At 61.0% G+C, this 57,288-nt stretch carries 51 protein-coding genes, 1 tRNA gene and 1 pseudogene (2 of these 53 running past the window's edge); 26 read left to right on the plus strand and 27 right to left on the minus strand.

The window, feature by feature from the left end:
• The 3 genes from NLM32_RS13090 to NLM32_RS13100 all read left to right on the plus strand — a co-directional run.
• Window positions 1-526, plus strand: the end of a protein-coding gene (locus tag NLM32_RS13090; RefSeq protein ID WP_254129382.1) for a methyl-accepting chemotaxis protein. Its footprint begins 1,181 nt before the window's first position; the window shows 526 of its 1,707 coding nt (coding positions 1,182-1,707); its start codon lies off the left edge, out of view; it ends in the stop codon at window positions 524-526.
• A gap of 192 nt (window positions 527-718) precedes the next feature.
• Window positions 719-2,689 (plus strand): methyl-accepting chemotaxis protein, encoded by a 1,971-nt coding sequence (locus tag NLM32_RS13095; RefSeq protein WP_254129383.1) that lies wholly within the window; start codon window positions 719-721, stop codon window positions 2,687-2,689.
• Between the two features lie 284 nt (window positions 2,690-2,973).
• Window positions 2,974-4,662, plus strand: a complete 1,689-nt coding sequence (locus tag NLM32_RS13100; protein ID WP_254129384.1) for a methyl-accepting chemotaxis protein — start codon at window positions 2,974-2,976, stop codon at window positions 4,660-4,662.
• Between the two features lie 3 nt (window positions 4,663-4,665).
• Here the strand turns inward: NLM32_RS13100 and NLM32_RS13105 are convergent, their stop codons facing one another.
• The 6 genes from NLM32_RS13105 to NLM32_RS13130 form a co-directional block, all read right to left on the minus strand.
• Entirely contained in the window at window positions 4,666-7,386 is a 2,721-nt protein-coding gene (locus NLM32_RS13105; RefSeq protein WP_254129385.1) for a DUF2339 domain-containing protein, read from the minus strand.
• Window positions 7,387-7,490: 104 nt separating this feature from the next.
• Entirely contained in the window at window positions 7,491-8,450 is a 960-nt protein-coding gene (locus NLM32_RS13110) for an NAD regulator (RefSeq protein WP_254129386.1), read from the minus strand.
• 19 nt (window positions 8,451-8,469) lie between these two features.
• A complete protein-coding gene (locus NLM32_RS13115) occupies window positions 8,470-8,976 on the minus strand; it encodes a tyrosine phosphatase family protein (RefSeq protein ID WP_254129387.1) in 507 nt (168 codons plus the stop codon).
• A 129-nt stretch (window positions 8,977-9,105) separates the two neighbouring features.
• Window positions 9,106-9,720, minus strand: coding sequence for an HD family hydrolase (locus tag NLM32_RS13120; RefSeq protein ID WP_254129388.1), 615 nt, complete (start codon window positions 9,718-9,720; stop codon window positions 9,106-9,108).
• Window positions 9,717-10,343, minus strand: a complete 627-nt coding sequence (locus NLM32_RS13125) for a DNA-3-methyladenine glycosylase I (protein ID WP_254129389.1) — start codon at window positions 10,341-10,343, stop codon at window positions 9,717-9,719. The genes NLM32_RS13120 and NLM32_RS13125 overlap by 4 nt, the downstream gene beginning before the upstream one ends.
• On the minus strand, window positions 10,340-11,221 hold the full coding sequence (locus tag NLM32_RS13130; protein ID WP_254129390.1) for a folate-binding protein YgfZ: 882 nt from the start codon (window positions 11,219-11,221) through the stop codon (window positions 10,340-10,342). Before NLM32_RS13130 ends, NLM32_RS13125 begins: the two co-directional genes overlap by 4 nt.
• 101 nt (window positions 11,222-11,322) lie before the next feature.
• Here NLM32_RS13130 and NLM32_RS13135 point away from each other — a divergent pair, with 101 nt between their 5' ends.
• The 5 genes from NLM32_RS13135 (at window position 11,323) to NLM32_RS13155 (ending at window position 15,499) form a co-directional block, all read left to right on the plus strand.
• Window positions 11,323-12,657, plus strand: a complete 1,335-nt coding sequence (locus tag NLM32_RS13135) for a dihydroorotase (RefSeq protein ID WP_254129391.1) — start codon at window positions 11,323-11,325, stop codon at window positions 12,655-12,657.
• A 224-nt stretch (window positions 12,658-12,881) separates the two neighbouring features.
• Window positions 12,882-13,751, plus strand: a complete 870-nt coding sequence (locus NLM32_RS13140) for a sulfurtransferase (RefSeq protein ID WP_254129392.1) — start codon at window positions 12,882-12,884, stop codon at window positions 13,749-13,751.
• Between the two features lie 109 nt (window positions 13,752-13,860).
• Entirely contained in the window at window positions 13,861-14,550 is a 690-nt protein-coding gene (locus NLM32_RS13145; RefSeq protein ID WP_254129393.1) for an RNA polymerase sigma factor, read from the plus strand.
• A 90-nt stretch (window positions 14,551-14,640) separates the two neighbouring features.
• Complete coding sequence (locus NLM32_RS13150) at window positions 14,641-15,174, plus strand: DUF4142 domain-containing protein (protein ID WP_254129394.1); 534 nt, start codon at window positions 14,641-14,643, stop codon at window positions 15,172-15,174.
• Window positions 15,175-15,184: 10 nt separating this feature from the next.
• Window positions 15,185-15,499 (plus strand): cupredoxin family copper-binding protein, encoded by a 315-nt coding sequence (locus tag NLM32_RS13155; RefSeq protein ID WP_254129395.1) that lies wholly within the window; start codon window positions 15,185-15,187, stop codon window positions 15,497-15,499.
• 193 nt (window positions 15,500-15,692) lie between these two features.
• Here NLM32_RS13155 and NLM32_RS13160 read toward each other — a convergent pair whose 3' ends face one another.
• The 5 genes from NLM32_RS13160 to NLM32_RS13180 all read right to left on the minus strand — a co-directional run bounded on the left by NLM32_RS13160 (window position 15,693) and on the right by NLM32_RS13180 (window position 18,749).
• Window positions 15,693-15,959, minus strand: coding sequence for a hypothetical protein (locus NLM32_RS13160; protein WP_092227477.1), 267 nt, complete (start codon window positions 15,957-15,959; stop codon window positions 15,693-15,695).
• Window positions 15,960-16,221: 262 nt separating this feature from the next.
• On the minus strand, window positions 16,222-17,154 hold the full coding sequence (locus NLM32_RS13165) for a transposase (protein WP_254127844.1): 933 nt from the start codon (window positions 17,152-17,154) through the stop codon (window positions 16,222-16,224).
• A gap of 220 nt (window positions 17,155-17,374) precedes the next feature.
• Window positions 17,375-17,752: a TIGR02301 family protein gene (locus NLM32_RS13170; RefSeq protein WP_254129396.1), complete on the minus strand. Its 378-nt coding sequence runs from the start codon at window positions 17,750-17,752 to the stop codon at window positions 17,375-17,377.
• A gap of 46 nt (window positions 17,753-17,798) precedes the next feature.
• Window positions 17,799-18,233: an NUDIX hydrolase gene (locus tag NLM32_RS13175; protein ID WP_254129397.1), complete on the minus strand. Its 435-nt coding sequence runs from the start codon at window positions 18,231-18,233 to the stop codon at window positions 17,799-17,801.
• Window positions 18,234-18,251: 18 nt separating this feature from the next.
• Complete coding sequence (locus NLM32_RS13180) at window positions 18,252-18,749, minus strand: hypothetical protein (protein WP_254129398.1); 498 nt, start codon at window positions 18,747-18,749, stop codon at window positions 18,252-18,254.
• A gap of 63 nt (window positions 18,750-18,812) precedes the next feature.
• Between NLM32_RS13180 and NLM32_RS13185 the strand changes: the two genes are divergently transcribed.
• Window positions 18,813-19,577: an SOS response-associated peptidase gene (locus NLM32_RS13185; protein WP_254129399.1), complete on the plus strand. Its 765-nt coding sequence runs from the start codon at window positions 18,813-18,815 to the stop codon at window positions 19,575-19,577.
• A gap of 111 nt (window positions 19,578-19,688) precedes the next feature.
• Here NLM32_RS13185 and NLM32_RS13190 read toward each other — a convergent pair whose 3' ends face one another.
• The 6 genes from NLM32_RS13190 to NLM32_RS13215 all read right to left on the minus strand — a co-directional run bounded on the left by NLM32_RS13190 (window position 19,689) and on the right by NLM32_RS13215 (window position 25,594).
• Window positions 19,689-20,882, minus strand: a complete 1,194-nt coding sequence (locus tag NLM32_RS13190) for a CaiB/BaiF CoA-transferase family protein (protein WP_254129400.1) — start codon at window positions 20,880-20,882, stop codon at window positions 19,689-19,691.
• Between the two features lie 37 nt (window positions 20,883-20,919).
• Complete coding sequence (locus NLM32_RS13195) at window positions 20,920-21,849, minus strand: glycine/sarcosine/betaine reductase selenoprotein B family protein (protein WP_254129401.1); 930 nt, start codon at window positions 21,847-21,849, stop codon at window positions 20,920-20,922.
• Window positions 21,850-22,122: 273 nt separating this feature from the next.
• Window positions 22,123-22,704, minus strand: a complete 582-nt coding sequence (locus NLM32_RS13200; RefSeq protein WP_254129402.1) for an NUDIX domain-containing protein — start codon at window positions 22,702-22,704, stop codon at window positions 22,123-22,125.
• 20 nt (window positions 22,705-22,724) lie between these two features.
• A complete protein-coding gene (locus tag NLM32_RS13205) occupies window positions 22,725-23,162 on the minus strand; it encodes a GNAT family acetyltransferase (protein ID WP_254129403.1) in 438 nt (145 codons plus the stop codon).
• Complete coding sequence (locus NLM32_RS13210) at window positions 23,159-24,586, minus strand: FAD-binding oxidoreductase (RefSeq protein WP_254129404.1); 1,428 nt, start codon at window positions 24,584-24,586, stop codon at window positions 23,159-23,161. The genes NLM32_RS13205 and NLM32_RS13210 overlap by 4 nt, the downstream gene beginning before the upstream one ends.
• An 18-nt stretch (window positions 24,587-24,604) precedes the next feature.
• Window positions 24,605-25,594 (minus strand): L-threonylcarbamoyladenylate synthase, encoded by a 990-nt coding sequence (locus tag NLM32_RS13215; protein ID WP_254129405.1) that lies wholly within the window; start codon window positions 25,592-25,594, stop codon window positions 24,605-24,607.
• Window positions 25,595-25,662: 68 nt separating this feature from the next.
• On the opposite strand from NLM32_RS13215, the gene NLM32_RS13220 reads away from it, so the two are divergent.
• A tRNA-Pro gene (locus NLM32_RS13220) sits at window positions 25,663-25,739 on the plus strand.
• Between the two features lie 171 nt (window positions 25,740-25,910).
• On the opposite strand, the pseudogene NLM32_RS13225 reads toward NLM32_RS13220, so the two are convergent.
• Window positions 25,911-26,954: pseudogene (locus NLM32_RS13225) on the minus strand (tyrosine-type recombinase/integrase); the annotation flags it as partial.
• A gap of 487 nt (window positions 26,955-27,441) precedes the next feature.
• Between NLM32_RS13225 and NLM32_RS13230 the strand changes: the two are divergent.
• From NLM32_RS13230 to NLM32_RS13240, 3 genes are all read left to right on the plus strand, one after another.
• Window positions 27,442-28,281, plus strand: coding sequence for a hypothetical protein (locus NLM32_RS13230; protein ID WP_254129406.1), 840 nt, complete (start codon window positions 27,442-27,444; stop codon window positions 28,279-28,281).
• A gap of 169 nt (window positions 28,282-28,450) precedes the next feature.
• Window positions 28,451-29,140 carry a hypothetical protein gene (locus NLM32_RS13235; RefSeq protein ID WP_254129407.1) on the plus strand — a complete coding sequence of 230 codons (690 nt, stop codon included), beginning with the start codon at window positions 28,451-28,453 and terminating at the stop codon, window positions 29,138-29,140.
• A gap of 95 nt (window positions 29,141-29,235) precedes the next feature.
• Window positions 29,236-30,066: a hypothetical protein gene (locus NLM32_RS13240; RefSeq protein WP_254129408.1), complete on the plus strand. Its 831-nt coding sequence runs from the start codon at window positions 29,236-29,238 to the stop codon at window positions 30,064-30,066.
• On the opposite strand, the gene NLM32_RS13245 is transcribed toward NLM32_RS13240, so the two are convergent.
• Window positions 30,018-31,709 (minus strand): DUF927 domain-containing protein, encoded by a 1,692-nt coding sequence (locus NLM32_RS13245; RefSeq protein ID WP_254129409.1) that lies wholly within the window; start codon window positions 31,707-31,709, stop codon window positions 30,018-30,020. The genes NLM32_RS13240 and NLM32_RS13245 overlap by 49 nt on opposite strands.
• 485 nt (window positions 31,710-32,194) lie before the next feature.
• On the opposite strand from NLM32_RS13245, the gene NLM32_RS13250 reads away from it, so the two are divergent.
• The 3 genes from NLM32_RS13250 (at window position 32,195) to NLM32_RS13260 (ending at window position 34,852) form a co-directional block, all read left to right on the plus strand.
• Window positions 32,195-33,007 (plus strand): hypothetical protein, encoded by an 813-nt coding sequence (locus NLM32_RS13250; RefSeq protein ID WP_254129410.1) that lies wholly within the window; start codon window positions 32,195-32,197, stop codon window positions 33,005-33,007.
• A 4-nt stretch (window positions 33,008-33,011) separates the two neighbouring features.
• Entirely contained in the window at window positions 33,012-33,779 is a 768-nt protein-coding gene (locus NLM32_RS13255; protein ID WP_254129411.1) for a hypothetical protein, read from the plus strand.
• Between the two features lie 130 nt (window positions 33,780-33,909).
• A protein-coding gene (locus NLM32_RS13260) for an IS630 family transposase (RefSeq protein ID WP_254128247.1) occupies window positions 33,910-34,852 on the plus strand; the annotation gives its coding sequence in 2 pieces (ribosomal slippage) (window positions 33,910-34,248 and window positions 34,250-34,852; 942 coding nt in all).
• Window positions 34,853-35,692: 840 nt separating this feature from the next.
• On the opposite strand, the gene NLM32_RS13265 is transcribed toward NLM32_RS13260, so the two are convergent.
• Window positions 35,693-36,598, minus strand: coding sequence for a hypothetical protein (locus NLM32_RS13265; protein ID WP_254129412.1), 906 nt, complete (start codon window positions 36,596-36,598; stop codon window positions 35,693-35,695).
• 119 nt (window positions 36,599-36,717) lie between these two features.
• On the opposite strand from NLM32_RS13265, the gene NLM32_RS13270 reads away from it, so the two are divergent.
• On the plus strand, window positions 36,718-36,978 hold the full coding sequence (locus tag NLM32_RS13270; RefSeq protein WP_254129413.1) for a helix-turn-helix domain-containing protein: 261 nt from the start codon (window positions 36,718-36,720) through the stop codon (window positions 36,976-36,978).
• Here NLM32_RS13270 and NLM32_RS13275 read toward each other — a convergent pair.
• From NLM32_RS13275 to NLM32_RS13290, 4 genes are all read right to left on the minus strand, one after another.
• Entirely contained in the window at window positions 36,975-37,304 is a 330-nt protein-coding gene (locus NLM32_RS13275) for a DUF3768 domain-containing protein (RefSeq protein ID WP_254129414.1), read from the minus strand. The genes NLM32_RS13270 and NLM32_RS13275 overlap by 4 nt on opposite strands.
• A gap of 62 nt (window positions 37,305-37,366) precedes the next feature.
• The gene (locus NLM32_RS13280) at window positions 37,367-37,909 is read right to left on the minus strand and encodes a hypothetical protein (RefSeq protein WP_254129415.1); all 543 of its coding nucleotides are present in this window, start codon (window positions 37,907-37,909) and stop codon (window positions 37,367-37,369) included.
• Between the two features lie 244 nt (window positions 37,910-38,153).
• The gene (locus tag NLM32_RS13285; protein ID WP_254129416.1) at window positions 38,154-39,125 is read right to left on the minus strand and encodes a hypothetical protein; all 972 of its coding nucleotides are present in this window, start codon (window positions 39,123-39,125) and stop codon (window positions 38,154-38,156) included.
• Window positions 39,126-39,190: 65 nt separating this feature from the next.
• The gene (locus NLM32_RS13290; protein WP_254129417.1) at window positions 39,191-39,766 is read right to left on the minus strand and encodes a site-specific integrase; all 576 of its coding nucleotides are present in this window, start codon (window positions 39,764-39,766) and stop codon (window positions 39,191-39,193) included.
• A gap of 548 nt (window positions 39,767-40,314) precedes the next feature.
• Between NLM32_RS13290 and NLM32_RS13295 the strand changes: the two genes are divergently transcribed.
• Window positions 40,315-41,109, plus strand: coding sequence for a hypothetical protein (locus tag NLM32_RS13295; protein WP_254129418.1), 795 nt, complete (start codon window positions 40,315-40,317; stop codon window positions 41,107-41,109).
• Window positions 41,110-41,446: 337 nt separating this feature from the next.
• Window positions 41,447-41,965 (plus strand): hypothetical protein, encoded by a 519-nt coding sequence (locus NLM32_RS13300; protein ID WP_254129419.1) that lies wholly within the window; start codon window positions 41,447-41,449, stop codon window positions 41,963-41,965.
• A 300-nt stretch (window positions 41,966-42,265) separates the two neighbouring features.
• On the opposite strand, the gene NLM32_RS13305 is transcribed toward NLM32_RS13300, so the two are convergent.
• From NLM32_RS13305 to NLM32_RS13315, 3 genes are all read right to left on the minus strand, one after another.
• On the minus strand, window positions 42,266-44,791 hold the full coding sequence (locus NLM32_RS13305) for a S8 family peptidase (protein ID WP_254129420.1): 2,526 nt from the start codon (window positions 44,789-44,791) through the stop codon (window positions 42,266-42,268).
• Window positions 44,781-46,001, minus strand: a complete 1,221-nt coding sequence (locus tag NLM32_RS13310; RefSeq protein WP_254129421.1) for an AAA family ATPase — start codon at window positions 45,999-46,001, stop codon at window positions 44,781-44,783. The genes NLM32_RS13305 and NLM32_RS13310 overlap by 11 nt, the downstream gene beginning before the upstream one ends.
• A 189-nt stretch (window positions 46,002-46,190) precedes the next feature.
• A complete protein-coding gene (locus tag NLM32_RS13315; RefSeq protein WP_254129422.1) occupies window positions 46,191-46,376 on the minus strand; it encodes a hypothetical protein in 186 nt (61 codons plus the stop codon).
• 171 nt (window positions 46,377-46,547) lie between these two features.
• On the opposite strand from NLM32_RS13315, the gene NLM32_RS13320 reads away from it, so the two are divergent.
• From NLM32_RS13320 to NLM32_RS13350, 7 genes are all read left to right on the plus strand, one after another.
• Window positions 46,548-47,501: a hypothetical protein gene (locus NLM32_RS13320; protein WP_254129423.1), complete on the plus strand. Its 954-nt coding sequence runs from the start codon at window positions 46,548-46,550 to the stop codon at window positions 47,499-47,501.
• Between the two features lie 89 nt (window positions 47,502-47,590).
• The gene (locus NLM32_RS13325) at window positions 47,591-48,712 is read left to right on the plus strand and encodes a DUF3800 domain-containing protein (RefSeq protein ID WP_254129424.1); all 1,122 of its coding nucleotides are present in this window, start codon (window positions 47,591-47,593) and stop codon (window positions 48,710-48,712) included.
• A gap of 123 nt (window positions 48,713-48,835) precedes the next feature.
• Complete coding sequence (locus NLM32_RS13330) at window positions 48,836-49,963, plus strand: hypothetical protein (protein ID WP_254129425.1); 1,128 nt, start codon at window positions 48,836-48,838, stop codon at window positions 49,961-49,963.
• Window positions 49,964-50,358: 395 nt separating this feature from the next.
• A complete protein-coding gene (locus NLM32_RS13335) occupies window positions 50,359-51,768 on the plus strand; it encodes a DUF2130 domain-containing protein (protein WP_254129426.1) in 1,410 nt (469 codons plus the stop codon).
• A 536-nt stretch (window positions 51,769-52,304) separates the two neighbouring features.
• Entirely contained in the window at window positions 52,305-54,566 is a 2,262-nt protein-coding gene (locus NLM32_RS13340) for a DUF4011 domain-containing protein (RefSeq protein ID WP_254129427.1), read from the plus strand.
• Window positions 54,567-54,580: 14 nt separating this feature from the next.
• Window positions 54,581-55,523 (plus strand): IS630 family transposase gene (locus tag NLM32_RS13345; protein WP_254128247.1). Its coding sequence is split into 2 segments (ribosomal slippage): window positions 54,581-54,919 and window positions 54,921-55,523, totalling 942 coding nucleotides; the frame shifts between segments, so codons are not numbered across the junction.
• Window positions 55,504-57,288 carry the 5' portion of a DUF3320 domain-containing protein gene (locus NLM32_RS13350; protein WP_254129428.1) on the plus strand. The gene runs 783 nt beyond the window's last position, so the window shows 1,785 of its 2,568 coding nt (coding positions 1-1,785); the start codon lies at window positions 55,504-55,506; its stop codon lies off the right edge, out of view. Before NLM32_RS13345 ends, NLM32_RS13350 begins: the two co-directional genes overlap by 20 nt.

Raw genomic sequence — 57,288 nt, forward strand, 5'->3', positions numbered from 1 at the left:
CAAGGCGGCAACGCGCATCGGCGACGTCGTCGAGCTGATCAACACCATCGCCGGCCAGACCAATCTGCTGGCGCTCAATGCCACGATCGAAGCGGCGCGCGCCGGCGAAGCTGGCCGCGGCTTTGCCGTGGTCGCGTCCGAGGTCAAGGCCCTTGCCGAGCAGACCGCAAAGGCGACTGGTGAAATCGGCCAGCAGATTTCCGGCATCCAGGCCGCCACCCAGGAATCGGTCGGCGCCATCAAGGACATCAGTGACACCATCGAACGCCTCTCGGAGATATCCTCGGCGATTGCGGCCGCGGTGGAAGAGCAGGGCGCGGCGACGCAGGAAATTTCCCGCAACGTCGCGCAAGCCTCGCAGGGCACCCAGCAGGTGTCGTCCAACATCACCGAGGTGCAACGCGGGGCCAGCGAGACCGGATCGGCCTCCTCGCAGGTGCTGTCGGCGGCACAGTCGCTATCTGGCGACAGCAACCGCCTCAAGGTCGAGGTCGGGAAGTTTCTCGGCACCGTTCGCGCGGCCTGACGCGCCCCCAATGGACACGAGTTACAAACGCCGCGCGATCGCGCGGCGTTTGCGCACGCACATGTTGCGCCGCCGCGACGAATGAGATGCAGGGTTAACCTTCCGGAAAAGCGACGCAGGCATGATCCCCGCAATATTCCGGGTGCTGAGTCGCCCGTCTGTATTGCGTCTTGAGCGTTTTGGAGCACCTTCATGAGCGGTCTTTCCATCCGCCTGACCCACAAGGTCATGGCGATCGGGCTCTTCGGCCTCGTCGGACTGGTCGCCTTCGGCGCGATCTACGAGATCGGCAGCCTCTCCCAGGACGCCTCCCGCGACGTCGCCAACCGCGCCCGTGCGATCGCCGACCTCAACAAGCAGCTCTCCATCGAGATGCTGGAGGCCCGCCGCAACGAGAAGAATTTTCAGCAACGCCGCAACGAGAGCTATGCCAAGGCGCATGCCGAACTGATCGGCCCGATCAACCGCGATTTCGACGAGGTCGAACGGCTGATGTCGGCAGGCGGCATGGGGGCCCTGTCCGACAGGACCAGGCAGGCCCAGGAGGGCTTCAGGCGCTACACCGCGGATTTCAACGCTCTCGTCGCTGCCGAAACCAGGCTCGGGCTGAACGAGACGCTCGGCCTGTCCGGCTCGCTCCGTGCCGCGGTGCATGACATCGAGGCGAAGCTGAAGGAGGTCGACGATCCCAGGTCGACGAGCTGGATGCTGATGATGCGCCGGCACGAGAAGGATTTCATGCTGCGGCGCGACCCAAAATACATTGCCGAAGTAAAGAAGGCCGCGGTTGAATTCTCCAAGGCGATCGAGGTCGTCGCCGTTCCCACGGCGGCGATGAACGACATCACGGCCAAGCTCCAGAAGTACCTGGCCGAGTTCGCGACCTGGGCCGAGACTGCACAACAGAGTGCGGCCCTGGATGCCAGCATGATGAAGACCTTCCGCGAGCTCGAGCCGGGGATGGCCGAGGTGCGGACCACGGTCGATGCCATGTACAGGCAGGCCGATGCCGCCGAGGCCGCGACCCGCGACGCCGTCCGGTTCTGGATGATGATCGCCTTCGGCATCACCGTCGTTGTTCTCGCCGCGGTCGGCTTCCTGCTCGGGCGCTCGATCTCGCAGGCGTTGTCCGGCATGGTCGATGCGATGACGCGGCTTGCGCGCGGCGAGCTCTCGATTGCGGTACCCGGCATCGGACGCAAGGACGAGATCGGCGAGATGGCCGGTGCGGTCGAGGTGTTCCGAACCAACATGACGGAGGCCGAGCGGCTGCGCGCCGAGCAGGCGGAAGCCGACACAAGACGGCGTGCGCAGCGCAAGGCGGACATGAAGCGCCTCGCCGATGATTTCGAAGGCGCGGTTGGCGAGATCATCGAGACCGTCTCATCGGCGGCAACCGAGCTCGAAGCCTCTTCCAATACGCTGACGCGCGCGGCCGAGCGCTCCAACGGGCTCGCCACTTCGGTCGCGTCGGCCTCGGAGGAAGCGTCCGCGAATGTGCAGTCGGTGTCGTCTGCGAGCGAGGAGATGACGTCGTCGATCTCCGAGATCAGCCGTCAGGTTCAGGAATCGGCACGCGTCGCCGACGTCGCTGTCGAGCAGGCGCAGCGTACCAATGCGCGCGTCGGCGAGCTGACCAAGGCGGCGGGGCGCATTGGCGATGTCGTCGAATTGATCAACACCATCGCCGGCCAGACCAATCTGCTGGCGCTCAACGCCACGATCGAGGCCGCGCGCGCCGGTGAGGCGGGCCGGGGGTTTGCCGTGGTGGCGAGCGAGGTGAAGGCGCTGGCCGAGCAGACCGCGAAAGCAACCGGCGAGATCGGCCAGCATATCGGCGCGATCCAGAACGCGACGGAGGACTCGGTCAGCGCGATCAGGGAGATCGGCGACACCATCGCGCGGATGTCGGAAATCTCCTCGACCATCGCCGCCGCCGTCGAGGAGCAGGGCGCCGCCACGCAGGAAATCTCCCGCAACATTCAGCATGCCGCGCAGGGCACCACCAACGTGTCGGCCAATATCGGCGAGGTCCAGCGCGGTGCGGGCGAGACCGGAGCTGCGTCCGCCCAGGTGCATTCGGCGGCGCAATCGCTGTCGCAGGAGAGCAATCGGTTGAAGAGCGAAGTCGCGCGCTTCCTCGATTCCGTGCGCGCGGCATGACGGTGAAGGTCGCCATGGACCGATGCAGCGTTGAATTGGTGTGCTGGTGTGGCGCTGCGGGATATTCGCGCGATCGCAACAAATAGTTGCAGCCGGGTTAAGTATCGAGAATCGGCAAAACCGTAGTTCTCCTAGGCTCTTGTTAACGCCTGTTTGCAACTATGGGCGCAATCTTACCGGATAAGAACCAGCCAGCATTGTTGGAATGACCACCGCCCACCGTCCGCCGCGACGGTCGCGGCGCGGGTGATTTGTGCGTTCAGGTATCATCGGGATTTGTCGTGATGTCGAAGTTGTCGATCGTCTTCAAGCTTCTGACCGTGTTGTCGGTCCTCGTGCTCTCGCTCGCGGGCGTCGGCGTCGTGGCGATCGGCACCATGCAGAGCATCAACTCCCACACCGTCGAGATCGCGCAGAGCTGGCTGCCGAGCGTTCGCGCGCTCGGCTCGATCCGTGCCGATGTCAACGAACTCCGCGTCGCGCTCCGCCTCCACCTGATGCAGGACACGGCCGAGGGCAAGGAGGCGGCCGAGAAGCGCCTCGCCTCGCTGCGCGAACGCATCGAGCAGACCCGCAAGACCTACGAGCCGCTGATCACATCTGCCGAGGAGCGCTCCATCTACGGGCAATGGACGACGGCCTGGGGCGAATATCTCAATGGCGTGCAGGAAGTCATGGCGCTGTCGCGCAAGAGCCCAGGCAAGTTCCCGGCCGACGCCAACGAACTGCTGCAGACCAAGGTCGCAAAGATGGCCCAGGCGGCCGATCCGCTGCTGACGAAGGACATCGAGCTCAACAACCGCGGGGCCGAACTGGAGACCCAGCAGGCGGCTGACAGCTACGCCACGATCTTCCGCGTGCTGGTCGGCATCATCATCGCCTCGGTCGCGATCGCGATCGGCGCTGCCTATTATCTCGTGCGCGACGTGTCGCGCGGCATTGCCTCGATCATCAAGCCGATGCAGTCGCTCGGCGAGGGCGACCTCTCGGCCGACGTGCCGCATCGCGGCGAGAAGACCGAAATCGGCTCGATGGCGGATGCGCTCCAGATCTTCAAGGAAGCGCTGATCGCCAAGAAGGCCGCCGACGAGGCGGCCGCGCGCGATGCCGAAGCCAAGATCGAACGCGGCCGCCGCGTCGATGCCATCACCCGCAAGTTCGAGGCCATGATCGGCGAAGTCGTCGGCACCGTCTCCTCGGCCTCGACCGAGCTCGAGGCATCCGCAACGACGTTGACCAACACCGCCCAGCGCGGTCAGGAGCTCTCGACCGCGGTCGCAGCCGCCTCCGAGGAAGCTTCGACCAACGTACAGTCGGTCGCCTCGGCATCGGAAGAGCTGTCGTCCTCCGTCACCGAGATCAGCCGCCGCGTGCAGGATTCGGCGCGCATGGCCGCGGAAGCGGTCGACCAAGCGGCGCGGACCAATGCGCGCGTCAACGAGCTGTCGCAAGCGGCTTCCCGTATCGGCGACGTCGTCGAGCTCATCAACACCATCGCGGGCCAGACCAATCTGCTGGCGTTGAACGCCACCATCGAGGCGGCGCGCGCCGGCGAGGCCGGCCGCGGCTTCGCCGTCGTCGCCTCCGAGGTCAAGGCGCTGGCCGAGCAGACTGCGAAGGCGACCGGCGAGATCGGCGCACAGGTCGCAGGCATCCAGGCCGCGACGCAGGAATCGGTCAACGCGATCCAGGAAATCGGCGGCACCATCGAGCGGTTGTCGGAAGTGTCCTCCGCGATCGCCGCCGCCGTCGAGGAGCAGGGCGCCGCCACGCAGGAGATCTCGCGCAACGTGCAGCAGGCCTCGCTCGGCACGCAGGAAGTCTCGATGAACATCACCGACGTGCAGCGCGGCGCGATCGAGACCGGATCGGCCTCGACGCAAGTGCTCTCGGCGGCGAAGTCGCTGGCGACCGACAGCACCCGCCTCAAGGTCGAGGTCGCGCAGTTCCTGGAATCGGTCCGCGCGGCCTGATCCTCAACTGCCCGTCTGCGGAGCCGGCGGCGGGACCTGCCGCCGGAACAGGATGCGCTGGTAGAGCCAGCCGATCGCCACCAGCACGACGCCGAGGCACATGAACGACAGCGCGCGGTAGACGCCGGTCAGCGTCGACATGTCGATCACGAAGGCCTTCAGGATCGTCAGCGCGATGACAGCGGCCGACGCCAGCCGCGCCCGCTCGGAGTTGAGCGCTATGCCGATGCCGAGCAGCACGACGCCGAAGGCGAGCCAGCCGATCGAATAGGTGTATTGCTCCGCCCCCGTGGTCTCGCCGGTGGTAAGGAACGGGCCGTGATAGAAGCGGCGGATCTCCAGCGTCAGGTACGACAGCGCAAACACCAGCGCCGCGCCCGCAATCGTATTCGCATAGATCTTGCCGCGTGCACCGACCACCGCATAGGCGAGCAGCAGCATCAGCACCGCCGGCAGCGCGTAGCAGAGTAGCAGCAAATTGAACACGGCGCCGCCGACATCGATGTGCCAGATCAGCGGGTTCTCGAGGAACAGCAGGCCGAACACGCTGATGAAGCCGGCGATCGCGGTGAGCAGAAGCGCGCCGATATTGTGCACGATGCTGTGGCTGCGCAGCCGCAATCGTTCCAGCCCGATCGCCATGGCCAGTGACACGCAGACCTGGAGGCCTGCTTCGAGCAGTGACGGCGCTGCGATCATGTCGCCGCCGGTTGCGAGATGGCGGACCTCCATGAAGGCGAGCAGCGCGGTGAACAGGATCGCGGCCGCCTCCACCATGCGCAGCGGCGCGTCGTCAGCGCGTCGGCGGAGGAATCTGCTCGCCGCCCAGAACGAGGCCGCGGGCAGGCCGTAGCCCCACAGCAGCCAGTTGAAGATCGGCGCGGTGCCGACGGCATCGCCGACGATGCGGGGATCATAGAGGATGCGCGCGGTGACGATGCTGGCGAAGATGGCGGCGAGCCAGCGTAGGAACGGAATCGGCCGCTGCAGCGCGATCCAGGCGGTGCCGAGCGACATCAGCGCCAGCGCGATGGTGAGCCAGCCCTTCTCCAGCGCAAAGGTCAGCGCCAGCGCCAGCGCGCCGAGCGTGCCGGTCGCAAACAGCGCCGTCGAGATCGCGACGCCCGGTCGGGTCTCGCGGCGGGTCAGCGTTTCCGTCGCGAACCCAAAGGCCGCCGCGAGCAGCACCGCGAGGATCGCGAACGGGATCGAGCGGTCGAGATGGGCGATGCGGGCGTAGAGCGCGACCAGGATCGCGATCGGCGTGGCGACACCCGCCGCCGACCACACCACGGGAATGATCGCCGAATTCGAGCGCCCTTGCGCCAGGAAGCCCGCAATGCCGAAGCCGGCGGCGAAGATCGCGGCCATCATCAGATGCAGCGTCACCGCGCTGTCGGTGGCCGTCGGCGTGATGCCGGGCATCGGGCCGCCCGGCAGCACCAGCATGTCGGGATTGGCGCGCACGGCCCATTCGGCGAACACGATGAGCACGGTCGCAGCCGCAGCGCCCAGCGCACCGGCCGCGGCCTCCGCGCGCCAGGCGACGAACAGCGTCGCCGCAACGAGCAGCGTATAGGTAATCAGCGCGAGATCGGCATGCGCGCTCGACAGCACGATCAGCATCGCGCCGAACAGATAGGCGCCGAGTGCGCTCGACGACACCGGCTCGATCTGTCCGTCCTCGATGGTCGGGCCGAACATGAAGCCGCAGACGACGAGCAGCGCGGCCAGCACGAAGCCCGCGATCACATGGAAGGCATGCGGCGCAACCTGCAATTCACCGGTATCGAGTCCCGGGAAGACCCAGAGCACGGCGAAGACGATCGTCGTCACGGCGAGCCAGCGCCACAGCCGGATGCGGGCGAGGCCAAAGCTCGCGGCAGTGACGATGGCGAGATAGATGTACAGCGCCCAATAGTCCGGCTTGCCGCTCGAGACGAGCACCGGCGTCGCGAACGCGCCGACCACGCCGAGGCCTGCGAGCGCCGGCCCATGCAGCAGCGCGGCTGCGAGCGTCCCGAGCGCGACGAGGCCGAGCAGCACGAAGGCCGTGGCAGGCACCAGGAAATCATAGAGCGCGTAGGCGGCGTAGACGGTTGCGAACGCGACCGCGGTCCCGGCCGCGGTGAGGATCGCGGGGATGTTGGCGATCGGCAGTGCCGCGATGGTGGAGATGCTCTCCTTGCGTCGCGTCCATTCCCCGGCGCCCAGCAGCGCGAGCGCGAACAGGCCGCCGAGGAAGATGCGCACGCCGGGGCCAACCAGGCCGGCCTCGATCGAATAGCGCACCATGAAGAAGCCGCCGAGCGCGAGCGCAAGGCCGCCGATCCACACCACCCAGCGCGTACCGAGTCGTTCCTCGAAGCCCGGTTCTCTCGAAGCAGGAGCCGGCGTGGGTAGAGGCGGCGGCGCATCGGCCGCGGTGCTGGCTTCGGGCAGGGGCGGTGAGACGTCCTCGGTCACGAGAGGCGGTGGCGACACCTCGGCTTCGGCTTCGGGCGCAAGCGGCGGCGGCTCTGCCGCGCTCGTCGTGGGCGCAACAGCCTGCTCCTGGACCGGCATCAATGGCGGGGGCTGGACCTGTCGCTGCGCCTGCAGCGCGGCCTCCAGCGAGCCCAGCCGCCGGCGCAGCTCGGTCACCTGGTTCGACGCCTTCAGCGCGATCAGGAACGCGACGATCGCAAACATCACTGCAAAGACGTCGAAGGGAGCGTCGAACATGGAGTCTCCTGGCAATCGGCGGGCAGGGGCCGATCGTATCTTGAGTCTTAGTCTTTGAGCAGGGTCTTGCCGGAAAACCGCTTCGCGCCTTTCCGGATCATGCTCTAGCGCCGGGAGCGTACGCGCAAGCCCGGCGCGGGTCGCTCCTGGAGCACGTCACGGCGGAAGCGATAGAGCGCCGCCGGTCTCCCGCCCGTCTGTGTCGACATCACGCCGGTCGGTTCGACCAGGGCCTCGGTTTCGACCAGACGGCGGAAATTCTGCTTGTGCAAATGGCGGCCGGAGATCGCCTCGACCGTGTACTGCAACTCAGTGAGTGTGAACTCGGCGGGCAAAAGTTCAAACACTACAGGGCGATACTTCAACTTTGCGCGCAGCCGTGCGATTCCCGTGGCGAGGATCCGACGGTGGTCGAACCGCATGGAGGTGCCGAGCGCGGGCAGCGCCTTGCGCGCCAATGCCGCAGGCCGGCCATCGCGCCGCGCCTCCTCGACGAGGCCGGCCTCGTACAGGAGTTCATAGCGGTCGAGCACGCGCTCCTCGTCCCAGGCCGCACCGTCGAGGCCGAAATAGAACCGGACGCGATCTCTCCGCGGCAATGCGCGTGTGGTCTCCGGCGTCTCCTCCTCGGCCCATCTGTTGAGCTCAGGGATGATGTCGCGGGCGATGATCGTGGGCGGCGCCTCGCGCCAATCTTCCCAGGGGAAGAAGCGGTACCAGGGCTCGAAGCTCGCCGCATTTGCGGCGCCCTCGGCGGCGCGCGTCAGCGCCAGATAGCCGATCGACACCATATGTGCGCCGGTGTCGGCGGCCTCCGCATGACGGCCGCGGTCGCCAAAGGTGTAGAGCTGCTCGACATAGCCGAGCCGCAAGCCTGCCTGCTCCTCGACCCAGGCGCGCAGGCCGATCTCGAAGGTGCGATGGCTCGGCGCATCGAACGGACCGAACGGCAATCCGGTCAAGCCGTCGCCGCCGCGCGCGGTCAGCACCAGCGGCTCGTGGTCTTCGATCGCGACGATCGCGGCCGTCAGGCCAATCTCGATCGGCGTCAGCTTTTCGCTCATGCAATCACGATCGCTGATGTCATTCGAGCTCGATCACGAAGGGGCGGCCCTCGACCATCATCTCGCCCGGACCCATCTCGTCGAGCGCGCGCAGCATGCGGCCGTTGCGCCCCAGCGCGCGATCGGCGAGACCGACGATACGGCGGTTCGGCGAGGCGATCGGGGACGCCGCGCGGATCTTCTTCGCGATCTCGATTTCGTCGCGATCGGGATTGAGCGCGCAGACGGCAGCGAATGCGCTCGCCGTGGAACGGCTGATGCCCGCATAGCAATGCACCACCAGCGGCGCGCCGCGGTCCCAGCCGCGCACGAAATTCAGCACCTGGTCGATATGGGCCTCGGAGGGTGCGACAAAGCCATCCAACTCCTCGGTAATATCGTCCATCGACACCTTGAGATGATTGGCAGGGAGCACCGACACCGGCCGCACCACCTGCTCGACATTGGCCATCACGGTCAGCACATGGCTGGCCCCGGTGCGGCGGACGGTTTCGGGAAGGGCGGCGAGCGAACAGACGTGGATCATGGCGGACCTTTTTCACCGATTATAGCCGGTGCCGTAGGGTGGGCAAAGCGAAGCGTGCCCACGACTTTTTGCGCAATTGCGAGAAGTCGTGGGCACGGCGCAAGAGCGCCTTTGCCCACCCTACGACTCCTACGCAAACACGGCGCCAAACCGCTCCAGAAACTGCTTCTCGGCCCGCGCCGCTGTCCAGGGCGTCAGATAGTCGCGCCGGACGCTGTCGGAGAGGCCCGGGTCCTTGCCGAACAGGCGCTTGGCCTCGCTCTCGCCGAAGCCGGCGAGCTCGGTCGCCTCCAGATAGGCCGCGCCGCGATCGGCGGCCTTGATGGCGAGCGTGATCTCGTCGGGCAGCACCGGCGGCAGACCGAAGCGGATGTGGATGGCGCCGAGCAGACGCTTCTCCACGGCCTTGTAATGGCCGTCGAGCACGGCCTTGAACGGTGAGATCATGTCACCGATCACATATTCGGGCGCGTCGTGCAGCAGGGCTGCGAGCCGCATGCGTTCGTCGACGCGCGGCATCTCGTGCCGCAGCACGAGCTCCACCAGCAGCGTGTGCTGCGCGACCGAGAAGATATGCGCGCCGGTGGTCTGCCCGTTCCAGCGGGCGACGCGCGCAAGTCCATGCGCGATGTCGGCGATCTCGATATCGAGCGGCGAGGGATCGAGCAGATCGAGCCGACGACCCGACAGCATGCGCTGCCAGGCCCTGGACTCCGCGTCGCGTGCGGTCTTCCTGGCCGTCATTTGGCCTTGAGGCGCGGCTTGCGCTGCAACTTGCTGCAGCTTGCGTGGCAGTGGCAGTCGACGAGATGATCGTTGACCATGCCGGTCGCTTCCATGAAGGCATAGACGATGGTCGGGCCGACGAATTTGAAGCCGCGCGAGGATAGCTCCTTGGAAATCTGCGTCGACAGCGGCGTCGACGCCGGCACGCTCGCGGTGGTCTTGAAATTGTTGACCTTGGGCCGTCCGTCCATGAAGTCCCAGAGCAGCTTCGAGAAGCCCGGGCCTTTCTCCATGATGTCGAGATACGACTTCGCGCTGAGGATTGCGCCGTCGATCTTGGCGCGGTTGCGCACGATGCCGACGTCGTTCATCAGCGCGTGCACCTTCTTGTCGGTGTAGCGCGCGATCTTCTCCGGCTGGAAATCGTCGAACGCTTTACGGAAATTGTCGCGCTTGCGCAGGATCGTGATCCAGGACAGGCCGGCCTGAAAACCGTCGAGGATCAGCTTTTCATAGAGCGCGCGGTCGTCATATTCCGGCACGCCCCATTCGGTGTCGTGATAGGCGACATAGAGCGGATCTTCACCTGGCCAGGGGCAGCGGGTCTTTCCGTCGGGATGCAGGCGGGGAGCACGGCTCATGCGATGGGCTGCTTGGTGGGAATGCGAACAACGTCGGGTTCTGCCAGCTTCAACGCGAGACCGCCAGCGGTAAGCGGCTGGCCGGCATCGAGCGCGTCCGCAACGCGGTCGATGCGCACGAGCGCAATGCCCTTGCCTTGCGCCGACGAGCCCATGGTGCCGACGGATTTGTCTCCTGCCATGATGCTGACACCGGCCTCGGGCGAGGAGTCCTCGAGCAGCACCTTCACGCTGCGGGTGCGGGCAGTGCCGCGATGCTGCATGCGCGAGACGACCTCCTGGCCGACATAGCAGCCCTTGTCGAAATCGACACCGGCGAGGCGGTCCATATTGGTCTCGTGCGGGAACGCATCGCTGTACATGAAATCGAGCCCGCCGCGCGGCACGCCGAGTGCGATGCGATGCGCCTCGTAATCGGCGGCATCGACCAGCTCGGCGCCGATCAGGTCGGACAGTTTCTGCTTGAGATCTTCGGGGATCAGGATGCGGGTGCCGAGCGCTTCGTTGCGCGGATCGGCAAAGGCGAGGTCCGGCTGAGCGCCAGGCTGTCCGTCCCAGGCCGCGAGCACGCCGAGATCGTCGGACAGGTTATCCACCGTCACCTTGGCGCGCAGCTTGTAGAATTTCAGCTTGGTGGCGAGCCCATCGGCGAGCGGTTTCGGGCAGTCGATCAGGAACCCGCCGCCATGGCCGGCGGGGGCTTCCGTGATCAGGAAATCCACGATGATCTTGCCCTGCGGCGTCAGCAGCGCGCCGAATCGGCCCAGGCCCGGCTTGAGCCTGTCGACATCGGTCGTGATGAGGCCGTTGAGGAAGTTGCGTGCGTCCTCGCCCGCGACCTTGATCACGCCCCGGTCGGGAAGAAACGCTGATTTCATGCGAAAATCTCTTGCGACATGGTGCTCCGGAACGTAAGCCCGCAAGGCATAAACGACAAGACCTCGAGCCCTGCGCTTGGGGATGAGAGAGGCCTCCAGCCATGACCCAGCGTTTCGATGTGATCCTCAAAGGCGGCACCGTCGTCAACCAGGACGGCGAGGCTGTTCGCGATATCGGCATCGCAGGCGGTCGCATCGCCGAGCTGGGCCCGCTGTCGCAGGGCTCCGCCGCCGAGGTGATCGACTGCAAGGGCCTGCACATCCTGCCCGGCGTGATGGATACGCAGGTGCATTTCCGCGAGCCCGGGCTGGAGCAGAAGGAAGATCTCGAGACCGGCTCGCGCAGCGCCGTGATGGGTGGTGTCACCGCCGTGTTCGAAATGCCGAACACTTCGCCGCTCACGGTGACGGAGGCGACTTTCACCGACAAGGTGAAGCGCGCGCACCACCGCATGCATTGCGATTTCGCCTTCTTCATCGGCGGCACCCGCGAGAACGTGCAGGATCTGCCGGTGCTCGAGCGCGCGCCCGGCTGTGCCGGCGTGAAGGTGTTCATCGGCTCCTCGACCGGCGCGCTGCTGGTGGAGGACGACGAGAGCCTGCGCCGCATCTTCCAGGTGATCCGCCGCCGCGCGGCGTTCCATGCCGAGGACGAGTACCGCCTGAACGACCGCAAGTCGCTCCGCATCGAGGGCGATCCGCGCTCGCATCCGGTGTGGCGCGACGAGACCGCGGCGCTGATGGCGACGCAGCGCCTTGTCAAGCTCGCGCACGAGACCGGCAAGCGCATCCACGTGCTGCATATCTCGACCAAGGAAGAGATCGAGTTCTTGCGCGATCACAAGGATGTCGCCTCCTGCGAGGCGACGCCGCATCACCTCACGCTGGTCGCGCCCGAATGCTACGAGCGGCTCGGCACGCTGGCGCAGATGAACCCGCCGGTGCGCGGCGCCGATCACCGCGCCGGCATCTGGCGCGGCATCGAGCAGGGCATCATCGACGTGCTCGGCTCCGACCATGCGCCGCATACGCTGGAAGAGAAGCAGAAGACCTATCCGGCCTCGCCCTCCGGTATGACCGGCGTGCAGACTTTGGTGCCGCTGATGCTCGATCACGTCAATGCCGGCCGACTGTCGCTGGCAAGGTTTGTCGATCTCACCAGCGCCGGCCCGGCGCGGCTCTACAACATGGCCTGCAAGGGCCGCATCGCCGCCGGCTATGACGCCGATTTCACCGTGGTCGATCTCAAGCGCAGTGAGACCATCACCAACAAATGGGTGGCGTCCAAGGCCGGCTGGACCCCGTATGACGGTGTCCGCGTCACGGGCTGGCCCGTCGGCACCTTCGTCCGCGGCCGCCGCGTGATGTGGCAGGGCGAACTGGTGACGCCGTCGCAGGGCGAACCGGTGCGGTTTCTGGAGACGTTGAAGCAGTAGGGAATTGTGGGTGAGAGGTACGCACGTGCCACACATCCAGTGTCGTCCCGGCCTAGTGCGCAATTGCGCACGGGGGCCGGGACCCATACCGCGAAATCTATCTGTGATCGACGGTCGCAGTACCAGCGAAGGGATTAACGGCTAGTCTTCGCCAAACGTCTCCCTGTGGTTATGGGTCCCGGCCTTCGCCGGGACGACGTCGGGGAGGGATGGGAGTGCAATCAATGTCCCAACCGACACCCCTCATCACCACCGAGCAACTCGCCGCCATCCTCGGCGACCCCAACCTCCGCCTCTACGACTGCACAACCTACAACGAGCCGGTCCCACCCGGCAGCGATGTGCCGTATCGCGCCGTCCCCGGCGACAAGACGTTCGCGGCCGGCCACATCCAGGGCGCGGATTTCCTCGACCTGCAGGGCGAATTTTCCGACGGTTCCGCGCAGCAATTCTTCATGATGCCGGCCGTGGCCCAGTTAGAGGCCGCCTTCGGCCGCCACGGGCTCGATTCAACCAAGACCATCGTGCTCTACAGCATCGGCACCATGATGTGGTCGACGCGGTTCTGGTGGATGCTGCGTTCACTCGGCGTCGATGCGCGGGTGCTCGACGGCGGTTTCGACAAATGGAAGAACGAGGGGCGGCCAGTCGAGACCGGCGCCCCGAAGGGCTATCCGGCGACGACCTTCAAGGCCGCGCCGCGCACCGGCTTCTTCGTCGACAAGAACGTTGTGAAGGCGCGTATCGGCGATCGCTCCACCGTCACCGTCAACGCACTCGGGCCGCAATTTCATAAAGGCCTCGAGCCGAGCCGCTATGGCCGGCCGGGCCGCGTACCCGGCAGCGTCAACGTGTCGGCTGCAACGCTCGTGAATGCCGACAAGACCCTGACCTCGCTTGCGGATGCCGAAGCCAAATTCGCCGCGGCAGGGGTCACGCGCGACAAGAACGTGATCCTTTATTGCGGCGGCGGCATCTCGGCGACGATCGACCTGCTCATGCTGACGCAGCTCGGCTACGACAAGCTGACGCTCTACGATGCCTCGATGGGCGAGTGGGCGAGGGACCCGGCGCTGCCGATCGAGACGGATTAGGGTGCTAATACCCTCCCCCTCCAGGGGAGGGTAAGTCAGAAAGTTGGGAACTTCTTGTCCCGGCTTGCATCCAATGTCGGAGAGCAACGGAAACGAGCAGGTGACAGCCATGCAACGGACCGCAGCCGGCCTGTCCGCCGGTATCAGGACATCGGAAGCTGTGCTGATCGACCGTGCCCGGAGCCGGGACGAGGCCGCGCTCCGCGAGATCATGCAGGCCAACAATCGCCGGCTTTATCGCCTTGCGCGCGGCATCCTGCGCAACGACAGCGAAGCCGAGGACGTGGTGCAGGAAACTTATGTCCGCGCCTTCACCCATCTCGACGGTTTCAGGGGCGAGTCCGGGCTGTCGACCTGGCTGTCCCGCATCGCCATCAACGAGGCGCTTGGCCGGGTGCGCAGCGCCAAGCCGCATGTCGAGCTCGGCGCGGTGGGCGAAGCCGCGCTCGAGGCGCAGATCATCAAGTTTCCCGTTTCTCCCGCAGGCGATCCGGAAAGGACCATGGCCCAACGTGAAATCCAGCGCGTCGTCGAACGCGCCATCGACGAGTTGCCGGATGTTTTTCGCATGGTCTTCGTTGCACGCGTCATGGAGGGCATGAATATCGAGGAGACCGCCGATCTGCTCGGCGTGAAGCCCGAGACCGTGAAGACGCGGCTGCATCGTGCCCGCACCATGCTGCGCGAAAATGTCGAGAAGGAAATCGGCCCGGTGATGATGGACGCGTTCCCGTTCGCCGGCTGGCGCTGCGAGCGGCTGACCGTGTCGGTGCTGAAGCGCCTCGGAATCGGCGGCTGAAATTTTTCGGGAACGTTTGCGCGAAGCGCCCATCCAATTCCTGTGAAGCAACGCCGGAAAAACCGTCCGGCAGCACAGGAGTGTCAAACCATGTTCGTTCGTTGGAGCGCGGCGCTCGCCGCAGCCATTCTGTTGTCCAGCCCCGTGCTGCTGCAAGGCGCGAGCGCAGCGGACAAACCCACCGATCCACAGATTGCCCACATCGCCTACACGGCCGGGGTGATCGATATCAACGCGGCCAAGCAGGCGCAGAAGAAAGCCAAAAACAAGGACGTCAAGGCGTTTGCCGAGGACATGCTGCGCGACCACGAGGCGGTCAACAAGCAGGCGCTCGCGCTGGTCAAGAAGCTGAACGTCACGCCGGAGGATAACGACACCAGCAAGGCGCTGTCGAAGCAGGCGAGTGACAAGCTGGCCGAGCTCGGCAAGCTGGACGGGGCTGCGTTCGACAGGGCCTATGTCGCCAACGAGGTCGCCTACCACAAGGCGGTCAACGGCGCGCTGGAGACCCAGCTCATTCCATCCGCCAGCAATGCCGAGCTGAAGAGCCTGTTGCAGACCGGCCTGAAGATCTTTCAGGGCCATCAGCAGCACGCCGAGCATGTCGCGGCCGAGCTGAAGTAAGGAGCGTGCGATGAGGCTGGGACGGCTGTCTTCGATCGCCCTTGTCTTCGCGGCGATATCAGTCCCGGCGCACGCCGCGACGATCGAGATCGCGATGGAGAATCTCGTGATCTCACCGGCCGAGGTGTCGGCGAAGGTCGGCGACACCATCACATGGATCAACAAGGACGTGTTCGCCCACACTGCCACGGCAAAGAACGGTGATTTCGACGTGACGCTGCCGCCGAAGAAGTCGGCGACGTCAGTTCTGAAGAAGCCGGGAACGGTCGATTATTACTGCCGCTATCATCCCAATATGAAAGCGACGCTCAAGATCGAGCCGTGAGGAGGGGCCGCGTATTCCCGACTCCGGCGGGAACATCTCCCGGCCATCGCGAGACTAATGCTTGTCCGAGGGAAACAGCTTTCGTGCGATAAACGCAGCAGACTTCGCGAACGATGTTGGCCAAAGCCTGTTCGCAAAGTCATTCATCCGTAGACTGGCCCCGCCCGTGAGGCGGGGTCATTTTCGAAGGGGCTTACTGCCTCGCGAGGCAGACCGAGAATTCGCCGTTGCGAATGCGGGCAGGAAAGCCCTCGACGAACTTCGCCACCGCGTCCTCGCCATAGGTGCCGACGAGCTCGGCAAGCGCGGCAAACAGGCTCGCCTGCGCCAGGCAATCGCCGTCGACGCCATCATGGCGCGCTTCGGCCCAGGCCTCGTTGAGATAGCTCAGGGCGGCCTGTTTCTGCTCGTGATCGGGCAGCGGCGCGCGGGCGGGGGCGTAGGAAATCGGCTGGCTCATGAATCTCAATCAGGGCTGGGGCGCGATCCACGGCGATGCGCTGTGCAAGAGGTGTAGCACGCGCATTAACGACCGCTAGGCCACATCTTTAGGAACGGTTAACGGCTGTGAACAAAGTCGATGACAGGGTTCCGTGTCGCTCAACCCTCATGGTGAGGAGGCGCGTCAGCGCCGTCTCGAACCATGCAGGCCCCGCTGCTGCAGCCGGGCCTTTCATCCTTCGAGACGCGCGTACCGCGCTCCTCAGCGACTGTGTTCTTTGTCAAGCGGATTGCCATTGTTTTTGGTCTCTGAGCATGGCGTTGAGGATGGTGAGAACCTTGCGCGCGACCGCGATGAGGGCAACCATCTTGGGCTTTCCGGCGGCCAGCAGGCGTCGATAGAACGTTTTGAGCTGCGGATGATGCTGGCTAGCGGATAGAGCAGCCATATAGAGCCCAGCGCGCAGCGCGGCTCTTCCGCCCCCGATCATGCTCTTGCCCTTCCAGCGGCCGGACTGACGGGTGAACGGAGCAAGGCCGGCAAGGCTTGCAATCTGGCGACGGTTGAGGGTGCCGAGTTCGGGCACCTCGGCCAAGAACGTGCGAGCGAGCGTGTTGCCCACTCCCGGAAAGCTGATCATCAGTTCCTCCTTGTCGCGCCAGACCGGCGATCCGCGCACCAAGGTGTCGATGTCGTTGTCGATCTCCGGTAGTTCCTTCTCGAGAACCTTGATGTGGCGAACAAGGCTCTTGCGAACGCGCACATTCTCGACCCGCTTCTCGCGCTGGCGTTCGGCAACGATCATCTCGATGATCTGCCGCCTGCGACTGACCAGCTCCGCCAGCAGCCGCGCCTGCTGATCCGGCAGAGCGCGCGGCGTTGGTCTCACGGCCTCGATGAACCGTGCGATGACCGCCGCATCGATCGGATCGGTCTTGGCACGCCGACCAACGGCTTGGGCGAAGTGCCGGATCTGGGCCGGATTGACCACCACCAGCGGCAATTCGGCGCCGGCCAGCGCTGCCGCAACGATGGTCTCGAACCCGCCTGTCGCCTCCACCGCAATCAGCGTTGGCGAACAAGCCGCAAGACGCGTAACCAACTCTTCCAAGCCTTTGCCGTCGCGCGCGACGGCAAAGGCTTCTCCATTTGGACGTACATGCACGTCCAGCCGGTCCTTTGACACATCAATGCCAACATAGATCGCGTCCATCTGCACCCCTCCTTGCGCAACCGGGCTCGCCAGGCGGCCCTCGCGACTGTTCGGGTTCGATGGAACAACGGACGGGGCGCCGCGCTGAGGCACGGGCTTCGCGGCCCTTGGATGAAGCGGTCTCCCGTCCGTTACCGCGCCGGCTATCTTAGCCGATCCGGCACGATCTGACTTACAAGGATGAGGGGTTGCGGTCGGGCGCTTTGCTGACGGAGAATGTCTAGTTCGCGTAGCGCGCCGTGAGATCCCGCGAGATCTTCGAGCCTTCCTCGATGTAGCGGCGGATCGCCACTGTCGCGGCCGGGGTGCAGCTCCGGTAGGTCTGCTGGAAGCCGTTATAGCCGCGGTTGAAGCCTGCGATCATGCGGGTGCGACGTTCGCCGGAGGGCGTTTCAGCATCGATCAGCGCCTGCATCTCGCTGCGCCATTTGTTGCCCTCGTTGGTGCCGCAGATGCCGCGCAGATAGTGCAGGCCGCCGAGGATCTCGGCCAGCCGCTGCAAATCGGCGTCGAACGGCGCCGCTACGTCCTGGGCCCGGGCGGGCGCGGAAGCGCAGGCGAGAATCAGGGCAAAAATGGCCAGAAATCGCGTCGACATCGGCGGGCTGTATGCCCCCTCGGGGCCGATGACGCAAGGCGGGCGGTCAGGGGCCGATCAGACGGGCGGCCGACTGGATGATCTCCTCCAGCCCCCCGGTCATTTTGAGGTCGCCGAGGCTGGCCAGGGCGTCCGGGGCGATCCAGCGGTAGTCGTCGAGCTCGTCGTTCAGGGTGGGTTCCCGGGCCACCCAGCGGGCGGCAAAGGACATGATCAAATAATGGCCGGCCCCGGGCGCGGCCGGGAGCACCTCGCGCCAGCCGGCAAGGCTGGCGATCTCGATATCCAGTCCGGTTTCCTCGTCGACCTCGCGGCTCAGCGCCTGGTGCAGTGATTCGCCGAATTCGACCCGGCCGCCGGGCAGCGAATAGAACCCCTTGGCGGGAGAGCGGGCGCGGCGGGTCAGCAGCACCTTGCCGTCGCGGAAAATCGCGGCACTGACCGCGATCTGGGGATGGGTGGGCTGGACAACTGCAGGCATATCTTCAACGTGTCTGGCTCAATTCGCCATGATGGTGTCGACGTCGGCTTCTGCGCCGCCGTTGATGATGCCGCCGCAGGCCGCGATCAACGGCTTGACCCATGCCGTGGCCTGTTCGGCGAGCCGGACGCGGGTCGTGTCCTTCTCGACCTCGCGCATGGCCGAGCCGACCGCGGTCAGGATCGAGGTCATGGTGTCGGTGATGTGGTCGAACTGGGTCCGCACGCTCGGCTCAGCCTTCTCATAGGCTTCGATGGCCAGATCCCGTGCCTTGAAGTTCGAGGCGGTGAAATGCTCGGCATAGGACAGCGGCGACCAGGTCAAAAAGTCCTCGGCGCATTCCGGCATGTCCGGGATCATTTCCAGAAGCATCACGGCTTCATTGAAATGGTTGAGATAGTCAGTGGCAAGCCCGGTCCGCGGGTTGATGTTGGCCACGCGCAGCCGCTCGGCCCAGGCCGCAGCCTCGGGGCCCGTCTGTGCGCGCGTCGCGGGTTGGGAGGCCGTTGAGCTCATCTGCCGCAGTGTTAACGTTCGGGGTTAAAAGGACCTGAACGGACCCTATATAGACACCCTAAGATGTGCGGACGCTTCGTCATAACTTCAGCCCCCGAGGCTTTGCGGCAACTGTTCGGCTATATCGAGCAGCCGAATTTCCCGCCACGGTACAATGTCGCGCCGACGCAACCGATTCCGGTTGTGTTGGTCGAGAATGGCGCGCGCCATTTTCGTCTGATGCGTTGGGGTCTGCTGCCGGGCTGGGTCAAGGATCCGAAGGGCTTTACGCTGCTGATCAATGCGCGCTCGGAGACGGTGCTGGAGAAACCCGCGTTCAAGAAAGCGATTCGGCGACGGCGTGGACTGATCCCGGCGGACGGTTATTACGAGTGGAAGGCGATCGACGGCCGCAAGCAGCCGTTCTTCATCCACCATGCCGACGGTGCGCCGCTCAGTTTCGCCGCCGTCGTCGAAACCTGGATCGGGCCGAACGGCGAGGAGCTCGACACGGTGGCGATCGTCACGGCGGCGGCTGGCGAGGATCTCGCCACGCTGCATGACCGCGTGCCGGTGACCATCAGCCCGCGCGATTTCGAGCGCTGGCTCGATTGTCGCGGCGATGAGGTCGATGCGATCCTGCCGCTGATGACGGCCCCGCGCATCGGCGAATTCGCCTGGCATCCCGTCTCCACCCGCGTCAACCGCGTCGCCAATGATGACGACCAACTGCTGTTGCCGATCAGCGCGGAAGCGATGGAGGCGGAGGCCGAGGCGGCGAAACCGAAGAAGCTCGCGCGCAAGGTTGCGGCCGGTTCGGTCGATGACGGGCAGGGCTCGTTGTTCTAGGCGAAGGTGCCGTAGGGTGGGCAAAGGCGCGGCGCGCCGTGCCCACGATCTCTCCCTTCAACGCGCAGTGGTGGGCACGCTTCGCTTTGCCCACCCTACGGCAGCGGAGCGTTACACAATCTCCTTTGCTCTCAGCGCCGCGATCTCCGCCGCATCAAACCCAAGCTCGCCCAGCACCGCATCCGTATCCGCACCCAATTCCGGTGCCATCCGATCGAGCTTGCCACCACCATGCGCGAGCTTGAATCCGCTGCCGGCAAAGCGCAGGCGGCCATAAGGTGTGTCCAGCTCCTGGATCGCGCCGCGGGCCTTGATCTGCGGATGGTCGATCACCTCCTCGACCTTCCAGATGCTGGCACAGGGGGCGCCGGCATCCTCCAGGATTGTCTCCCATTCGCGCGCAGGCTTTGCCGCGAGCGCCTCTTCGATAATGGCGCGCAGCGCTGGCTCGTTCTCGTTACGCGAAAACCAGTCGGCGAAGCGTGGGTCATTCAGCGTATCCTCGCGGCCAAGCGTGGACATCAGCGCGCGGTATTGTTTTTCATTGTTGACGGCGAGCAGGATGTGACCGTCGCCGCATTTGAACAGGTTCGCGGTGGTCCGGCGGCTCACGGCCTGATTGCCCGAAAGCTGCTGGCGATGGCCGGCGACCGACCAGTCCGCGATCTGGCCGGAGAGAAACGCCATCGTCGCCTCCAGCATCGAGACGTCGATGAACTGTCCCTTGCCGGTGCGGTCGCGCTGGTAGAGCGCGCTCGACACGCCGAACGCGGCCGTCGCGCCCGAGAGCACGTCGCACACCGCAAAGCCCGCGCGCGTCGGGCCCGTCTCGGGATGGCCTGATATCGCCATGATTCCTGACAGCGCCTGCATCTTGCCGTCATAGCCGGGCCGTAACCGATCCGGGCCGGTCTGGCCGAAACCGGACACCGCGCAATAGATCAGCTTTGGATTGATCGCCGACAGCGCCTCGTAGCCGATGCCGAGCTTGTCCATCACGCCCGGCCGGAAGTTTTCCATCACCACGTCGACTTGCGCCGCGAGCTTCTTCACGATCGCAATGGCGTCGGGCTTCTGCAGATCGAGCGTCAGGCTGCGCTTGTTGCCGTTGATGGCCTGGAAGGCGGGGGCCAGCCCGCGCTCGGCCCATTCGCGCGAGAGCGGCGTGCGGCGCATGTCCTCGCCCTCGCGCCGCTCGACCTTGATGACGTCGGCGCCCAGCAGCGCAAGCTGGTAGCTCGCATAGGGGCCGGCCAGCACCTGGGTGAAGTCCAGGATCTTCACGCCCTCGAACGGTCGCGTCACGTCGCTCTCCCCTTGTTGTTTATTCTGTCGGAGGACGTCAGGCGGCGCGATTGCCGCGCGCGATCTCCTTCTGCTTGTCGAATTCGGCGCGGCGGCGTGCCAGCTCTTCCGGCGAAAGCTGCGCGACATTGTTGTAGTCGAGCTTCCAGGAGGCGTCCTCGTTCCAGCGCAGCGGCGACTGCATTGTGGTCTGCGGGCCGCTCGCGGTCTCCAGCAGCTTCAGCGCCAGCTCCAGCGTCTGCGCCTGCGAGGCGACGTCATGCGGCTTGCCGGCGGAATTGCCGAGCGGGAAGTCCGAGAACAAAAAGCGCGGCACGGCGGCGTGCTCGATGATGTCCTTGGCGCAGCCCATCACCACGGTCGGAATGCCGTTGGCCTCGAGATGGCGCGCCACCAGCGCGGTGGTCTGGTGGCAGACCGGGCAGTTCGGCACCAGCACGGCGACGTCGACCTTGTCGGCCATGCAGCGCGCCAGGATCTCTGGCGCGTCGGTGTCCAGCGTGACGCGATGGCTGCGGTTGGTCGGCGCACCGAAGAAGCGGGGCGCGACCTCGCCGATGCGGCCTGCCGCCTGTGCTTTCAACAGCTGCGGCAGCGGAAACCAGGTGCCGTTGTCGGTCGCCGTGGTGTGCTTGCGGTCGTAGCCGATGTGCGAGATGCGCAAATCATGCGCTTTCGAGGTATCGCCGTCATAGACCTGGTAGAATTTCGCGCTGCCATTATACGCCGCGCCCGGCCCCTGATCGCCCTTGGCCGGATCGTAGGGCGCCGCCGTGGTGATGATGGTGATGCGCGATTGCGCAAGCGGCTTTTTCAACGGCTGGAACGGCGCCTCGGTGTAATGCGCCCAGCGATATGCCGTGGTGTAGCCGATCGCGGCGTAATAATCCCGCGTGCGCTGCATATAGGGAACGGGGGAATCATAGTCGGGCGCAAAGCCGAATTCGTCGTCGCGCGGAGCGGACATGGGCGCGTCTCCTGGTTCTTGGTTGGGGCCAGACTAGAGATAGTTTTTGGGTTGCTCAACGGGGGCGCGGGTGACGCAGGCCAGAATTGCGATCTCGTCGGGGGGGCCGCCGTCTCACCCTCTCCCCTTGCGGGAGAGGGTGGCTTCGCGAGAGCGAATCCGGGTGAGGGGTTTCTATCCTCACGGACGGTCTTGCAAACGGAGAGATACCCCTCATCCGGCGCTTCGCGCCACCTTCTCCCGCAAGGGGAGAAGGGAAGAGGCAAGCGTCGCCTACCTGAAGATATGCAGCGCCGCGTATTGCAGCAGCATGATCGCCTTGGCGTCGATGATGCGGCCGTCGGCGATCATCGCCAGAGCCTCGTCGATGCCGAGCTCCAGCACCTCGATGTCCTCGCCTTCATGCTCCAGGCCACCGCCGGCGCTGACGCGCATCTCCGGTTCATATTCGGCGACGAAAAAATGGATTCTTTCGGTCACCGCGCCCGGGCTCATGAATGCCTCGAACACCTTGTGGACGTCGTGCAGGCGATAGCCGGTTTCCTCCTCGGCCTCGGCGCGAATGCGGACCTCGGGCGATGCGTCGTCCAGCACGCCGGCGGCGGCCTCGATCAGCAAATCGTCGTAGCCGCGGGTGAAGGCCGGCAGGCGGAATTGGCGCACCAGGATCACGCTGCGCCCCGCGCGATTATAGGGCAGCACGGCGGCGGCGTTGTCGCGCTCATAGATTTCGCGTTTCTGCGTCTGCCATTCGCCGTTGCCGCGGCGGTAGTCGAATGTCGTGCTTTTTAGCGTGGTCCAGCCGTCCGAGAGCACACGGACGTCCTTGATGCGGACGCGGTCTGAAATGGTCATTGCTGTCTTCCGGGTGAGAGCTAACGGGGCTGCTCGCGGCCGTCGAGCCACTTCTGGAACATCACCGAGGTCGATTCCTCGAAGCCGAGCGACTGGTAGAACGCATTGGCCTGCCCATTCTCGCGGCGCACGAGAAGTTGCAGTTTTGCGATGCCGGCGGTGCGCAGCCAGTCCTCGGCTGCTGCCATGATGGCACGGCCATAACCACGCTTGCGGATATCGGGGTCGACCGCGACGTAATAGACCCAGCCGCGATGGCCGTCATGGCCGACCATGACGGTCGCCACGATCGCGCCGCCATCGCGGCCGATCAGCACCGTCGAGTTGTCCCGCCGCCGGGCCAGCGCGATGTCGGCATGCGGATCGTTCCATGGCCGCGTCAGGCCGCAGCGCTGCCACAGCGCAACGACGTTCTCGACGTCGGCATCCCCAATCGAGTCGACCGCAAGAGCACTCACAGCACCTTCCCCGGGTTCATGATTCCGTACGGATCGAGCATCGCCTTGATCGCGCGCATCAGCTCGATCGCGGTCTTGTCCTTGACGTCAGGCAGCTCGTCGCGCTTCAGCACGCCGATGCCGTGTTCGGCCGAGATCGAGCCGCCCATGCGCAGCACGATCTCGAACACGACAGCGTTCATCTCGTGCCAGCGCGCCAGATAATCCGCGGTGTTGGCGCCGATCGGCTGGCTGACATTGTAGTGCAGATTGCCGTCGCCGAGATGGCCGAACGGCACCGGCCGCGCGCCGGGGATCAGCTTCACCACCGCGGCGTTGGCTTCCGCGATGAATTCAGGCACGGCGGCGATCGGCACCGAGATGTCGTGCTTGATCGAGCCGCCCTCGGGCTTCTGCGCCGACGACATCTCCTCGCGCAGCTTCCAGAAGCCGTTGCGCTGGGTGAGGTTGGCCGCGATCACGGCATCGTCGACGATTTCCTCTTCCATGGCGCGGGTCAGGATCGTCTCCAGCGGCGTGCGGGCGTCGTCGCCGGGCGAGGACAGTTCCATCAGCACGTACCAGGGATGCTTCTCGGCAAGGGGATCGCGCACGTCGATGCCGTGGCGGATCGAGAAGTCCACCGCCATCTCCGAGAGCAGCTCGAAACTCGTCAGCGCATTGGCAGCCTCGCCCTGCGCGATCGTCAGCAATTTGAGCGCCGCCGCCGGCGATTTCAGCCCGACATAGGCGGTCTCGACCGCCCGCGGCTTCGGAAACAGCTTTAACGTCGCCGCGGTGATGATGCCGAGCGTGCCTTCCGCGCCGATGAAGAGGTTGTGCAGATTATAGCCGGTGTTGTCCTTCTTCAGCTTCGACAGCACGTTGAGCACGCGTCCGTCGGCGAGCACCACTTCCAGCCCCAGCGCCATCTCGCGCGCCACGCCATAGGCAAGCGCGGCGGTGCCGCCGGCATTGGTCGAGAGATTGCCGCCGATGGTGCAGCTGCCTTCAGCGCCCAGGGAAAGCGGAAACAGCCGGTCGACGTCGGAGGCCCTCTGCTGCGCGATCTGCAACACCACGCCGGCCTCGCAGGTCATGGTGTTCGACGCGGTGTCGACCTCGCGGATCTTGTCCAGCCGCCGCAGCGACACCACGACCTCGCCATTGTGCGGCGTCTGGCCGCCGACGAGCCCGGTGTTGCCGCCCTGCGGCACCAGCGCGATTTTGTGCGCGGAGGCGAGCTTGCAGATCGCGGAGACCTCGGCCGTCGAACCCGGGCGCAGCACCAGCGGCGAGCGGCCGTGGAACAGATTGCGCTCCTCGGTGACGTAAGCCTGGATATCGGTCGCATCGGTGATCGCGTGCTTGTCGCCGACGATCTTGCGGAATTGGTCGATCAGCTCGGGCGCGAGTGGAGGGGTGGCGGATTGATTGATGTTCATTGTCTCGTCTCTTCGCTCTTATCTCGCCACGGCGGCCCGGCGCAGCCGGTCGTTGATCGCTTCGCCCAGGCCTTCCTCGGGAATCGCCATCACGGCAATCGCGGTCGGCGCCTTCGCATCGAGGCTGCGAAGATAGCCGAACAGATTGGCGGCGGCTTCATCGAGATCAGCCGCGGGCGACAAATTCATGACGGCGGCTGCGGCCTCCAGGCCGGGCAGGCGCGCAGGCCCGAACGCCAGCAGCGCTTCACCCGGCGCAACGTCGCGCGCGTTGAGCCGCACATTGGCGCGCGGCGCGTAATGCGAGGCCATCATGCCCGGCGCCAGCGGCTGGCCGTCGTCGCTCTCGGCCTCGACCGGCGGCCGCGCCAGGGCTAAGCCGAGCACGGCTTCGATCCGTTCGCGCGACAGCCCGCCGGGCCGCAGCAGCATCGGCGCCTCGAAGCAGCCGACAATGGTCGATTCGACGCCGACCGCGACCGGCCCGCCGTCCACGATCAGGTCGATCCGCCCCGCAAGGTCGCTCTCGACATGCGCGGCCTGCGTCGGCGAAACGTGGCCGGAGATGTTGGCGGACGGCGCCACCACCGCCCCGCCAAAGGCGCGCAGGATCGCCTCCGCCACGGGATGGGCGGGAATGCGGATCGCGACGGTGTCGAGGCCCGCCGTGGCGAGATCGGCGACCGGGCAATCGTCCGTCTTCGGCACCACCAGCGTCAGCGGCCCCGGCCAGAACGCTTCAGCGAGCTTCAGGGCGCGCGCATCGAACCGCCCGATCCGCCGTGCGGCCGCGAGGTCCGCGACGTGTGCGATCAGCGGGTTGAAGGCCGGCCGCCCCTTGGCGCTGTAGATATGGGCCACCGCCGTGGCATTGGCGGCGTCGGCGCCGAGCCCGTAGACGGTCTCGGTCGGAAACGCGACCAGGCCGCCGGCGGCCAGCGTCCGGGCGGCAGCTTCCGCGCCGGCCTCGCCGGCCGGCAAAACCTGTGTTTCAAGACTCGTTTTCACAGGGACAAAATTCCTCATCTCGGCCGCTTGCGGTGCGCCAAACCCGACGCTATAAGCCGGCCTCTTGTCGGAGTGTGGCTCAGCCCGGTAGAGCACTGCGTTCGGGACGCAGGGGTCGCAGGTTCGAATCCTGCCACTCCGACCAGAAATCATTAGGTTTTTCCTTCTGATCGCTGGTCATTCCCGAGTCAACCACCGTTTCAACCACCGAAACATATCGGCCCTTTTGACCAATGGCCGTGGCAGCTCCCTGCAGAAAGTCAGGATGGTGGTGGCCGTAGGTGTCCTGCAGGACCTCGGGAGACATGCCCAGGAACCCTGCCGCTTCCCAGATCGGCACGCCACGCTGCATGAGCCATGTCGCTGCGGTATGGCGTAGCGTATGGGGCGTCACCCTCCCGGGTAGGCCGGCAAGCCCGACGGCGGTCTTGAAGCCCTTTTTCACCGAGGCGATCGGCTTGCCGTTGAATTCAATGAAGCACTCCGCCATCAGCTTGCGGTTCCACCAGCGACGTAGATGGGCGAGCAACCGAGGCGGGATCGGCGCCGGTGTCTGACGCTTCTTTGTTGTGCGCTTGCCGATAGCCTTCCGATAGAAGATGCCGCGCTCCAGATCCACGTAGGACCGCCCTGATAGTGCGTACGGCGATGCGGTCGCTATCGCCCCTGCCCGCGTGCCAGTGTACAGGCCGATCAGGATGAACCGAGCGATGTGGCGCAGAGGCCTGCGGTTCGTGGCGACCGGGTCACCCTTCGACGCCCCCGAATGGATCGTCTGTTTCTCGCGGTGCCGCCAACAGTACCACAGCAATGCGGCAGCCTCCTTGCGGGTCAGCCATCGGTCGCGCGCCTCACCCTTCGGAGGGAGCGACACGCGTACCACGCCGTGGTGAAGGCCTTCCTTGGCGTGGTGATTGATTGCGGCACGTAACGTTTCAAGATCGCGGCGCGCGCCGCCTGGGTTACCACGATGCTTGGTATATCCCGCGCAGGCCTGTGCGTTGACCTGCGCGAGCATCTTGCCGCCCCAGTATTCGTTGAGACGTTCGATCCGAGGCTCAATCTCATGTTGTTCGCCGGGCTCGCCGATGTCTGTCAGATAGATAGAAAGCACATCAGCACAGTCGATGTCCTCTATGTCTCGTCTGCTGCGCTCGGGTTGGTACTTACGTGCGATGTAATCCGCGAGTGCTTGTTCTGCTTCTCGAGGCGGCTTTGTTCCAGACGCGCTCGCAAGGCATCCTGTGGCGATATGTCGGTCACCGTCCTTGATGATCCAGACCGCCTGGGCGACGAGCTTGCCGTCGCGGTAGCGCGGTTTGCGCTTAAAGAGTCGGGCTCCCTTACTTGGACGCGGCATAATTCTCTCATTTCATCGATTGCATTTAAGGTGGTGAACAATTTGTTGGCGATCAGTTCCACGCGCAGCCGTCCTCGCGCGGCTTCACGGCGAAGTCCTGAGGCCGTCATCGTTCCATCTGGAAAAGCGAGGTGAGCCGCCACCGCGAGGCGTAGAGGTGCATCTCGGGCCACGTCTCGAAGCCGAGCAGAATCAACCATCGCGAACACACGCGCCCGTTAGGGCTGTTGCGCACTGGCCGAAGGCTCAGTCTATGTTTCCGGGAGGCACCCAAATTGGTATGCACGTAAATAATACTACAGTCTGAAATTGAGCTCAAGGCCGAAATGGCTAAATCGAATTCATGCCATTGATTCCAGGCGGGTATTCTCGATGAATTGCAACATCTCAAAGTTGTTTGCAATCTCGGGATCCGATTGGTCTTCTGCCTGTTCTCCTTCTCGGGGATCGGTTTGACGCTATCGCTTCGGGAAATTGAAAGAGCTGCATGTCCAAAGCTGCCTCGGCAAAAGTGTTCACCAAATTCAACTTTCGGCTGCGTTATGACAGACTCGACAGCGAACAGTGGAAACAACTTGAAGCAATCTGGGGCTGCCAGTTGTCAGCAGCAACTAGAGAGAAGATTGATGTGGTCAATTCGCTCTATGCTGCCATAGGCAATCTGCACGCGAAGGGGAAGACGCAGACCGTCGCGAAGGCGGAAAATGCGCTCAATGCTTGGATCAAGGCAAGCGGCCGCCTTCGGAAAAATCTAAATGCGCCGAAGACCTCCGGCGTGCAAATGAGCAAGGCTGAAGTCATCAGTAGATTCTATGGCGACGATGCCGTTCGAAAAATCGCCGAGATGGGTCCAGTTGTGTTCGCTCAATATGTTGTGGATGCAGCAGTTGGCGCTGCACTACTGGCACTGGATGAAATCAAGACGCGCAATATGGACGTTGATTTGAAAAGAGAGTTGTGGTTCGCGTGGGTCATGTATCTCGCTGGGCTTGCGACTGATAGCGGCGCCAAGGTGACGGCGAGCAGTGCCAATAAATTGAAGAATGACTCGCCGTTCGTGCAAGGCATCCTATTCCTGCAAAAGCGGTTACCAAAAGAGTGCCATCACTACAGCGGCTACGAGTCCGTCGCGAAAGGTGTGAATTGGGCTAAGCAAAAATTCGCGAAGACGAGCCCCAAGATATTACTTGCGATAATCGCCGGTTGGGGCGCGAACATCGAGGGCTTCAACGGCAGCAATAGGGGCGCGCCCGCAGCGGTTCTTGAGAAACTGTTCCCCGGGAATGTTGCAGCGAAAAAGAGAAGCAGAGCTTCCCGCGTCTACTAACTCATCTCATTAGGTTTGTTCACGCTGGCGGCGCAAGTCGACAAGCGGTAACAACCTAAGAGAGAGTAAAATGACTAATATCGGCACTACAGGCGCTGCCCGACACGCTCGCCAATTGAGCAACGAAATTTCGACAATCTCGGTACGTCGTAGTCTCGGAGACGTATCAATGATCGATGAGATCAAAGCTCTCCGCAAACGATACAAGGATGATCGCGCGGGCTATCGCGTGAAAAAGTACGTGGCTCTGGGCATGGCAATGGCGTTCGTGTTGCGCCTGCGCTCGAACGCGTCAGATGTCGCAGCCTTCTACAAGGTTACGGAAAAAAAGCTGCCCAAAGCGATAGTAGGAAACCCAGGCAAGAGCCTAACCGCCGCGCTCGTTGGCTATGTCACGTGCGCGAAATCAAAAAGCGCGGTCAAGCGAGCATGGAAGCAGGCTCGTGCCTTGGACTACCTAGTTGATGACCAAGGCGTTGAAGTCAAGAACATCGCCAAAGAGATCTCCAAACGCGGCGGTATTGAAGCGATTGTGAACGAAGCTGCAGAAAAGCGCCCTCGACGCAAATCAGGTATGGCCCTTGCCCTTGCCGCGTTTAAGGCGAAGTCACTCCAGCTCGAGACGCCTGCTCCGCAATGCGATCAATCCGATGAGGAAGACTGGGAGGACATTTCGTCCGCCGGAGAGCTTCAACGTGGTGAGCGCATGGTGACGGTCACGATGAAGGCGAGCCCAGTCGATATTGCTAAGATGATGGCGCTCAAGCCGGATCGCCGTATGGAAATCACGTGCCTCCGACTCGACGTATCGGACAATGCGGTAGCAGAGATCCAGGAGGTTCGTTCACCGAAGGCGTGACCGCACGCCAAGCCACAGCAGAAGGCCGCGCCAACTCGGAGCGCGGTCTTTTCTCCAACTGCTTATCGAAATGTGATTGATCGGAGAGCGTTCCTATGCCGAATTTCCGCCGAGCGCAGCCGTTTTGGCGTAGACGCGAGCCAACCGCCGGGCATGACGTCGCCGAGCTGCTGCCGGCGTCGCTCAACAAGGACGAGCGTTTCGAGACCTTAGAGGACGCACAGGGCGAGAGCGCTCGAAGTGAAGCTGTTCTGGCCGCATACCGTCCGCGCAACCAGTATTCGGTCTACCTACGTGAGTGCCGGGAAGGGTACTATGCATGCGAGCAGACCTACTGCCCAGTGTGTGCGCGGACGTTTCGCCGCTATTTCATTGGTGAGTCGCTGCGGATTTGCGACGGTTTTAACGGGAGCATCAAGTTCAGCACGGTCTTGTTGGGGGCCGCGCCAAAGGGCAAGTTGAAGAGCTTGGAAATCGCGCGGCACGATGCCGGTCTTCGCAAGCGCCTCGTTCGCGCAGGGCTTCGCGACGTGGTTGTCGTCGGTGGCCTTGAAATGATCTACCGCGCGCGGCAGGGGATCTGGGTCTTGCACATCAACCTAGCCTTCCTTGGCGGTGAGGCCGAGACCATGGCAGCGTTCGAGCGGACATTCCAGAACTCAGACCTCTATCGCCCCGTGGTAACCGTTGACCTCCAAGATCGACCCCAGCAACTGTCCTACCTCTTAAAGTTCACCACCTATCATCGACCGTTCGCGCAGATCGGCCCGGCGAAGTCGCCCGCCAAGCCGCTCAACCCTGATCTGCACTACGAGTTGGTGTGCTGGATGGCGCAGCATGAGTTCGCGGATCACATGTTTCTGTTCAACGCGCGGCGTTATGGACCGACGATCACGTTGTCGAGCAAGGCGGTGGGCAAGGCGTGAACCCATTCGTAGCCCTTGTTGCCAGGGCCGCAATAGATTGGGCGCTGGACCACGAGCCGGTCACCAGTGCGCGCCAGCAAGCCCTCCGCGGCGAGCTCCTGCTTGAAGAGGCTGGCCGCGCGGCCAGCGCCGATAATTGCCTCTAGCTGTTTGGCGGTGAGGTAGAGCCACGCCTGGCCCTTGTGCGTGTGCAAATATCCCGGGGCTGAACCCAACGTGTGGCGGGCGCGATCAAGTCGACCTCGATCAAGATCGACGAACCGATCGCGATGCCGAGCACAATATTCGGACAAGCGGCGGCGCAAAGGCGAAGTCGGTGCAGTGGTGCTCGAAGGCAGGCTGTCGAACTGACAGGCTAGAATGGCCCGCAGTAGGTCCGGCCGCCGCCACGTGAAAACCCGCAGATGAATGGCCAGACAACCCGCGGCGTAGACGGTCGCGAACCGGGCGGTCGAACGTTCGAGCGGTTTGGCGCCGATCTTGGCAGCGCGGCTGCGGACGCATCGGATGTAAGCGGCTCGTCTCTTGGATAGAAAGCTCTTGGCTTCCGAGACCGTTTGCTTGTTCTTGTAGATCCTCTGGACGAGCCTGTAACCGGGTGCACCAAACGTCGTGCGGCATCGGTTCTTGATCACATCGGTTAGTGCCGCGCCATCAGCGAACCCGTGCAGATCCTCGTAGATGCCGGCCCCGGTATCCTGGGGCAGGGCGACGTCGATCAGACGACCGCGGTGCTGTTCGTCAACTTGTACGCCGCCAGCAGCTGCGAGTTCATCAAGCGACAAGTTCGACGTGCTAAGAAAGTACAGCCGCCACGCTGCGGTCTCCGGCTCGTTCAAGCGCTTTCGCTTGCTGCCCTCAGCCAACCGGAACGAGCCGTTCAAGACTGCATTGGCGCGGCTCTGGTCGTCGGTGCCGGCAAGGTTGGTCTCGTCGAGAATAAGCAGGGCGTCGCAATGAGTCTGCGCGGTCTCGTCGAGCGTGTTCAGGGTGGTGTTCCAGTTCTCGGCAAAGCCCTTCTCCGCGCGCGCAGAATCCCGATGACAACCCCAAACGGATCCAGCCACCATCGCCGCCGTGGTCTTTCCGGTCTCGGCTGGGCCGGTGATCTGAAAACCACCGGTGCGCGGCCCCTTCACAAAGGGCAAGATCGGACCGGTACACGCCAAGCTAGCGGCGAACATGAGTCGCGAGTTACCGGAACAAGGGTTGCCGATTTGCTTCTGCCATCGTCCTAAGGACCCCCGCGAGCGATATTTGCGAAGCATATCCTGGTCGAGGGAACCGAGGGCACGCTCAACGCGCAGCGGTGGCTGCCCGATAATTGAACGTGGGCGAACGTAGTAGCTGCCGAGCGACCCCAAGCGCGGGACAATCAAGAAATCAGCTGGGCCATCCGGTTCGTAGTCTTCAAGCATCTTGATCAAGGTGGTCTGAGATGATCGCGACAGAAGCCTGCAACCAGCCTGACCTAATTCTGGGAGGACGCGGCGGCGAGGTTCGAGCAAGTCGGCTATCGAATATGGCGGCAAGTCGATTTTTGAGCCTGCGACGGCAAGCTTGATATATGGATTTCCGAGATCGTCTGTGCCGTGACCGGCGAACAATATCTTTTCGAGCGCGGTCGTGATTGCCGTTGCCATTTTGGGACCTCATCGTGATTCACACGGGGTCCTTTACAGGGCGGGCTTTTCAGAGATCGCGTTGCGGCGCGAGTAGATGGTTGTCAACGAGAATTGCCATCGAAAAGCGGAGTTGAGCCCGCAAAGTAGTGAGTTGGAGCATCAAAAGAGTGTTTTGAGCGCTCAAGTATAGAACACTGCATAATTGTCACTGCATCGGCGTAACGCCTGCTCTCCTACGACGTCTGTCGTTCTGCGACGCGCGTGTGAATGTGTGAATCGGCGCATTATAGTTCTCTTTAAGAGAACTTTACGATCAGGCGTTCCCTTAAAGAGATCACCATGAATGTCGCTGATGGCGCCGGTCTCCCCCCGCTACGCGCATGCGCCTCATTCGGGTTTGTCTTGATGTGTGGGGATCCTAGCCATCTCGATTTTTTTCAACGCAAGGGGCTGAACTTCAGCCCTGAAAGGGGTTCTTCCAGGAAACCGGTGGGAGTTCCTGCATGCAGCAATTCATGACTTTGATTTTCCAGGAGGACGGGGTTGCCCGCCCGCTGCTACCCGATCTCTGGCACGAATTGGCGGTGGGAATGGCCGCTCTACCGCAGTATGCGTCGTCGTCTCTTCGCGCCATCGACGTCTCCTTCGGACTGACTCCGAGTGGAACAGCTGACCTAAAGTGTGCTGCGACAGGCTTCTGGATCGAGGTTGCCAGAGACGGTCGTGTCGTCACCGACCACGACGGTGCCATCTGCGTTGAAGGCCCGAGCTGGATCCCTTCTCAATGTGACATCGAACGATGCCAGCTCGCTGCTAAACAATTTTTTACTCACGCCGTGAGCCCTTTGGTGGGCACGCCGCTAGTCGGCTCGTCCGACGCGTTCTCCGTCATGTCCATAGATGGGTATCCGAACATCCCAGAGGTTCCAAGTGTCGGGTTGTTCTGGATAGTCCATGAACTAAATTCAAATTGGCTGTTCGTCGTCAATGAAACATGCGCCTTGGCAGAAGCTGAACCTAAAGGCGACCTTCTGAGTTGTCCGCTCAGCCATGATCAGGTCTGGAACCGCTTACGCGTAAGGTCTCTTCAAGAAATAGTAGATGCTGGGTTGCCGTTGACCGTCGTCTACGATGACTATGCCGAGCCGCCCAAAGGGCGTGTTGTCTACCATTCGCAAAGGCATTGTTTCACGATCTCTGTTGAGCGTGAGCGAAACAATGCCACATTCAAAAAGGCCGTTCTCACGGCGTTCGGTCTCTTCGGGCAAAAGTACTACTTTGAGTTGAAGGATCCCACTATACAAGAGGAAAAGTAATCCCATGCCGGATCAAAACGCGATTCAAGAAAGGCTGGTCGAGCACTACGAGAAGTGGAAAAGCGAATTCAATCGTGGCTCTCTTGTTTGTAAAGACTTTTCACCACCGCTCTTAATCGCAGCCACCAGCAGCTACGCATCGGCTCGCGCACCGACACTTATTTTCGGGCAAGAGACATTTGGCTGGTCATGGAATGGCGACCTGCGCCGCCAGTTTCCAGTTTACTCGAACGATTACGAGTTCGAGAATCAGAATTCTCTCGAAGATTTTCTGACCAAACCAGATGCCGTGAAAGCGCTTTGCTGGGGGTATGAGCAGTTTGCCCTCGGCGAAACGCAGTCGATGCGAACGCCATTTTGGCGAGCGTTTCGGCGAATAAGCCAAGCCGGAAATGCCCTGTGGTCAAACGTTGCAAAGTGCGACTACCAAGGCGGTTCGATACTGCAGCTCAATCCTTCTCATCGAAGTTATTTTTTCGAGCAACAGGCGAGCCTCGTTAGAGGCGAGATTGAAGTCCTGAGCCCAAAGGTCGTCATCCTTTTCACCGGTCCGTACTACGACGACTTTCTGCGAGGGATTTTTCCTGGACTTGTTTTCGAGCCAGCGCTCGATAGTGGAACAGCGGTGTCCAAGTTGTCGCACCCGACTTTGCCCGCTGAGACATTTCGGACTTATCATCCAAACTATCTGAGCCGGAGCGGAAAGCTTCAATATATCGAAGCATTCGCATCAATCGTCAAACAAAGCGAGGAAGCAGAGTCAGGAGGGTAAATAATTCTCGTGACTTGCGCGTTCAGCAACTAGAGCGGTTTCCACTTTATGTGAATCGGAAGGGTACAGGGGATTCCCTCGGTCGCGCAAATCAGATTCGATTGCTCTGGCTTTAACGACGGGGCGAGCGATGGCGAAGGGATATTCGAAAGACCTGAGAGTGCGTGCGGTGGCACTTGTCGAAGACGGCGAGAGCAGACGGGAAGCCGCGCGCGTGCTCGGTCTCAGCGCCTCGACCGCGATCCGCTGGATCGAGCGCTGGACGAGGACGGGCAGTGTGGCGGCATTGCCCGGCACGGGCCAGAGCCGCTCTCCGCTCGAGGCGCATCGCCAGTGGCTGCTCAATCTCATCGCCGCGGAGCCGGACTTGACACTCGAAGAGATTCGCGCGCGGCTCAAGTCCGAGAAGCGGCTGAAAGTCGGGACGACATCGGTCTGGCGCTTCTACGAACGCCACGACATCACGTTCAAAAAAAACTCTGCACGCCGCTGAACAGGATCGCTCCGATGTCGCTGCCGCGCGCGCCGAGCTGAAGGCCGAGCAATCCAAGCTTGAAGCGCCGCGCCTCGTGTTCATCGACGAGACGGCGGTCACGACGAAGATGGTACGGCATTACGGCCGCTCACCGCGTGGCGAGCGTCTCGTTGCGAGCGTGCCGCACGGCCACTGGAAGACGCTGACACTCGTTGCCGCGCTGCGCATCGATGGCTTGACGGCGCCGTATGTCTTCGACGGGGCGATGGACGGGCCGTCATTCCTCGCTTATGTCGAGCAGATCCTCGCGCCGACGCTGCGCAAAAGAGACATCGTCTTCATGGACAATCTGCGTACCCACAAGATCGACGGCGTTCGCCAGGCGATCGAAGCGGTCGGCGCCAAGGTGCGCTATTTGCCGGCCTACTCGCCCGATCTCAACCCGATCGAAATGGCATTCTCGAAGCTGAAGACCGCGCTGCGCAAGGGCGCGGCACGCACCGTCAAGGCGCTCATGAAACTGATCGGCAAGCTCATGAAGACATTTGCGCCCGACCAGTGCGACAACTACTTTCGACATGCAGGATACGGGGCCTGATCCACATCAAGCGGAAAATGCTCTAGTGAGGGCTACCGCGCCGCGATGTGACTGGTCCGCTTGGTGGTGCTACTTGTTTTCAAGATCGGGCAACTGAAGATGTTGCATGACAAAGCGCGCTCTCATCACGGTCCGTCAGCGCCATCAATGCGTGGGTTCATGTCATTCAGGAGATTACGGAAGAGGAGCGAGATGATAACGAGTGTCGTTCGACGTAGTCTCTGATCGCGGCGACCAGCGTACGGCTCTGTCCAAGCGTCTCGCCCGACCAAAATACTCGCCATCCTTGGGGACGCCAAACCGCCTTCGTCGGCGTCCAGGCGCGTCGCGTTCTAGGCCACGGTTCGCCTAGCACCGCGGCGTCGGTGAACGATCAAGCGGATCGACCGCGCTTGTCGGCTCGCGCCTGCCAGATCGGCAGAGGTTGGACGACCACACCTCCAAACCGGTAGCTTTTTGCGCGACATTCGATGCCGTTTGCATACAGAGGCAGCTCCTCGGCTTCCATTGACTTGATAGTCTTGCCATCGGCGGTAATTTCCAGACCGCCCGAGAAACTTTCGTTAGCCAAGATTACCGGATTGCCTTCGCTATCGACGACTGCGGCCTGACATCGTTGACAGAGTGCGCCTGGGTATCTTCCGTTTCTCCGTCCAGGACCATTGCACGCCGGACAGATGCTTCCATCAGTTTGCGATTTGACACTCATATGTGGGATTCCCAAATTGCTGCTGAGGTCGAGTCGCTCGCCTCACCTTTGCTCTACAAGGCGCTTCAGGCCTCGCAATTCGTACGAAGACGGCACCTGAGAAAGCTGCGAGAGCCCTTGAGACAGCGTCGTTAAAACTTTGGTTTCGGGAATGCTGCCCTTGCCTTTGCATCTAAGGCAGCTCTGTCCTCGTTCATCAAGGAGTTCTGTATTATCGACAGTTCCCAAAGAGGAGCATCACGATAGTTATCTTCAACGATTGCGATGCTCATTGTCACTCCGTCGGCCAAGATCCAATTTGGTCCCCAGCGCCGCGTCCGAAACTGGGCCGAGACGGAGTCGATCATGGCCTGTCCGATCTCTCCTGATCGGAAGAAGTAATTTATCTCTGTGACGACGTTAGGAGAGAGATTAGCCGTAGATCGGACACGAAATCGATGGTTTGCGTCGATGACGCATTCCATTATTTGAGCGTCTGGTTTTGATACGCGGCAGGATTTCGCTTGTAAGACTTGCCGTGCGTCGGCTTCGCTCATGCCGGTAGTCAGTCCGAGAATGTCCTTTTTTGTAAATGCATAGATGTCTACGGCGTCTTTGTCGCCCGACCTAAAGGTCGTAGTGACGTGCTTCCAGGAGCCGTAGTCCTTTTCATCAAGCATAAAGAACGGTTGAGCTTGCGTGACTGCATCTTCCAGCAGGGTGGTGGAAGGAGGCATACTGAAGTTGCTCTTCGCAACGACCTTCGGGCGTCCGATTAGTTTCCCCGTCGGGTCTAAATCAAAGTCGACTATATAAGAGACTGGATAGTTGGATCCTTTCTGAAATTGAAACCAATGTTGCAATATCTGCGTACGAACCGCTGTTGTCCAATCAGGCGGTTCAGATTGAGGACGAGCCACTCTGGCGTCCATGCAAAGTGCCGGCATTACAACCAACAAACGCGCCACAATCGCGGCGAAATAGTGCGACTTACATTTTGGCGAACGCTTGCTAAGGCTCGGAACAGTGGGTGGTCTATTCGTAGTCTTCGCTTTCATTAGTCGGCATCCCTTGGTCACGTTGAGCCAGCTCTCGCTATCGAGGCGCAGACCCCTTTGCTGATAATTATACACTTTAGTGCATAGAAGTCGCGGGCCGATTTCCTACGCATTGCGGGATGGATATTCGGCGGCTCATCGGAGAAAATATTCGAGTTCGGCGATTGGCCGCCAAGCTCTCGCAGGAAGCGTTTGCTGCTAAGATCGGGGTCGAACAAAGTTACTTGAGTGGCCTGGAAGCCGGGCGTCGAAATCCTACGGCCGTGACCCTCTGGCATGTTGCCATTGCTTTGCGGATCAAGCCGGGTGCCTTGTTCGAGACACCACCGGCCGATCTCGTAGAGAGAAAGAAGGGCAGAGGTCGCCCGCGGAAGGTCTAGTATTCTTCGAGGAGCATTAGAGTGATGATGCGCTCAGTCACTGATGGGTCCGCTGGATCGGGCGAAGCTCCTAAAAGGTTCTTGTCGTAGTAGTCGATCTTGAAGGCGACTTTCTGCCCCTCGAAATCAAAGACACCAAAGTCGTGCTCTTCGTGGGGATCATTGGCGTGGCAAAAGTCGTCGAACACCGCGAGAGTGGTGACGAGGCGGGCCACTGCTTGCGGTCCAAGTGCGGCGATCCCTGTTGTCATGACGGCTCCGCCACCGAGCAAGTCCTGCCTCAGCTCATCATTAAGCGTGCGAATGCGATCCGTGTCCTGCGACATGGTTATTTCTCCTAGATTGTAATGAAGAGAGGCTTGGTCTTGAGCCAAGCCTCAGGGAGTAACTAGGCTTTGTCGGCGAGTGGGCCTGGGTTCACCAGGGCCACCGTATTCAAGTGGCGCACAAATGTGGGCAGCTTGGGCGAGTCTCGGTATCGAAGAGTGAGAATGTCATTTTCGCGTTTCACAACGACGGCTTCCCACCAACCATCTTCGTAGCCCTCGTGGGCGAGAACCATGTGACCGACATCGACTTCTTCCCAATTGCGCGGAAGCCCCGAAGTGATCGGCGATCTGCATCGGACCAGGGGGTCTCCGCTGTCGTTCTTTTGCGGTCGATTTTCGAGCTTGTACGCTTCGCTCGCATCGCCTGGCTTGCGCAAGATTGTCATCAGCTCGGTCAGCAGCGTTTCCTTGATCGCGGGAATGAACGCCTTGCCCGAAGCGTAGAGCCGTCCTGCAGGCAGCTTTTGCGCCACTTGGCCAAACTCAGTTGAAGCCTTGACCACCGCACCCAGGCCGAGGTCAAGCGCCACGCTGACAACGCGGTCATCGACGTTGTCGAAGCGAGCGCCGCGCGGCTTGTTATCGAGATCCAGGCCGAGCACGACAGCGGTTCAAGTTTCGGTTTGTCTGCCTTCTTTGTCATTGCTACCTCCTAGAAAAGCGAAGGGCCCCGGAGGCGGGGCCCTTTGGCTGGATCGAAAATCTCTGAATTTCTTGAAGTCGCTTTGGTCGTCGATGCCACAACGTCATGGTTCACCTATTTCGGTTTTTGCGTATTGCCGGTCTCAGCCGACAATTAAATCTAGAGGAGTATTATAATACCGTCAAGCGTAAAATTGAGGTAAGCTACTGAAAATATGTGCCTTTCAACGGTTTTCGGTCGCATTTTGAGCCAAGGCGGCAATACCGGTCTTGGCAGGCAAACCGGTCGTCGATGCGGTTGCCATTGCAGATATTGGCGGCCTCAGCCGCGCAAAACCGCCAAATTGAGTGTTGAATAAATCTCGGGAAAACCGAAGGAAAAGCCGCGTTGAACTGCCGACAATCGATCTCGGCGGCGATACCCCGAATGATCGCGGCGCAGCCGCCTTTTGCGTAGCAGGCCGGGCCATAACTATGGGCCGCGCCGCAATCATGTAAAATCCCGGTCCGGTGAAGGAAATTGTGCGCCAGAGAGTCGACGACCACCATGTCTTTGCCGGTATCAAACCAAAGCGGTTCGAGCCCACGGGCGCCAATGAGCAGTGTCGACAAGGCCATCGACAGAGTCTTTTCGCCGACGCCGTAGACGTTCTGAAGCGGAGCAACCAAGGCAGCTTGCCGCGCTGCAGAAAGGTCACGATCAGGTTCCGCAGTGGTCGCTTCGATCTGGTTTCGGATCCATCCGACAAGATCCCCACAAGCAACATCTCGGATGAACAGATACAGCGAATACGCGGTCTGGTTCAGGCGTCCGTTGCGCAAGCGAAGGTGGGGCAGTTTGCAATTGTCAAAGTGATCGGGTTCCGCACACGTTTGGCTGGTCTTGTCGTACCTGCAATCAAAGTATTGCCAGTAGCTGTGCAATCTAGAGCATTTAGCGGGTTCTCTGAGGCATTGCTCTAGGTCGGTCCAGGTGGCTCGACCATGTTTCGCGGCGTAGTCGCGGGCGACCCTGTCCGATATGCCCTGAAAGCTGAGAACGTTGATAAGCCAATCGAAAATGGGAGCCGTGGAGGAAGCCGCGATGGCTTTATCCAATCCGCCCAGGCGAAACTCCTGATCGATCTCGTCGATGAATGACATCGAGCCTGCGAGCTGGCAGACGGTCGTGAGCAATTGTCTGGCCCTCTCATGAGGCGCGTGTCGAGCGCGAGCGGAGGCCGCCCATCTGCGCGAACTGTTCATAAGAGAGAAACCAGCTTTCGCTGTGCGTCACTATCGCCATCAATGTAGCGCTGCGTAGTCTGAATTGACCTATGCCCGGCAAGCAACTGGACGTCGCGTAAAGACCCTCCTGCTTGATGGACGAGGCGCGCCGCGCGCGTGATAAAGGTTCGACGGCCTGAATGAGACGAGCATCCGGCGAGACTGAGTTCTCGAAATACGCGGTTGAACCAAACGACGATACTCAGCGGTGTCATAGCGCCGCCGCGCTCCGACCGAATGACAGGCCCAGTACCGCTGCAGAGCGCCCGAAGCTCGATGAGCGCTTGTTGCAGGTCGGGATGTAGAGGGATGCGGCGTCCGCTGCGCTTTTTCGCAATACGGTCCTGCAGCTCGATAGCGTTGCCGACGGTGCCGTCTGGTTCTAGGACCATTTCCCAAGTTAGTTGCGCAATTTCTGCGGCCCTTAAGCCGGCACGCACCGAGAACAAGATGATCAGTCGATTACGAAGCGGATGCCGCGTTTGCTCGACGAAAAACAAGAGATCGTCGATATGATCAATCGCTAAAATCTTCGCCTGCTTACCCGCCATAGCCGCTCAACCAAGTGCAGAAGCGATTCTAGTCGATCTGCGTGGCGGTGCAATCGGAAGTTGGGCGAAGTAGAACTGATAAGCTTTTGTCGATTTGGTAAGCAGTTCGGCATCAAGAGATGCTGATGCCGATCTCAACATCGGCAATTCCAACTCGAACCTATCAGCCCTTCGTGGGTGCGCAACTTGCGCACCCTTTCTAACTGCTGGGGGCGCGTAAAGCGGGCCGTTTTCGCTTCTTGTAAAATACTAATTCTTGAGACATAGCGCGACGCGCCGTTGGTTGCCCAACGGAGCGGTGATGCAACTTGGAGGTTCGTTGTCTCCATATGGCTATGTGTGTCTTCAGGGGTCCTTGAAATCCTCATCAACAGATTGGATTAGGTACATGAACAACGGCCGATGACATGGCATCCTTAAAGTGCTCGGCATGAGTTTTACTCAACGATGAAGGCACGAGGTTGTGCGAGGAAGGCAACGAGTTCGATCCTGTAAATGAGGTCGTGATGGCAATCCGCACATCACGACATCGGATCAGGAGTAAGCTTGTGAAAGAGGCATTCGTTCAGTTTCCCACATATGAAGTCGCCCACGCACTAGATGAAAACTTGTTGGGCCGAGCTGGCGACGAGTTTTCGTCTAAAGATGAACCGCAGCGGTTGGTGTCGATACTTTTGGCTCTTGAGGAGTTGGGTGCAATCAGTACGCGCCATCGCGGTCGTGAGACATGGTTCTTCATCGAGCCTGATGAAAATCAGGCCAGCGATGTGATTCGCGTCAAGCTGAAGAGCTCGATTTGGCTCCGGTCAGTTGCACTATCCAAGTTTATTATGCCGATGTTGGGGGAGGCGTGGCAAACAGCGGCTGGGCTCGACCGTCGTCCAGTCGGTCCTGAAAGATTTGAAGTTGAGATTGATCCGTTCGTTTCGCAGCTAGCGCGTTGGGTAGATAAGGAGGTCACGGCTCAGCGGCCGGAGCTAAAATCTATCTTCCGCACCGAGAGACTGGCTGAGGTGTGCGTTCAACTGCAGCGTAATGGCGTCGCGATTAGGACGGGAACGGAAGGCAACTCGCGGTGGGCGACCCCTGTCACGATTGATAATCGGATTGGCGGTGCCAAGATCTCGCACGACACACGCTTCTCATTTGTAAAAAGCGCAGAGCCAGCGATGTTTGCTGAGTTTCAGGCTGCGGTCAGGGAGAATCTCAGTCTTCGCTTGATCACTATGCTAGAAACAGAAGAAGCGTTCTTCAGTCTCTGTAACGAGGGGGAGATAAAGATCGCCTTCACCGATCCCGATGGGCATTATCATTGGGATCTAGTTGAGGCGTCGTCGTCGTAGGATGACGTCGGAGAATGTCGGGGTTGCAATGTGCTTCGGGCCGACAGGTCCAAGTTGCAGCAGACTAGCTGAATGACTTAGGCGCGGACAAAGCCAAAGCAACGTTGCAGGTCGCTTCCAGCAAGCGACCTGCTTTTCCCACGCGACCACCCAGTCTGAGTAACTGATAAGGAAATCAGAATTTTCTTATCAGTCATGAATCGGATGGTTCAATTCGTGCGCCCTGGGCAAGGTCGATACGAAGTCGGACGCATAGGTCCAAAATCAATCTTGTAAAGTAGTCCGCAACGACAAAGGCCGTTGCGAATCTCCCCCTATCAAAGATTGGAATGTCAAAATGAAATCGAAAAAGAAGTCAAAAAAGTTGCGTGGCCAATTTCTATCTAGGCATGCGCTGTGGGCTGAAGTTATGCAAGCTTCGGAGTTGTTGCAACAATCGCATTTCAGGGCCTATAGCTTGTACGAAGACATTGCCGGCCTTCAAGTTTCGATAGAGGGCGCTGTGGTCCACTTAGAAGAATTAGCTAAGGCCACTGACGAAGCGGATGTGAATTTAGAACAGCAGAAGAAAATACGCGCGATGTTGGAGCGAATCCGGAAATATTATCGCCAAATGGATAGCGCCAGTGAACCATTCTCGTTTATGGAAATCGCTGAAGATCTACTACGAGCGATGGATGAGCTTGCGCAAGAGCTTGATGTGCCGTCGCGGGCGGTAAAAAAAGTTGGCCCACTATTGCGCATGAGTGTAGTCGCTAGTGCGCGACGGTCGGGGCAATGCGCCAGACATTCGACGAGTTTGTTGTTACCGGCCCGCTCGCGCCCTTCACCTGCACCTCGATCAAAAGAGGCGTGAGTGCTGTCTGTGGCAGCGTCAGTGCGGCGTCCTCATCGCCCTCGACCTGGAGGATGACGCTGGAATTATCCTCGAAGCGAAGCATTAGTTCGACGCAAACCAGATCTTGGAAATCGAACTTCTGCGGAGCGACGATTGCAATCGACATCGGCGTCACGTCATCCGATCATTGAACAGCCGCGCTTGGCAACTGTGCGCGATTTGCTCTTGGTTCAGAAGTGCACGCAGGTCGCAAGGATGGTCCCTTGGATGGTCTCGGTGGCGGCGTAGCGCGGTAACGCCAGGTCGCAGGGTACTCAGCTATGTGCGGGTTCGTAGACGTACCGCTGTGCGTATGTCCTGCATATCGACTCGGCCGGCGAGCAGCGTCTGGCGGAAGGTCTGGAAAATCGGCGCGCCGCGTTCTTCGTCTTCGATGGTCAGGATCAACGAAAACGGGATTCCCTCGGCTGGGAAGGTCGCCTCCGCGCGCACCACGCTCTCCACCTCAAGCCGCCATTCCGCCGAGTTGCCGACGCCGCCGCTGAAATCCGCCGCGTAGCGCTTCGTCGGCCACCACTTCAGGCCGTGGTCGATGAGGTTGCGCTCAGGGATCGTCAGCTTGCCGGTGCGCGGCAAGAACGCCTGGGAAATCTGATCGTTATAGCTCGGCTTGCCGTCCTTTCGATCGACCGGCTGGCGCTGCCGAAGATGGGCGCTGAGATTCACCCGCACGAATTCGGAGCCGAAGGCCTGGTTGATCGGTGCATCGTAGACGAGAGTCATTCTGACGAGGCCCCGGCAGGCGCGCGTGGCGGCATCCACCAGCGCTGCAGGCCACTGAAAATTAAATCTGAGGATCGCGGGCTTCTGCTCGCCAGCGGTGAGCCGGCTTTCGAAGACCATGGTGATCGCATGGTCTTCCGTTTCCAACATGGCCGTCGCCGACGAAGGCCGGCCAAACCCGACGAACTGCCGCGCGACATCCCGCAGACGTGGCGAGGCGAGCGGGGCGGGAAGCGTCGCGTTATGGATCAGAAAGGCCCGCAAAGTGCGGGGCGCGAGCCGCTCCCCCGTCGCGGCGTCAAGCGCGGCGAGCGTCTTCGCGGCAAGCGGGGCCGCAAAGCTGGTGCCGCAGGTTTGCGCCTGATTGCCTTGCGGGTCGCACGAAATTAGATGCGTCGTGCCGGGCTGCGATGCGTCGCCGGTCCCGCCGAAATGCGCGACATCGGGTTTCACGCCAACACGCAGGCCGGGCCCGCGACGGGTGTAGGTGGTCGGCGCTTCCACGATCTGGCTAGAGTCCGGAGGGTTGAGGGCGCCAACCGCGATCGTGCGCACGCTCTCGCAAGGCATGAAGATCGTGTCGGGATTGGTTCTGGCCGCCAAGGTCGCCAGCACCTGATTGAGTTTTGCGGGCCACGAGCCGCGCCATTCGGCGCCCGACAGATTGCCGGCGGAGTTAACGATCAGAATGCCGAGCCGATCCTGGATATCGTCGAGCCGGGCTGCGTAGAGGCTGTAGGTATCGGCATCGACCGGCGCCACGACATTCAACGACATATTGAAAATCCGGACGCCATGGCTGTCCCGGGCCTCAGTGAGCGCCGCTTCCAGCTCCTCCAGAAATGCTTCGAAGCCGCGCTGGCCATAAACAACGCCGAAGGGCGCTCGCGGCATCAAGGGTACATCGACAATGTCACACCCGTCGGACTCGGCGGCCAACTGCGGCGAATTGGCGGCCTGAGCACCGATCAGCACCCCGGCCACGAGTGTTCCGTGGCCGGGGTCGCAGTCGGCTTCATCCAGAAAGTCATGACGGTCCAACACCCATGCTCTGAGCGGGCCATCAATGCCGGTATCGATCACGCCGACACGAGGATAGCGGCCATCGGCGACGCGCGGAATCGCGGGAAAGGGCGATGGGCCTGCAGCGGCCTGAGCTTCGGTCGGCTGAATAAGGATCGGAAACCTGATGCGGCGGACCAGCGGATGATCGGCCAGCCGCCGGAGGATATGTTCGTGACGGTTCACGTCACGATCAAGGTGAGCCGGCGTGATGACGCGCTCCTCTGCGCCGCGCACGATCCGCCGGTCTTCGATCCGTGCCGGTTCAGTTGCGTCGGTCAGAAGCATTTCAATCGCGGGCGTGCCGCCGGGGCTCGGCAGCAAGGTCGCAAGCAGGCCGCGCCCACCCTCGCGGAAGATCGTTTGCAGCGTCGCCAGCGAGCGCTGGAATCCCAGCGCATCGTGGTCGCCGCCGTCGATCAAGGGCTGCGTCTCAAACAGCTCGACGATGTAGCCGCTTGCTGCGCGCGGATCCGAAAGCGCCGCAACGGCGGCATCCGCCGCAAAGGACCGTTTCAGATTGGACGGAGCAAGCTCGATGGCTTCAATGGCTCCGACTTCGCAGCGATTGCGGGTGACGTAATGGTAGGGACGCCCGGTTTCCCTTGAGATACGCGTCTCGCCCTGGTCTTCCGCAAGAGCGATGTGGCGCCGCAACCGCGCGAAATGGATCAGTGGCGCCCGGAAATAAAGTTCGCCCGGTGCTCCGGCCCCCACGCAGGGAAACTGATCGACCAGCAAGACAGCGCGATTGGGCCGGTACGATTTCGCGATCGCTTCAATGCGCATCCGAACCCGCAGATAGCACAGCGGCCCGTACGGCCACCGGGCAACATCCTGTTCAATCCTTTGCAGAGCGGCGAGGAGGCCGTCGCGATGCTTCACGAAGGCGGCATCACGCCCTTCGAAAAAGTCCTTGTCGCTGCCTCCGCGCTTCGGATCGGGTGCCCGCAGAAACGCATCGTCGTTGAGCACGATCTGGACGGGGTTATTGGGCATTGGTCAGGCCCTCCGGCGGTGCTTCGCGCGCCGCGTAATCCTGCGCGTAACGCGAAATAGTGCTTTGGCTGACGCCCAGCATCTTCGCGATGCTCGCCTGCCGGATCGGCAGGCCGGAGTGGAGAAGCGCACCGACGAAACTCGCCTCGTCGCTCACGAACATCGATGCGGGTGAGAGCCGGTTCTCGCCGATCGAAAGCCTTGGCACCAGAGCCTTGGCCGCCGCCAGAATCGTCGTCGCCGATACGTCCAAACGGCCGAGAGCCAGAACCCGCTTCAAGGCATCGGCAAAATTCTTGAGGAACGACCCCGACCGCTCGCCGACGATAAAAACAAGCGTTCGCACAACGTCCTCATCGACGTCCAATGGACGGAGGAATGTGTTCAGCATGGCGAAGCGCGTGCGCTCGTCCGGCAGATCGATCCGGATATGATTTTCAAAACGCCGCCACACAGCTGAGTCAAGCAGTGCGTCGTGGTTGGTGATCGCGACGGTCAGCCCGGTTCCTGCCCGCGCATCGAGGTTCTGAAGCAGCGTGTTGACCACGCGCTTGATTTCTCCCACTTCGTGGGGGTCGTCGCGCATTTTGGCCAAAGCGTCGAATTCGTCGAGCACCAGCATGCAGCGGTAGCGATTGGCGAACGTGAACAGGTTCGCGATGTTGCGCGCCGTCGTGCCGAGGAACGAGCTGACAAGACCGTCGATACGGGCGTTGATTACTGGCAGGCGCAGTTGCGCGGCCAACCAGAACGCCGTTAGAGTCTTGCCGGTGCCCGGCGGACCATAGATGAGGCAGGACCGCGAAGGCTCGACGCCCATCTCCCGCAGGGCCGTGACCTGCTTCCATTCGCCGAGCATGGCGTCTAGCGCCAGCGTCAGAGTCTCGCTGTAGATCGGCGCGGGACGCCCAGCGCCCGGATCTAGGATCACTTCGGCCAACGGCACGCTGGTTTCGCGGTCGGCGGGCGGATGCACATTGGCGGTGAGTTCGTCGCCCGTGACCAACAGGCGAGAAACCTCCACCGCGCTCGGGGTGAGGCTATGCTCGCTCGACACGCCCGTGAGCAGCCGATCAACAGCGGCCGCGGCCTTTTCGTCACCGTCCGTCCTTAACCGGTCGCGCAGGCGCTCGACCTGCTTCCGAAAACGTGGATCGGTTCCTTCGAGGCCGATCCGGCAGAGGGTCTGTATGACGGAGAAGTGCTCCATGGGTCCCGACGAATCGCCTATGAGGGTTATATATTCACTCTCGTTCCGCTTTATGCACGAAATACGATCATTTATGCAACAAGAAAAGCATTTGACCCGAGGAGCGCAAATGGGTGGAACCGCAGCTGGGACCGCGATTGTTGCGGTTTTCCTGGCAATTTGACCGCTTTTGCCCGGCTGGCCCCTCCCTCAGGGCGCGGGGCCGGAACGCCGGCGCATCAGCGCCATGCGGATCGCGGCGATGTTTGCTCGCGCCCGGCTTTGCTTGGGCGCGGTGGCGGCGTGACTACGCACGATGTGTTCGGCTTCCGCCAGAAGACCGCACAGCTCCGTTCCCGTCAGGCGCATCAGTTCGGCGATCGACAATACTTGCATGGTTTCCTCCGTCGTTTTGACCGCGCCAATCGCGGCCTTCTGGCGGAGGCCCCTGCACCGGAGACGGCGGATGCATCGCCTGCGACTGGAACGAAGAGGAGGAGTGCGCAGCACTTGCAGCCATCCAGCCGACGAACGGTGCGACCTGGCCGAAAAAAGGACGGGGTTGGTGTGATCGAAACGATGGAGGAATGCGAGTACTTGATGATGACCGGGCTGATGCGCCTGACGCGAACCGAGCTGCGCGCCGGTTGCGCGGATCTGTTGCCGTTTTCGCGATATGCCTTAGGTTCGACAGAACAGATCATCGCGCGAACGCGCACATCATGCGAGACGGACATGGCCGTGGTGAAAAATCTTCTCGGGCTGACCAACGCGCTGAGTGTCCAGATCGGTACGATCTGGCGTGATTCGATGACCCTGGAGAACGCGCTCCATAAATTCTGCAAGCATATATTCGTGCTGACAGGAGACGAGCAATTCCCCTACAACTTCCGCGGCAGCGGCGCAGCAGTGAAGATTGCCGGCCGCCACTTCCTCTTCTGCTGCCGCCACCAGATTGGCGATTGCAGGCCGGATCAAATCGCCATTCGCCTTTCGCATGAAAATCGGATCATGTCGGCCTCAACCATGCGGTGGCCGGCCATCGTGCGCGGCGACGAGGACGATGATAGCGTCGATTTTGTCGTGTTTGAATTTTTCCTTGAAAACTATCCGGCACCGAACCTGACCAGCGAATTCTTTCCGCTCGAAGAGGAACGCATCTGGCCCACGGGCAGCGTCCGGCTTCCCTTTATGATCTTCGGGTATCCGACCGAGCGTCAGCTCATCGACTACGAGGCGTCACGCCTTCAGGCGCGGTCCTTGGAGGTGCCGGGCGTCTATGACGGAGGAACAAATTCGCCGCACTTGCACCGGGTCAAGATGCAGCGAGATAAGCCATTTGATGCGGACGGCTTGAGCGGAGGGCCGATCTTTTATGTCGGAGGCTCGCCGGGAAACTACTTCGCCGGATTCGTCGGAATAGCAGCACGGGGCAGCGCGACCTCAGACTATCTGCATTTCATCGCGGCCCACCATCTCATCGACATTGCGCTCGACGACCGCACCTCCGCGAAGTCGTAGCCGGGTCTGCAAATCTCACCCGTCCGGCTACGACCGAAGCGAGGTTCATTTTATATGGTCGGAAGTGGCTGACACTCGGGGGACGCTCTTTGGTTGATATCGATGAGTTCAGGGACTCACAAATGCGGATGTATGGCCTCGCCAAGGTCGACGAGAGCTATACGTTTTATCACGATGAGACCAACAATATCCGCAAGCTGCATGTCGCCGCTCAAGGCTTGAACGTCGCCGAGTTAAAGGTCTTCATCCTCGGCGGTGTGGTGCACAACGGTGCGCCGAGGCCCATAGACATTCAGCCTTTGCGCGCGGCCATGCGCATTCAAAAGACGGCCAGCGAAATCAAGCTCGAGCACGTCGCGAAGGGCGGCTTTTTGGAGCTATTGCGCTCTGCCAAGCTGACCACGTTCTTGCGCTGGATCACCGACAGCGGCCTGATGATTCATTATCATGAACTTGATCCGCTCTATTGGTCGATTGTCGACATCGTCGATTCAATTTTGCCCGAACTCCGCGATCCCGCGCTCATCCACTACCACGCGCTGCTGAAAAGCGACCTGGCCGCGATCCTGAGAAGTGATCTCCCGGCCACGATTGTCCTCTTCTATCGCTACCGCTATCCCGGCCTGGCACCCGAAAGCCGGAGGCCGTTCCTGGATGAGCTGATCGCCCTGCTGGATTACTATGGCGCTGCGCTACCTGCTCAGAATGCAATCGTGCTGAAAAACGTTCTGAAGGCCGGACGGAGGCTGGAAAGCCTCAACTTTATTGAAGGCTACCCGCCCCATATGCTGATTGACGACTTCAGCACGTTCTACATGGGCCGCATTGCCATATTCAAACATTCCACACATGTCCTGGATATGGAGGAGTCAATTCAGGACCACTTTCTGAAGACCCCCCTTACCAGCGGCGGCGTACCGGTCAGGCATTTTCGCTTTGCGGACTCCAAGGCCGAGCCCGGCATCCAGCTCGCAGACATCGTCGTTGGGGTGTTGGGCAAGATGCATAGCTATTTCACGGAAACACCACGCGACGAGGTGGCTGCGGATCGGGCGAATCTGACCGGCTCCGCCCTCCAGAACTCGGAGCTGCTTCGCGATCTCCTTGCCGCTTCGCACGACGCCAACATCGCCTTCCTGCATCATGTCTCCAGCATGCACGACCTCGACAAGCTGGATCTATTCCTGCGCTTCGAAGACGGCGGCCCATAGCGACCGGTGAAGCCGCGATAGCCGCGTGACCCGGCCCGCTTATGCCTGCACGTTTGCTCGTGATGTCTGCCGGTCTTGGTCACCCCTAGATGGAAAGCCATGTTTTCTGCTAAGTGTATGGTGATGAGTCATTTGACCCCGATCGGATTGCGCCTGTCCGCTTCGCTGAGCGATGAACATCTGCGAATGCAGAACGAATGGTTTTTCAAGTGGCACGCGATTGGCGGCCAGCAGCCGGTCATGATCGAGAGCTTCAACGGCAAGCCAATCTGTTACGGAGGCATCAAATTCTCCGGCTCGGCGCACAGCGTCTATTGGGATACGATACAGCGCTACCTGCGAAAGAAAATCGGCTTGATCTTCGACGGACTCGAAGAGGAACTGAAGAAGTATTCGTTGGAAGTTCGGCAGAGAGCTTTGACCGAGGCTCAATCGATCGTCGGCCAGTTCGTGGCACGAATCCGCAGAACCGCCATCGAGAAAGACCGTATCCTGCGTGGCAACGGGATCGAATTTCCGCCCGAACACGATATGGGCCAATGGCGGGGTTGTCAGACCGAAGACATTGAGGCGCGCGTCGAGGGACTACGCCGAATTTACTGCGATCTGCAATTGAATGTGGGGGGAGCCGATATGTCGCTTCAGAGTTTGATGAAGGATAAGGTCACGCTCGTTAAGAAGGACGGAACTGTCTTAAAGATGGACATTCCGGCAGCGGTCACCTCGGGACAGATCACGACCTTCGTCACGGAATTTCCGATTGAAGTCGGGGATCATCTTCTCAGGCAATTGCCAAACGGCCTTGTCGAAGACTTCGTTGTGTCTGATCCAGGCTACCACAGTGGAATTGCAGGAGCGATCCCTCCAACTTATCAGGTCAAGGTCCGTCGAAGCGATGCACCAGCCGCGTCGCCGCAGACCATCATTGCCAATTTTCACGGTCCGAATTCGAGAATGAACGTGAACTCGACCGACAACTCGGTCAACATCGTGTCGGACGTATCTGGCGAGCAACTCACCGGGTTAATCAATCAGATACGGGCGAGCTTGGCGGCTCTGCCGCAAGAGCAGCAGGCGGCCATCGCAGAGCCAATAGCCGTGCTTGAGATTGAGGCCGCGAGCTCCGTCCCGTCCCAGTCCAAGATTCGCACGGCGCTCCAGACAATCAAGACCGTTGCGGAAGGCGCGACTGGCAATCTGATAGCCTCCGGAATCGGGGTTTTGATCGCCAAAATGCTGGGCATTGGTTGACGCCGCCGCATTCGCCCCTGCCGGCGATCGGCCGGCAGGAAGTGCGCCGAGGATCTTTGGAGTAGGCTGCAAATTCGAAATCGCTGATCAATCGAAGCTGCCTGCCAAGGTTCTTGAACTCAAGCAACCGTAGCGCGCGCGACTGAGAAATTTAGCGAGGGCGGACCCTTCTATTTCGCCCATTTCGCTCGCGGGTTCCCGCCATCTAGCCTCACCACGTTGGAAAATCTGGGGATTTTTGACTGAAATTGCCCGGAAGCGTTGCGCGCAGCTTGACCGGCCAAATTGGTTTGTTCTAATTTTGTTCTCATAATTCGCCGAAAGCCGACCGACAGGGTCGGGCCAGGTTACCCGAGGCTTCAACAGCAACTGCACCAGCCTTTCTGTCAGGAAACATGCACGAGATCATCTGTCCCCACTGTGACAAGGCTTTCAAGGTTGACGAGTCCGGCTATGCCGAGATTCTGAAGCAGGTCCGTGACGGCGATTTTGAGAAACAACTGCACGAGCGGCTGGAGTTGGCCGAGCGTGATAAACGGACCGCTGTGGAATTGGCCAAGGCAACAGTTAGCAGCGATATGCAGAAGACCGGGGCCGCCAAGGACGCCGAAATCCAGGAACTGAAGTCCAAGCTTGAGGCGAGCGCGGTCAATCAAAAGCTTGCCGTCACCGAAGCTCTCGGCGCAGTGGAGAAAGAGCGAGACACGCTCGCGAACGCGCTCGCTCAGGCTGAACGCGAGAAGATAGCTTCGTCAGAGCTCGCTCAGGCGCTTTTGGCCAGCGAACTGCACAAAGTCTCTGCTGCTAAAGAGGGGGAAATCCGAGAGCTGAAGGCCAAACTTCAAGGTGTTGAGCTTGAGAAGAAGCTTGCCGTTACCGAAGCGGTGGGCGCCATTGAAAAGGAAAGGGATGAGCTGAAGAATGGCATTAAGCAAGTCCATCTCGAAAAGCAGCTCGCTGAACAGTCGCTCAAGGACAAGTACGAAACGCAGATCAAGGATCGCGATGACGCGATCGAGCGCCTGAAGGATATGAAGGCCAGGCTCTCGACCAAGATGGTTGGCGAAACCCTCGAACAGCACTGCGAGACCGAGTTCAACCGGGTGCGCTCGATGGCCTTTCCGCAAGCGTATTTCGAGAAGGACAACGACGCGCGGACTGGCAGCAAGGGCGACTACATCTTTCGGGACACGGATGACGCCGGCACCGAGATCATCTCCATCATGTTTGAGATGAAGAACGAGAGCGATAGAACTGCCACGAAGAGCAGGAACGAGGACTTCCTCAAAGAACTCGACCGGGATCGCAGCGAGAAGGGTTGCGAGTATGCCGTCTTGGTCTCACTGCTCGAGCCCGACAGCGAACTTTATAATGCGGGTATCGTCGACGTTTTCCACCGCTATCCGAAAATGTACGTCGTCCGACCTCAATTCTTTCTGCCGATGATTACGCTTCTGCGGAACGCGGCTACAAACTCTTTAAAATACAAGACGGAGCTGGCGCTCGTTAAGGCGCAAAATATCGACATCACACAGTTTGAAAGCCAGCTTGAGACGTTCAAGAACGGTTTTGCCAAGAATTACGATCTCGCCTCCCGACACTTCCAGACGGCGATCAATGAGATCGACAAATCCATCGACCATCTGCAGAAGACGAAGGACGCGCTGATCGGTGCGGACCGCAACCTGCGCCTCGCGAACGACAAGGCCCAGGACGTGACGATCAAAAAGCTGACGCGCGGAAATCCGACGATGGCGGCGAAGTTCGCGGAGCTTAAAGCTACGACAGTTGAAGCTGCGGAATAAATGGCCGTTTAGACCGCAATAGGCCCGCTGCGCGGTGTTAACGTGCTGTCCTGTTGGCGTTCAGGGAGCTGGGTATCAGCGCGCCGTTGGCGCAACATCAGCACGGCGTCGTTGGTAGGCCGTCGTGATCTCCAATCAATCTGGACGCGGCAAAAGGTTCAGCGAAGGGCTTCGCGTGAAGCTTGCACCATCGCTCAGTCTGCCCCGGCGCTAGATCCATTGGGGCAGATGTAGCGATGTCATGAATTTCCAAACGCCTTGGATAGCTCGAGCATAAACATCCGTAGCATCCCGGATGGAAGCCTTGAGAACCTATCCACAGTCGCCTTTGGTCTAATACTCGCGGAAGGGAGATGACGCGCCTCATTTCTGGCTATAGTCATTCACAACCAGAAGAGGAACTGGGTCAGGACGGGGCATGGTGGGCACAGCATCTGCAGAATGCCATTCTGACCAGCTCAAAATGTACGGCGCGGCGGAGATGAGCCCTAACGCGCCAGATCAAGTTCCAGAGTGCTCGCAGGGGAGCAGTTAGATTGGCGAGTGTCGGCACGCGGCCGAAAGGCGAGGATCAGGAAGCTCGATCAGCTGTAACAAGGCTGTTTGATGATACGCGGCGCAGGCTGGTCGAGACAGGGACCCGTAATCGCCTTGTTCATGTCAATCGCGCTAACACGCGCGGTAACGTACTGAACATCGTGAACGAGCATTCCGATGATGTTCATGCCTTGCTTTCCGGTGGCAAGACCATGCGTTTTTTCGCGCTCGGGAAAGACAAAGTCGAGGATAGCCGCGAAGTCATCCTCGCTGACGGTATCCAGCAAGGGTCCGAAGAAGATCGCCGCACCGATTCATGGCTTGAAACGCGGCTCGGCCCTGATGCATTGCAAAAAAAGCTGCTGAAGATAGCGCGGGAAGCCCAAACTGCGGAAGAGGAATCCGGCGTTAATGTCCTGTACCTCGCGATGGGCTTTCTGACCTGGTATGAGGATAAGGCGTCGAGCTTACCCCGCGAAGCACCGCTCGTTCTCCTTCCCGTCGAACTCGTACGCAACGCGAGGACCTCGACTTTCGACCTGCGAGTGCGAGACGAAGACGCTCTCACGAATCTACCGCTGCAACAGCGGTTGAGGGACGATTTCGGAATTGAGCTTCCCGAGCTTGAAATTGAAGAGGACTGGAACCCCTCCGACTATTTTACTGAAGTGCAACTAGTGACTAACTCGCGGGAGCGCTGGAAACTTGACCCCGACGCCATTCAGTTGGGATTCTTCAGTTTCAGCAAGCTGCTGATGTATCGTGATCTGGCCATCGAGGCGTGGCCCGACGACGCACTGGCGAACCATGCGCTGACTCGTGGTCTGCTCTACGAGGGCTTTGAACGCGAGGAGCCCCTATTTGCCTCAGACGATAAACTGGACGCGGTCCTGCCGCCTGAAAAGCTTTTCCACGTGGTGGATGCGGATGCGTCGCAAGCTAAGGTGATCGAGGAAGTTCGGTCGGGACGTAATCTTGTCGTTCAGGGGCCGCCCGGAACAGGCAAATCTCAAACAATTACGAACATTATCGCGGCTGCGGCCAAGGAGGGTAAGCGAGTCCTATTTCTTGCCGAAAAGATGGCCGCGCTCTCTGTGGTGAACGATCGGCTGGTGAAGGTCGGGCTACGTGATGTGTGCCTTGAGCTGCATTCGAGAAGCGCAAATAAGAAGGCTGTCCTTGGCGAACTGGCGCGCACCTTATCGCAGGCTAGCGTCGTGCCCGGGGTGCCGGGGGCGCCAACGGCCTTGAGAGAAAGCCGTGATCGACTGAACAGTATTGCGGAAGCGCTACATCGCCCAATCGGAGCTACAGGAGAGACAGCCTACAGCGTACTTGGCCGGCAATCCCAGTTTATCGGGAAAGGCATCTCGCCCCCAAATCTAGAGGTCGAAAGCTTGAATTCGATGTCGCGGCAGCAAGAGATCGATTTGCTAACGACGATCGAAGAATATGGCGCGCTCCTCGCGGAAGAGGGACGAGCAACCTCTCATCCCTTCGAGGGCACGGGCAACCTTCACCTGCAGCCGGTGGATCTAGCTCGACTGATGACTACGCTGACTGAAGCTCAAAACGCGGCGACTTCGCTTGCAACGTCATTGCGCGTGCCCTTCGACGCGCTTGCGTTGCCAAATACCGCAGCCCTCGATGCTGTTGCTCCCTTGGCCGATGTACTAGGGCGGCTCGAAGGATTGCCCCCTAACGCGACCGATATTGCGCAGAAGGTGCTCGACGCACCGGACATTTCCCGCCTTCACCAAGCTTTGCGAGCCGGCATGGCGTGGCGGCAAGCGCTCGATCAGGCGTCAGAAATATTTGTTGAAGCCGCCTTCAGCGTTTCTTCTAGCCATCTACGCCCTCCGCTGGCTGCGGGGATCCCTTCATTTTTTATCCGCTGGGGTGGCCGCTATCGAGGGGCATCACGAGAACTTGCCGGCCTATTGCGTGGAGGCTTACCTAAAACCGCGACCGAGAGAGTTGCGCGGATCGACCAGTTGACCGCGGTGACCTCGCTGAGATCAGAATGGGAAGACGATCGAGAATATTGCGGTCGTATTCTCGGCGATGTCTGGCGCGGAGAAAAATCCGACTTTGGGAAATTGGTTACCATCGTCGAATGGTGTGAGAGGCTTTCTAAAGCTCCAATTTCTGTGCCTTCGGAAAAATCTATCGCACTAGAGCGGTTTCCACTTTATGTGAATCGGAAGGGTACAGGGGATTCCCTCGGTCGCGCAAATCAGATTCGATTGCTCTGGCTTTAACGACGGGGCGAGCGATGGCGAAGGGATATTCGAAAGACCTGAGAGTGCGTGCGGTGGCACTTGTCGAAGACGGCGAGAGCAGACGGGAAGCCGCGCGCGTGCTCGGTCTCAGCGCCTCGACCGCGATCCGCTGGATCGAGCGCTGGACGAGGACGGGCAGTGTGGCGGCATTGCCCGGCACGGGCCAGAGCCGCTCTCCGCTCGAGGCGCATCGCCAGTGGCTGCTCAATCTCATCGCCGCGGAGCCGGACTTGACACTCGAAGAGATTCGCGCGCGGCTCAAGTCCGAGAAGCGGCTGAAAGTCGGGACGACATCGGTCTGGCGCTTCTACGAACGCCACGACATCACGTTCAAAAAAAACTCTGCACGCCGCTGAACAGGATCGCTCCGATGTCGCTGCCGCGCGCGCCGAGCTGAAGGCCGAGCAATCCAAGCTTGAAGCGCCGCGCCTCGTGTTCATCGACGAGACGGCGGTCACGACGAAGATGGTACGGCATTACGGCCGCTCACCGCGTGGCGAGCGTCTCGTTGCGAGCGTGCCGCACGGCCACTGGAAGACGCTGACACTCGTTGCCGCGCTGCGCATCGATGGCTTGACGGCGCCGTATGTCTTCGACGGGGCGATGGACGGGCCGTCATTCCTCGCTTATGTCGAGCAGATCCTCGCGCCGACGCTGCGCAAAAGAGACATCGTCTTCATGGACAATCTGCGTACCCACAAGATCGACGGCGTTCGCCAGGCGATCGAAGCGGTCGGCGCCAAGGTGCGCTATTTGCCGGCCTACTCGCCCGATCTCAACCCGATCGAAATGGCATTCTCGAAGCTGAAGACCGCGCTGCGCAAGGGCGCGGCACGCACCGTCAAGGCGCTCATGAAACTGATCGGCAAGCTCATGAAGACATTTGCGCCCGACCAGTGCGACAACTACTTTCGACATGCAGGATACGGGGCCTGATCCACATCAAGCGGAAAATGCTCTAGCTGCTCAAGTTGATGCCCTCGCTGCGATGCTACGGGCATTGCGGGAGGCGGCGCAAACTGCACGCTCGTCGTTGCAAGCCATCGTGAAACTGCTCGATCTTGATCTTACCAGTTTCGGTGATTTAGGTCTTGAGCACACCGACCTCGACGCTGTCGCGGCGCGCTTCCGCGCTATGGCCGCCTCGACTGATCGATATGCGTCGTGGACCCAACTGGCCCGGCGTCGCCAGGCGCTCGTATCAGCCGGATTGTCCGAGCTTGAAGAGCGGATGCGGTCTGGGGAGATCGATGGAGCTGCCGCAGCAATCGAGCTGCGCTATGCCCGTGCCGAACGCCTTTGGAAGATCGCTCTTGAGCAGAACCCCGACCTTCGTGGCATTGGCCTGGAAAGGCGACAGGATCTGGTTGACACCTTCGCGGCGCTAGAGCGTCAGCAGCTCAAGGACAATGTAACTACGATCCTAGCCGGCCACCTCAACCAGGTGCCGCAAGGCGCCATGGGGGAGATGAAAGTCATTCGTGGTGAGATTGGGAAAAAGCGCGGCCATATGGCACTGCGACGATTGGTTGAAAAGGCCGGCACGGCAATACAACGTATCAAACCCGTCTTGTTGATGAGCCCAATATCTGTCGCTCAATACTTGCCCCCGGGTACGGTCTCGTTTGACCTTCTGGTTATCGATGAGGCCTCGCAAGTCCGCCCAGAGGACGCGCTTGGGGCGATCGCACGCGCTTCGCAAATCGTGGTGGTGGGTGATAAAAAGCAGCTTCCGCCATCTTCCTTCTTCGATCGGGTATTGGCGGACGAAGAGGATGACAAGGAAGGCGACGATGAATATGTCGGGCCGGACTTGCTGGAAGGCGCGGCAACAATCGGCAGTATGGAGAGTATCCTCACTCTTTGCGAGGCACGCGGCCTCGCCGGTAGAATGCTGAAATGGCATTACCGATCACGTGATCCGTCGCTTATCGAGGTTTCGAACCGAGAGTTCTATGACAGTGATCTTGTTCTGCCGCCTTCACCCCTACAGAAAGATCCGGCTTACGGCCTGTGCTTTACCCGGGTCGATGGCGTTTACGATAAGGGGGGAAAGCGAGACAACCGCAAAGAAGGCGAGTCCATCGTTGATCGAATAGCGCAGCACGCGAGAGCAAACCCATCACACTCCCTCGGAGTGGTCACGTTTTCGTTTGCGCAGCGAAATCTCATCACGGAGCTACTTGAGCTCCGTCGTCGCCAAGACACCACGCTAGATCAATTTCTGCGCGAAGGGCAATCGGAAGATCTGTTCGTCAAAAACATCGAGAACGTGCAGGGCGACGAGCGCGACGTCATTCTTGTTAGTGTTGGCTATGGCCCCGCTATCGCCGGCGGACGGTTGACCAGCATGTCGTTCGGCCCGGTTAACGGCGAAGGCGGCGAACGACGGCTCAATGTACTGTTCACCCGTGCTCGAATCCGCTGCGAGGTGTTTGCATCTTTCGATCCCGGCGATATTGACTTGAATCGCACCTCGCGAGAAGGCCCGCGGATCCTTAAGCGCTTTCTTGATTTTGCGAAGAATGGTCGCTTGGACGTAGACTCGCCAACGGGCCTCGACGCAGATTCGCCTTTCGAGGAAGATGTTGCTGACGTTGTCCGGGGGTACGGCTTCCTCGCGGACGCGCAGGTCGGATCTGCAGGTTTCCGAATCGATCTGGGTATTCGTCATCCTGATAGGCCGGGTAGCTACATCCTC

Source organism: Bradyrhizobium sp. CCGUVB14, from assembly GCF_024199935.1.
In the GTDB taxonomy this organism is placed as follows: domain Bacteria; phylum Pseudomonadota; class Alphaproteobacteria; order Rhizobiales; family Xanthobacteraceae; genus Bradyrhizobium.

Excerpts from the sequence above, each read along its gene's own strand:
- NLM32_RS13095 (WP_254129383.1), top strand. The coding sequence starts at position 719 with ATGAGCGGTCTTTCCATCCGCCTGACCCACAAGGTCATGGCGATCGGG.
- NLM32_RS13100 (WP_254129384.1), top strand. The coding sequence starts at position 2,974 with ATGTCGAAGTTGTCGATCGTCTTCAAGCTTCTGACCGTGTTGTCGGTC.
- NLM32_RS13105 (WP_254129385.1), bottom strand. The coding sequence starts at position 7,386 with ATGTTCGACGCTCCCTTCGACGTCTTTGCAGTGATGTTTGCGATCGTC.
- NLM32_RS13110 (WP_254129386.1), bottom strand. The coding sequence starts at position 8,450 with ATGAGCGAAAAGCTGACGCCGATCGAGATTGGCCTGACGGCCGCGATC.
- NLM32_RS13115 (WP_254129387.1), bottom strand. The coding sequence starts at position 8,976 with ATGATCCACGTCTGTTCGCTCGCCGCCCTTCCCGAAACCGTCCGCCGC.
- NLM32_RS13120 (WP_254129388.1), bottom strand. The coding sequence starts at position 9,720 with ATGACGGCCAGGAAGACCGCACGCGACGCGGAGTCCAGGGCCTGGCAG.
- NLM32_RS13125 (WP_254129389.1), bottom strand. The coding sequence starts at position 10,343 with ATGAGCCGTGCTCCCCGCCTGCATCCCGACGGAAAGACCCGCTGCCCC.
- NLM32_RS13130 (WP_254129390.1), bottom strand. The coding sequence starts at position 11,221 with ATGAAATCAGCGTTTCTTCCCGACCGGGGCGTGATCAAGGTCGCGGGC.
- NLM32_RS13135 (WP_254129391.1), top strand. The coding sequence starts at position 11,323 with ATGACCCAGCGTTTCGATGTGATCCTCAAAGGCGGCACCGTCGTCAAC.
- NLM32_RS13140 (WP_254129392.1), top strand. The coding sequence starts at position 12,882 with ATGTCCCAACCGACACCCCTCATCACCACCGAGCAACTCGCCGCCATC.
- NLM32_RS13145 (WP_254129393.1), top strand. The coding sequence starts at position 13,861 with ATGCAACGGACCGCAGCCGGCCTGTCCGCCGGTATCAGGACATCGGAA.
- NLM32_RS13150 (WP_254129394.1), top strand. The coding sequence starts at position 14,641 with ATGTTCGTTCGTTGGAGCGCGGCGCTCGCCGCAGCCATTCTGTTGTCC.
- NLM32_RS13155 (WP_254129395.1), top strand. The coding sequence starts at position 15,185 with ATGAGGCTGGGACGGCTGTCTTCGATCGCCCTTGTCTTCGCGGCGATA.
- NLM32_RS13160 (WP_092227477.1), bottom strand. The coding sequence starts at position 15,959 with ATGAGCCAGCCGATTTCCTACGCCCCCGCCCGCGCGCCGCTGCCCGAT.
- NLM32_RS13165 (WP_254127844.1), bottom strand. The coding sequence starts at position 17,154 with ATGGACGCGATCTATGTTGGCATTGATGTGTCAAAGGACCGGCTGGAC.
- NLM32_RS13170 (WP_254129396.1), bottom strand. The coding sequence starts at position 17,752 with ATGTCGACGCGATTTCTGGCCATTTTTGCCCTGATTCTCGCCTGCGCT.
- NLM32_RS13175 (WP_254129397.1), bottom strand. The coding sequence starts at position 18,233 with ATGCCTGCAGTTGTCCAGCCCACCCATCCCCAGATCGCGGTCAGTGCC.
- NLM32_RS13180 (WP_254129398.1), bottom strand. The coding sequence starts at position 18,749 with ATGAGCTCAACGGCCTCCCAACCCGCGACGCGCGCACAGACGGGCCCC.
- NLM32_RS13185 (WP_254129399.1), top strand. The coding sequence starts at position 18,813 with ATGTGCGGACGCTTCGTCATAACTTCAGCCCCCGAGGCTTTGCGGCAA.
- NLM32_RS13195 (WP_254129401.1), bottom strand. The coding sequence starts at position 21,849 with ATGTCCGCTCCGCGCGACGACGAATTCGGCTTTGCGCCCGACTATGAT.
- NLM32_RS13200 (WP_254129402.1), bottom strand. The coding sequence starts at position 22,704 with ATGACCATTTCAGACCGCGTCCGCATCAAGGACGTCCGTGTGCTCTCG.
- NLM32_RS13210 (WP_254129404.1), bottom strand. The coding sequence starts at position 24,586 with ATGAACATCAATCAATCCGCCACCCCTCCACTCGCGCCCGAGCTGATC.
- NLM32_RS13230 (WP_254129406.1), top strand. The coding sequence starts at position 27,442 with ATGTCCAAAGCTGCCTCGGCAAAAGTGTTCACCAAATTCAACTTTCGG.
- NLM32_RS13235 (WP_254129407.1), top strand. The coding sequence starts at position 28,451 with ATGATCGATGAGATCAAAGCTCTCCGCAAACGATACAAGGATGATCGC.
- NLM32_RS13240 (WP_254129408.1), top strand. The coding sequence starts at position 29,236 with ATGCCGAATTTCCGCCGAGCGCAGCCGTTTTGGCGTAGACGCGAGCCA.
- NLM32_RS13245 (WP_254129409.1), bottom strand. The coding sequence starts at position 31,709 with ATGGCAACGGCAATCACGACCGCGCTCGAAAAGATATTGTTCGCCGGT.
- NLM32_RS13250 (WP_254129410.1), top strand. The coding sequence starts at position 32,195 with ATGCAGCAATTCATGACTTTGATTTTCCAGGAGGACGGGGTTGCCCGC.
- NLM32_RS13255 (WP_254129411.1), top strand. The coding sequence starts at position 33,012 with ATGCCGGATCAAAACGCGATTCAAGAAAGGCTGGTCGAGCACTACGAG.
- NLM32_RS13265 (WP_254129412.1), bottom strand. The coding sequence starts at position 36,598 with ATGAAAGCGAAGACTACGAATAGACCACCCACTGTTCCGAGCCTTAGC.
- NLM32_RS13270 (WP_254129413.1), top strand. The coding sequence starts at position 36,718 with ATGGATATTCGGCGGCTCATCGGAGAAAATATTCGAGTTCGGCGATTG.
- NLM32_RS13275 (WP_254129414.1), bottom strand. The coding sequence starts at position 37,304 with ATGTCGCAGGACACGGATCGCATTCGCACGCTTAATGATGAGCTGAGG.
- NLM32_RS13290 (WP_254129417.1), bottom strand. The coding sequence starts at position 39,766 with ATGGCGGGTAAGCAGGCGAAGATTTTAGCGATTGATCATATCGACGAT.
- NLM32_RS13300 (WP_254129419.1), top strand. The coding sequence starts at position 41,447 with ATGAAATCGAAAAAGAAGTCAAAAAAGTTGCGTGGCCAATTTCTATCT.
- NLM32_RS13305 (WP_254129420.1), bottom strand. The coding sequence starts at position 44,791 with ATGCCCAATAACCCCGTCCAGATCGTGCTCAACGACGATGCGTTTCTG.
- NLM32_RS13310 (WP_254129421.1), bottom strand. The coding sequence starts at position 46,001 with ATGGAGCACTTCTCCGTCATACAGACCCTCTGCCGGATCGGCCTCGAA.
- NLM32_RS13315 (WP_254129422.1), bottom strand. The coding sequence starts at position 46,376 with ATGCAAGTATTGTCGATCGCCGAACTGATGCGCCTGACGGGAACGGAG.
- NLM32_RS13330 (WP_254129425.1), top strand. The coding sequence starts at position 48,836 with ATGAGTCATTTGACCCCGATCGGATTGCGCCTGTCCGCTTCGCTGAGC.
- NLM32_RS13335 (WP_254129426.1), top strand. The coding sequence starts at position 50,359 with ATGCACGAGATCATCTGTCCCCACTGTGACAAGGCTTTCAAGGTTGAC.